Source organism: Campylobacter showae (genome assembly GCF_963515975.1).
Taxonomy (GTDB): domain Bacteria; phylum Campylobacterota; class Campylobacteria; order Campylobacterales; family Campylobacteraceae; genus Campylobacter_A; species Campylobacter_A showae_F.
Window position 1 is genome coordinate 1 of record NZ_CAUPZM010000016.1, and the last position, 52,480, is coordinate 52,480.

General features: G+C 49.4%; 47 protein-coding genes. 28 read left to right on the forward strand and 19 right to left on the reverse strand.

Features of this window, described 5'->3' with window-relative positions; genetic code table 11:
• Positions 1-71: 71 nt before the first annotated feature.
• Positions 72-668: a CDP-alcohol phosphatidyltransferase family protein gene (locus RWM02_RS06770; RefSeq protein WP_122862391.1), complete on the forward strand. Its 597-nt coding sequence runs from the start codon at positions 72-74 to the stop codon at positions 666-668.
• A 668-nt stretch (positions 669-1,336) separates the two neighbouring features.
• Here RWM02_RS06770 and hcp read toward each other — a convergent pair.
• On the reverse strand, positions 1,337-2,665 hold the full coding sequence (gene hcp / locus RWM02_RS06775) for a hydroxylamine reductase (RefSeq protein ID WP_314070420.1): 1,329 nt from the start codon (positions 2,663-2,665) through the stop codon (positions 1,337-1,339).
• 610 nt (positions 2,666-3,275) lie between these two features.
• Here hcp and RWM02_RS06780 point away from each other — a divergent pair.
• The 8 genes from RWM02_RS06780 to RWM02_RS06815 all read left to right on the forward strand — a co-directional run bounded on the left by RWM02_RS06780 (position 3,276) and on the right by RWM02_RS06815 (position 10,728).
• Entirely contained in the window at positions 3,276-3,407 is a 132-nt protein-coding gene (locus RWM02_RS06780; protein WP_314070423.1) for a hypothetical protein, read from the forward strand.
• Complete coding sequence (locus RWM02_RS06785; RefSeq protein ID WP_314070426.1) at positions 3,404-4,042, forward strand: lysophospholipid acyltransferase family protein; 639 nt, start codon at positions 3,404-3,406, stop codon at positions 4,040-4,042. Before RWM02_RS06780 ends, RWM02_RS06785 begins: the two co-directional genes overlap by 4 nt.
• On the forward strand, positions 4,023-4,490 hold the full coding sequence (locus RWM02_RS06790; protein ID WP_314070429.1) for a hypothetical protein: 468 nt from the start codon (positions 4,023-4,025) through the stop codon (positions 4,488-4,490). The genes RWM02_RS06785 and RWM02_RS06790 overlap by 20 nt, the downstream gene beginning before the upstream one ends.
• Complete coding sequence (locus RWM02_RS06795; RefSeq protein ID WP_314070432.1) at positions 4,487-5,416, forward strand: phosphatidate cytidylyltransferase; 930 nt, start codon at positions 4,487-4,489, stop codon at positions 5,414-5,416. Before RWM02_RS06790 ends, RWM02_RS06795 begins: the two co-directional genes overlap by 4 nt.
• A 7-nt stretch (positions 5,417-5,423) precedes the next feature.
• Positions 5,424-5,978: a DUF1287 domain-containing protein gene (locus RWM02_RS06800; RefSeq protein WP_314070435.1), complete on the forward strand. Its 555-nt coding sequence runs from the start codon at positions 5,424-5,426 to the stop codon at positions 5,976-5,978.
• Positions 5,979-6,016: 38 nt separating this feature from the next.
• A complete protein-coding gene (locus RWM02_RS06805; RefSeq protein WP_314070437.1) occupies positions 6,017-8,053 on the forward strand; it encodes a bifunctional alpha/beta hydrolase/class I SAM-dependent methyltransferase in 2,037 nt (678 codons plus the stop codon).
• Positions 8,054-8,569: 516 nt separating this feature from the next.
• Positions 8,570-10,078 carry a dual specificity protein phosphatase family protein gene (locus tag RWM02_RS06810; protein WP_314070440.1) on the forward strand — a complete coding sequence of 503 codons (1,509 nt, stop codon included), beginning with the start codon at positions 8,570-8,572 and terminating at the stop codon, positions 10,076-10,078.
• Positions 10,079-10,275: 197 nt separating this feature from the next.
• Positions 10,276-10,728, forward strand: coding sequence for a hypothetical protein (locus RWM02_RS06815; RefSeq protein ID WP_314070442.1), 453 nt, complete (start codon positions 10,276-10,278; stop codon positions 10,726-10,728).
• A 104-nt stretch (positions 10,729-10,832) separates the two neighbouring features.
• Here RWM02_RS06815 and RWM02_RS06820 read toward each other — a convergent pair whose 3' ends face one another.
• The 5 genes from RWM02_RS06820 to RWM02_RS06840 form a co-directional block, all read right to left on the reverse strand.
• On the reverse strand, positions 10,833-11,339 hold the full coding sequence (locus RWM02_RS06820) for a tetratricopeptide repeat protein (protein WP_314070444.1): 507 nt from the start codon (positions 11,337-11,339) through the stop codon (positions 10,833-10,835).
• A 135-nt stretch (positions 11,340-11,474) separates the two neighbouring features.
• On the reverse strand, positions 11,475-11,897 hold the full coding sequence (locus RWM02_RS06825; RefSeq protein ID WP_314070446.1) for a hypothetical protein: 423 nt from the start codon (positions 11,895-11,897) through the stop codon (positions 11,475-11,477).
• A 55-nt stretch (positions 11,898-11,952) separates the two neighbouring features.
• Entirely contained in the window at positions 11,953-12,738 is a 786-nt protein-coding gene (locus RWM02_RS06830; protein WP_314070448.1) for a UDP-N-acetylmuramate dehydrogenase, read from the reverse strand.
• Positions 12,735-13,001: a flagellar biosynthesis protein FliQ gene (gene fliQ, locus RWM02_RS06835; RefSeq protein ID WP_002953589.1), complete on the reverse strand. Its 267-nt coding sequence runs from the start codon at positions 12,999-13,001 to the stop codon at positions 12,735-12,737. Before fliQ ends, RWM02_RS06830 begins: the two co-directional genes overlap by 4 nt.
• Positions 13,001-13,873: a menaquinone biosynthesis family protein gene (locus tag RWM02_RS06840; RefSeq protein ID WP_390887746.1), complete on the reverse strand. Its 873-nt coding sequence runs from the start codon at positions 13,871-13,873 to the stop codon at positions 13,001-13,003. Before RWM02_RS06840 ends, fliQ begins: the two co-directional genes overlap by 1 nt.
• Before the next feature lie 108 nt (positions 13,874-13,981).
• On the opposite strand from RWM02_RS06840, the gene RWM02_RS06845 reads away from it, so the two are divergent.
• The 7 genes from RWM02_RS06845 to RWM02_RS06875 all read left to right on the forward strand — a co-directional run bounded on the left by RWM02_RS06845 (position 13,982) and on the right by RWM02_RS06875 (position 22,170).
• Positions 13,982-15,076 (forward strand): DNA adenine methylase, encoded by a 1,095-nt coding sequence (locus tag RWM02_RS06845; protein ID WP_314070450.1) that lies wholly within the window; start codon positions 13,982-13,984, stop codon positions 15,074-15,076.
• A gap of 112 nt (positions 15,077-15,188) precedes the next feature.
• Positions 15,189-16,295, forward strand: coding sequence for a recombinase RecA (gene recA, locus RWM02_RS06850; protein WP_314070453.1), 1,107 nt, complete (start codon positions 15,189-15,191; stop codon positions 16,293-16,295).
• A gap of 4 nt (positions 16,296-16,299) precedes the next feature.
• Positions 16,300-17,550: a phosphopyruvate hydratase gene (gene eno, locus RWM02_RS06855; RefSeq protein ID WP_314070455.1), complete on the forward strand. Its 1,251-nt coding sequence runs from the start codon at positions 16,300-16,302 to the stop codon at positions 17,548-17,550.
• Entirely contained in the window at positions 17,547-17,816 is a 270-nt protein-coding gene (locus RWM02_RS06860; RefSeq protein WP_002953583.1) for an FtsB family cell division protein, read from the forward strand. The genes eno and RWM02_RS06860 overlap by 4 nt, the downstream gene beginning before the upstream one ends.
• Positions 17,817-17,849: 33 nt before the next feature.
• The gene (locus RWM02_RS06865) at positions 17,850-18,593 is read left to right on the forward strand and encodes an AMIN domain-containing protein (RefSeq protein ID WP_314070456.1); all 744 of its coding nucleotides are present in this window, start codon (positions 17,850-17,852) and stop codon (positions 18,591-18,593) included.
• Positions 18,594-19,129: 536 nt separating this feature from the next.
• On the forward strand, positions 19,130-20,500 hold the full coding sequence (locus tag RWM02_RS06870) for a GntP family permease (protein WP_314070458.1): 1,371 nt from the start codon (positions 19,130-19,132) through the stop codon (positions 20,498-20,500).
• Positions 20,501-21,027: 527 nt separating this feature from the next.
• Positions 21,028-22,170, forward strand: a complete 1,143-nt coding sequence (locus RWM02_RS06875; protein WP_314070460.1) for a glycerate kinase family protein — start codon at positions 21,028-21,030, stop codon at positions 22,168-22,170.
• Positions 22,171-22,502: 332 nt separating this feature from the next.
• Here RWM02_RS06875 and RWM02_RS06880 read toward each other — a convergent pair whose 3' ends face one another.
• Positions 22,503-23,072, reverse strand: a complete 570-nt coding sequence (locus tag RWM02_RS06880) for a YceI family protein (protein WP_314070463.1) — start codon at positions 23,070-23,072, stop codon at positions 22,503-22,505.
• 135 nt (positions 23,073-23,207) lie between these two features.
• Positions 23,208-24,110, reverse strand: coding sequence for a 1,4-dihydroxy-2-naphthoate octaprenyltransferase (gene menA, locus RWM02_RS06885; protein WP_314070466.1), 903 nt, complete (start codon positions 24,108-24,110; stop codon positions 23,208-23,210).
• A gap of 252 nt (positions 24,111-24,362) precedes the next feature.
• Between menA and dba the strand changes: the two genes are divergently transcribed.
• Together dba and dsbI are read left to right on the forward strand one after the other, a co-directional pair.
• Positions 24,363-24,530, forward strand: a complete 168-nt coding sequence (dba, locus tag RWM02_RS06890; RefSeq protein ID WP_298086464.1) for a disulfide bond formation protein Dba — start codon at positions 24,363-24,365, stop codon at positions 24,528-24,530.
• Positions 24,531-24,540: 10 nt separating this feature from the next.
• Complete coding sequence (gene dsbI / locus RWM02_RS06895) at positions 24,541-26,055, forward strand: disulfide bond formation protein DsbI (RefSeq protein WP_314070468.1); 1,515 nt, start codon at positions 24,541-24,543, stop codon at positions 26,053-26,055.
• A gap of 117 nt (positions 26,056-26,172) precedes the next feature.
• Here dsbI and RWM02_RS06900 read toward each other — a convergent pair whose 3' ends face one another.
• From RWM02_RS06900 to RWM02_RS06915, 4 genes are all read right to left on the reverse strand, one after another.
• Entirely contained in the window at positions 26,173-26,760 is a 588-nt protein-coding gene (locus tag RWM02_RS06900; protein WP_314070471.1) for an SMI1/KNR4 family protein, read from the reverse strand.
• A gap of 19 nt (positions 26,761-26,779) precedes the next feature.
• Positions 26,780-27,649, reverse strand: a complete 870-nt coding sequence (locus RWM02_RS06905; protein ID WP_314070473.1) for a hypothetical protein — start codon at positions 27,647-27,649, stop codon at positions 26,780-26,782.
• A 180-nt stretch (positions 27,650-27,829) separates the two neighbouring features.
• Positions 27,830-28,924, reverse strand: coding sequence for a phospholipase A (locus RWM02_RS06910; protein ID WP_314070475.1), 1,095 nt, complete (start codon positions 28,922-28,924; stop codon positions 27,830-27,832).
• Entirely contained in the window at positions 28,921-29,586 is a 666-nt protein-coding gene (locus tag RWM02_RS06915; RefSeq protein WP_314070477.1) for a molybdenum cofactor guanylyltransferase, read from the reverse strand. Before RWM02_RS06915 ends, RWM02_RS06910 begins: the two co-directional genes overlap by 4 nt.
• Before the next feature lie 115 nt (positions 29,587-29,701).
• On the opposite strand from RWM02_RS06915, the gene RWM02_RS06920 reads away from it, so the two are divergent.
• Positions 29,702-29,959, forward strand: a complete 258-nt coding sequence (locus RWM02_RS06920; RefSeq protein WP_002951935.1) for a SemiSWEET family transporter — start codon at positions 29,702-29,704, stop codon at positions 29,957-29,959.
• 761 nt (positions 29,960-30,720) lie between these two features.
• Here the strand turns inward: RWM02_RS06920 and leuC are convergent.
• Positions 30,721-31,995, reverse strand: a complete 1,275-nt coding sequence (gene leuC / locus RWM02_RS06925; RefSeq protein ID WP_314070480.1) for a 3-isopropylmalate dehydratase large subunit — start codon at positions 31,993-31,995, stop codon at positions 30,721-30,723.
• Between the two features lie 439 nt (positions 31,996-32,434).
• Positions 32,435-34,552 carry a TonB-dependent siderophore receptor gene (locus RWM02_RS06930; RefSeq protein WP_314070483.1) on the reverse strand — a complete coding sequence of 706 codons (2,118 nt, stop codon included), beginning with the start codon at positions 34,550-34,552 and terminating at the stop codon, positions 32,435-32,437.
• Between the two features lie 86 nt (positions 34,553-34,638).
• Between RWM02_RS06930 and RWM02_RS06935 the strand changes: the two genes are divergently transcribed.
• From RWM02_RS06935 to tsaD, 9 genes are all read left to right on the forward strand, one after another.
• On the forward strand, positions 34,639-35,958 hold the full coding sequence (locus RWM02_RS06935; RefSeq protein ID WP_314070485.1) for an NFACT RNA binding domain-containing protein: 1,320 nt from the start codon (positions 34,639-34,641) through the stop codon (positions 35,956-35,958).
• A gap of 12 nt (positions 35,959-35,970) precedes the next feature.
• Positions 35,971-36,318: a hypothetical protein gene (locus RWM02_RS06940; RefSeq protein ID WP_314070487.1), complete on the forward strand. Its 348-nt coding sequence runs from the start codon at positions 35,971-35,973 to the stop codon at positions 36,316-36,318.
• Between the two features lie 205 nt (positions 36,319-36,523).
• Positions 36,524-37,255, forward strand: coding sequence for a phosphatidate cytidylyltransferase (locus RWM02_RS06945; RefSeq protein ID WP_314070488.1), 732 nt, complete (start codon positions 36,524-36,526; stop codon positions 37,253-37,255).
• Positions 37,249-38,352, forward strand: a complete 1,104-nt coding sequence (dxr, locus tag RWM02_RS06950) for a 1-deoxy-D-xylulose-5-phosphate reductoisomerase (RefSeq protein ID WP_314070490.1) — start codon at positions 37,249-37,251, stop codon at positions 38,350-38,352. The genes RWM02_RS06945 and dxr overlap by 7 nt, the downstream gene beginning before the upstream one ends.
• Before the next feature lie 800 nt (positions 38,353-39,152).
• The gene (locus RWM02_RS06955; protein WP_314070492.1) at positions 39,153-40,394 is read left to right on the forward strand and encodes a uracil-xanthine permease family protein; all 1,242 of its coding nucleotides are present in this window, start codon (positions 39,153-39,155) and stop codon (positions 40,392-40,394) included.
• A gap of 184 nt (positions 40,395-40,578) precedes the next feature.
• Positions 40,579-42,027 carry a DKNYY domain-containing protein gene (locus RWM02_RS06960; RefSeq protein WP_314070494.1) on the forward strand — a complete coding sequence of 483 codons (1,449 nt, stop codon included), beginning with the start codon at positions 40,579-40,581 and terminating at the stop codon, positions 42,025-42,027.
• A 95-nt stretch (positions 42,028-42,122) separates the two neighbouring features.
• Positions 42,123-43,451 (forward strand): cell envelope integrity protein CreD, encoded by a 1,329-nt coding sequence (creD, locus tag RWM02_RS06965; protein ID WP_314070497.1) that lies wholly within the window; start codon positions 42,123-42,125, stop codon positions 43,449-43,451.
• A 497-nt stretch (positions 43,452-43,948) separates the two neighbouring features.
• Positions 43,949-44,752: a toxin-antitoxin system YwqK family antitoxin gene (locus RWM02_RS06970; protein ID WP_314070499.1), complete on the forward strand. Its 804-nt coding sequence runs from the start codon at positions 43,949-43,951 to the stop codon at positions 44,750-44,752.
• A gap of 367 nt (positions 44,753-45,119) precedes the next feature.
• Positions 45,120-46,118: a tRNA (adenosine(37)-N6)-threonylcarbamoyltransferase complex transferase subunit TsaD gene (tsaD, locus tag RWM02_RS06975; RefSeq protein WP_314070508.1), complete on the forward strand. Its 999-nt coding sequence runs from the start codon at positions 45,120-45,122 to the stop codon at positions 46,116-46,118.
• 167 nt (positions 46,119-46,285) lie between these two features.
• Here the strand turns inward: tsaD and RWM02_RS06980 are convergent, their stop codons facing one another.
• The 5 genes from RWM02_RS06980 to RWM02_RS07000 all read right to left on the reverse strand — a co-directional run bounded on the left by RWM02_RS06980 (position 46,286) and on the right by RWM02_RS07000 (position 52,285).
• On the reverse strand, positions 46,286-46,816 hold the full coding sequence (locus RWM02_RS06980; RefSeq protein ID WP_314070500.1) for a hypothetical protein: 531 nt from the start codon (positions 46,814-46,816) through the stop codon (positions 46,286-46,288).
• Positions 46,817-46,987: 171 nt separating this feature from the next.
• The gene (locus RWM02_RS06985; RefSeq protein WP_314070501.1) at positions 46,988-47,863 is read right to left on the reverse strand and encodes a 3'(2'),5'-bisphosphate nucleotidase CysQ family protein; all 876 of its coding nucleotides are present in this window, start codon (positions 47,861-47,863) and stop codon (positions 46,988-46,990) included.
• 367 nt (positions 47,864-48,230) lie between these two features.
• Positions 48,231-49,505 carry a citrate synthase gene (locus tag RWM02_RS06990; protein ID WP_314070502.1) on the reverse strand — a complete coding sequence of 425 codons (1,275 nt, stop codon included), beginning with the start codon at positions 49,503-49,505 and terminating at the stop codon, positions 48,231-48,233.
• Positions 49,502-50,674 carry a cation:proton antiporter gene (locus RWM02_RS06995; protein ID WP_314070504.1) on the reverse strand — a complete coding sequence of 391 codons (1,173 nt, stop codon included), beginning with the start codon at positions 50,672-50,674 and terminating at the stop codon, positions 49,502-49,504. The genes RWM02_RS06990 and RWM02_RS06995 overlap by 4 nt, the downstream gene beginning before the upstream one ends.
• Positions 50,675-51,385: 711 nt before the next feature.
• Positions 51,386-52,285: a biotin synthase gene (locus RWM02_RS07000; RefSeq protein WP_314070510.1), complete on the reverse strand. Its 900-nt coding sequence runs from the start codon at positions 52,283-52,285 to the stop codon at positions 51,386-51,388.
• Positions 52,286-52,480 lie beyond the last annotated feature (195 nt).

Genomic DNA, 52,480 nt, shown 5'->3' on the forward strand with positions numbered 1-52,480 from the left:
TGCGCTCCTTTATTAAACTTTATTCAAGTATTTTTAGGAGAAAATGCTAAATTAAAATTATTTGGAGTATCATGAGTATTTACGAGCTAAAACCCAAATTTCAAAACCTGCTTCGTCCGTTAGTAAAGCATCTTTATAATGCCGGTATTACGGCAAATCAAGTTACGCTTATAGCCTGCATTATCTCCATTTTATTAGGTGCGCTACTTGCTAAATTTTCCGATATTTCAGCGTTATTTTTTCTGCTACCTATTTGGATGTTTTTACGCATGGCGTTAAATGCTATTGATGGTATGCTGGCCCGTGAGTTTAATCAAAAAACCCCGCTTGGAGGCTATCTGAATGAAGCTACTGACGTTATTTCTGACGCCGCGCTTTATTTGCCGTTTGCTTTCGTGGCACCATTTGGATGGGGCATTATCGCGTTCGTTATCTTTTTAGCCTTTATGAGCGAGTTCTTAGGCGTTCTAGGGCAGGTGCAGGGTAGCGGTAGGCGTTATGACGGCCCTATGGGCAAGAGCGACCGCGCATTTGTGTTCGGGCTTATAGGCACTATATATGCAGTATTTGGTCAGCTACCCTCATGGTTTAGTTGGGCGCTTTATGCGGTGGCGCTTTTGCTTGCGCTTACCTGCATAAATCGCATCAGAATGGGTTTAAAAAGCTAGTCTAATAAAATACGCGGCATAAATTTGAGAAATGAACTAAAAATAGGATGACATTTTTTTGCAAATTTATGCCTAGACTCCCATAAATCAAACGATATAAATCCCAAAACAATATTCCACTGCAATGCTATAACACTTGGCGTAGTTTACGGTTGCGGGTAAATTTGTTTAAAAGTTTTATAAAGCGCTAGCATGGGTTTAGTAGGCAAGCAATAAATCGCAATCCGCACTCAGATAAATTATTTAAAAATAGCCAAAAAATGTAGCATAGTCATGGAAAAACTTTATCAAAAAGATAGCCAAATTTACGGACGACGCAAGCTAGTCAAATTTAAAATAAGAGCTTGCGATAGCCGTACAAAAAACTAAATTTGGCGAGCATGTCAAATTTATAAACTCGGTTTTTGCTAAAGTTATCTTATTGCTAAGGCAAACGCGTTTATGGAATTTAAAGCAGAGGAGCGAGCGGGTATTTTTGTTTGGGTGTAGGTCTGGTTAAGATGCTTTTTAATAAGCAAAGACCACGTAGCACTCGTGTTGTAAAACGAAATTTGCCGCCGGCCGAAATTTTAAATTTTAGCGAGCGCAAGCGGATTTACAAGCGCGAACGGCGGCGAAACGGGCGCGCAGAATTTCTCACGCGCCCGAAAAGATTGCCCGAGCGATAGTTATTCGCCCAGGAAGTATTTCAAATCCGCCTGTGCGTCGCTGCTGATTAGGCGAAGGCCGAAATTTTGCACCAAAAAGCCCAAAATTTCATCGTTGAAAAACTCAGGCACCGTAGGGCCCACGTTGATATTCTTAACGCCTAGGCTAAACAGCGCAAGCAGGATGATGACCGCCTTTTGCTCCATCCACATCAGCACGATCGAGACCGGCAGGTCGTTTACCGCGATGCCCGTAGCCTCGCTAAGCGCAAGGGCGATCTTGACCGCGCCGTTGCTGTCGTTGCACTGGCCAAGGTCGATATAGCGCGGAAGCTCGGTGCCGGGCACGTTTCCGAAATCCACGTCGTTGAAGCGGAATTTGCCGCAGCTGGAGGTCAAAATCACGCAGTCCTTCGGCAGGCTAAGCGCTAGCTCGCGGTAATACTCGCGTCCTTTGCCCGGCGCGTCGCAGCCGGCGATGACGAAAAAGCGGCGGATTTTGCCTGACTTGATCGCGTCTAAAATTTGCGGCGCAAGGCTTAAAATCGTCTTGTAGTGTCCGCCCGTCATCAAGCTCTCGTCGCTATCCATGCTCACGTCGCCGCACGCAAGCGCGCACTCGATGAGCGGCGTAAAATCGTCGTTTTGGATATGTTTGATCCCGTCTGTGCCAGCGATAGAGTAGCCAAACAGCCTGCCTGCGTAGCTACAGGACGAGCGAAGCGGCACGATGCAGTTAGTAGTCATCAAAATAGCGCCTTTAAATTCGTTAAAAAGCTTGGTCTGATCGAACCACGCCTTGCCGACGTTGCCCTTTAGGTGCGGATACTTGCGAAGCTGCGGATAGCCGTGCGCAGGAAGCATCTCGGAGTGGGTGTAGATATTGATGCCTTTGCCCTCGGTCGCTTTTAGTAGCGCCTCAAGAGCGTGAAGGTTGTGTCCGCTAACCAAAATCGCCTTGCCTTCGACTTTGTTTTGGCTTACCTTAACCGGGGTCGGTACGCCGAATTTTGCGGTATGCGCCTCGCTTAAGATATCCATCATCTGCACGCCCGCACCTCCGACGGCCATCAGCTGCGCGATATGCTCGTCAAAGTTAAAATTTGAGTTCGTCAGCGTGAAATACAGCGTATCCGCCATAACGGTATCGACCGCGCTAGTATCGGCGCCGAGCTCGTGCGCGTGGTGGCGGTAGGCGCTAAGGCCCTTAAGTCCGAAAACCATAGCGTCTTGAAGCAACGCCAGCGTGGAGGTTTTACCGCAGGTGCCGCGGTCTTGGCCTTTGGCGCCGCAGCCCTCGGGCGCGCTCATTTGACACTGATGGCAGAACATCTCTTGATTGTAACTCATAGAAAACCCTTTATAAAAAATTAGTTATGGATTTTAAGATTTTATTTATAATAACGACTTGATCGCTGTCAAGAAACGGCGAAAATTTATCAAAATTATTTATAAAATGAGAATTTAAATTTTACGAGCCAAATTTGAGTTCTTGCGGCGGCTGGGGCATTATCAAATTTGAGTCAAATTTTAAAATTCCAACGACAAAATCGCGAGCGGCACGGTCTATAACTCGGATAGTAAAATCGCTCAGCAAACGAGCCGACGCTATGGCGCGATGGCAATCTTGACGGCTCTACGAAGTCAGGGTGGTTGCGGGAGATCGGCGGGCTGTGTAGCCAAACTCGCTAACGCGCAAAACGATCAAGAAACATGGGTCGGCAAATTTAAGGGTATTTCTCCAAGGCGTAGCAACCGTAGGGGCAAGGAGACAATTGCTTGCTTCGCTTAAAGAATACGAATTTTAGGTATAATACCGCAAAAATACAAAACAATCGAAGCGATATTTCTATAAAAGAAATTTATCATATTTTTAAAATCGATAAGGGGTTTTGTAGACGGCAAGCTAGAGTCGCAGCTAAATCTGCCTAAGTTTCGTTAAGCTTATATTTGGAGTATCATGAGCGTCTACGAGTTAAAATCCCGAGCTTCAAAACCGCTTCGTTCGCAAGCAATTGTCGCCGCAAATCTGCGCTACTCGTCAAATTTGACGCGCAAACAAGGCAAATTTAACAAAAAGGACGAAAGATGAAAGAGTTTTTAGCGGCCGCGCTTGATTTTATCCTTTGCCGTATCACTATATTTATCACGGGCGTACGGCCGCCGCAGGAGCTTTTAAATATCGGCGAGGGTACTAAAATTTACTACGCCAACCACGCTAGCCACGGCGATTTTTTACTGATTTTCGTCTCACTACCTTACCGTGTGAGAAAGCGCGTGCGTCCAGTTGCGGCGGCGGAGTACTGGGAGAGCGGGCCGGTGCGCAGGTTTCTTGCTAAAAACGTGTTTAATATGGTGCTAATCAGCCGTCACAAAGATCCGCTAGAGGCGCTAGCGCAAATGAGCGAGGCGCTAAAAACGCACTCTCTCATCATCTTTCCCGAGGGTACGCGCAAGACGGACGACGATCTCGCGCTACAGCCGTTTAAAAGCGGGATCTTCCGTCTGGCGCAGCAGTGTCCCGCCGTCTCGTTCGTGCCCGTATGGATCAAAAACGCGAGAAACGTCCTGCCTAAGGGTTTTTTCGTGCCTATTCCGCTACTTTGCGAGCTGATAGTGGGCGAGGAGATAACCTACGGCGGCGAGAGCAAGGGCGAGTTTTTACAAAAGGCGCAGGACGCGCTGCTAGCGATGAGCGATGCACAAAATGATAGAACGAAAGCATAGCGCGGCGGCTTCGGCCAGAGCGGTAAATTTGAACCCCGCAAACCCGTCAAGCGCGCGAGAAAATTCGGCCAATATTTTTTGCGACGACTTGGGGCTTGGAGATAAAATTTGCAGCACTCGCCCTAAAGAATTTGAGCGCGAGATGAAGCGGTCAAACGAGCGAGGTAAATTTGCGACCGATTTTTACGGCAAATTTGACGGCGAGTCTTTGAGAGCGGCGGCTAAAAGCGTCAAATTTAAAAACAAAACCCAGGCTAAAACGCTCGCCTCGCCGCAAATCAAATTTGGCCCAAGCACGAGCCAAAAGCGCGAGCTTTTTTCGCTAACAAATTTAACCACCCAAACCTCCCGCACGGCAAACCAAGCGCGCGTAAATTCGGCCAGCTCGGAGCGCTTCAAAACATACGTCAAATTTAGCTTTAAATTTAACCAAAAGGCACTAAAATGAACCCGCAAAATCATATATTAAATCTATTTTTAGGACTCATCGCGGTGCTAGTCGTCTCTAGCGCCGTTGCCTTTATGCTAAAGGCGAAATTCGGCGCCGAGAACAAAACCATTGCAAATTTGACCTCGCGCATAAACGCCTGGTGGGCGATGATTTTGGTTATTTTCGCGTTTACGTATATGGGCAAAAACGCCGTGATATTTTTGTTTTTGCTCGTGTCTTTTGCCGCATTGCGCGAGTTTTTGTCGCTCATCTACATCCGCAGGGGCGATCACATCGCGCTCGTGGCGTGCTTTTACGTGATTTTGCCCGCGCAGTATATATTTATATATGCTGATTGGTACGCGATGGCGATGATATTTATCCCGGTTTACGGATTTTTGTTTTTACCGATTTTGGCGGCTATTTGCGGCGATGCGGCATATTTTTTGGAGCGCTCGACGAAGATCCAGTGGGCGCTGATGATCTGCGTGTTTTGTATTTCGCACATCCCCGCGCTTCTTTTGCTGGATCTTAAGCAAGGTAGCGGCATGGAGCTGATGCTGTTTTTGATCCTGGTCGTGCAGTCTAGCGACGTGCTGCAGTACGTCTGGGGCAAGCTTTTTGGCAAACGCAAGATCGCGCCTAGCATCAGTCCGTCTAAGACGGTGGTCGGCTTTGCGGGAGGGGTTCTTAGCGCTAGCGCACTGGCTGCGTGTCTGCATCATCTTACGCCTTTTGGCGCGGTAGGAGCATTTTTCATCGGGCTTGCCGTTTGTATGATGGGCTTTTTAGGAGGGCTCGTTATGTCTGCGATCAAGCGCGATCTAGGCGTCAAGGACTGGGGTTATATGATCAGCGGGCACGGCGGGATGCTTGACCGTATGGACTCGCTGTGCTTTGCGGCGCCGATATTTTTTCACATAGTTAGATATTTTTACGCGTGAGGTTTTGATGAAAATTTGGAGCAAAATTTTACTTTTAGCGCTGGCGGCGAATTTTGCCTTTACATTTTCGGCCGAAAAGCTCGTACAAGACGCTAGAGCGCAGGTCGGACGGACGCTGTTTTACGATCCTTCGTACTCAAGGCTAGCCTATCCGATGGGCGACGTGGATATGATAAAGGGCGTTTGCACCGACGTCGTAGTTAGGGCGCTGCGCGGACAGGATATCGATCTGCAGCGGCTCATCCACGAGGACATGAGCGCAAATTTTAGCACCTATCCAAAAAACTGGGGCGCGAAAAAGACCGACAAAAATATCGATCATCGCCGCGTGCCAAACATCGCGACCTATCTAAAACGCAAGGGCTACGAGGCGAAAGGCGAGTTTAAAGCCGGCGATATCGTGACGTGGCGGCTGGATAACGGCAGGCCGCACATCGGCATAGTTTCGGATAAATTTGCCGCCGACAAAACTCCGCTCGTGATCCACAACATCGGGCTTGGCGCGCAGGAAGAGGACGTGCTAAAGAGTTACGAGATAACGGGGCATTTTAGGATAAAATAAGTAAAAAAATCGATAAATTTAAGCAAGAAAGGCGAAAAATGGAGTTTAAAGAGAGCTATTTTATAACCAGCGACGGGGCGAGGATATTTTACAGATATCGCCTTGCTAGCGACGTAGCGTGCGAAAACCCGGGCGCAAATGAAGTAAATTTGAGCGAAGATAGTAAATTTAACGGATCAAATTTGGGCGTCCAAACTGCAAACGAAATGTCAAATTTGACTAGCGAGCAAGCAGGCGGCTCGAATGAAAATGCGGAGCTAAATTTAAGCGGCGAAGATAAACCCGGCGAGCAAAATTTACCAAACGGCGGCGAAAACTCGGACTCAAATTTAAACGAAACCGGCAAATGCGCTGCGTCAAATTTGAGCGAGACGCCTAGCGAAAACGCCGAGCAAAATCTCAAATTCAAAGCCGCGCCAAACGCCAAAGCCGTAGCGATATTTCACCGCGGGCACGAGCACTCGGGTAGGACGACGCACGTAGCCGAGGGGCTAGCGGACGAGAGTTTGAGCTATTTTGCGTGGGATCAGCGCGGACACGGCAGGAGCGACGGAGAGCGGGGCGACGCGCCGAGTATCGGCCGCCTCATCGCCGACGTGGACGAGTTTGTGGCGCACATCGAGCAGAGATTTGGCTTTGAGACGCAAAATCTAGCCGTGATAGCCCAGAGCGTGGGCGCGGTGCTGGTCTCGGCGTGGCTGCACGACTACGCTGTGCGCGTTCGCTGCGCGGTGCTGGCTAGTCCGGCGTTTAGCGTGAAGCTTTACGTACCGTTTGCGAGAGCGGGTCTAAAGGCGATCTACCGCGCTCGCGGAAATTTTTTCGTAAACAGCTACGTCAAGGCCCACTATCTCACGCACGACAAACAGCGTCAGGCCAGCTACGACGCCGATGCGCTCATCACTCGCGCGATCTCGGTGCGCATACTACTGGGGCTTTACGAAGCGGCACGGCGCGTGGTTTCGGACGCCGCCGCGATCACGACGCCTACGCTACTGCTAATCTCGGGCGATGATTGGGTCGTGGAGCACGCCCCGCAGCACGAGTTTTACAACTCTCTTGGCGCGCACGTAAAAAGGCGCGAGATTTTAGACGGATTTTACCACGATACGCTGGGCGAGAGCGAGCGGGAGAGGGCGTTTGAGATCGTGCGCGAGTTCGTCGGTGAGCGCTTTAGAGCGCCTTTTAGCGAGGTGGACTGCACGCATGCGGACGAATACGGCTTTAGCCGCGAGGAGGCCGATAGGCTGGCTACGCCGCTACCGAGATTTAGCCTGAAAAATTTGCGGTTTAAATTTCAGCGGATATTTATGCAGGCGGTTTCGCCGTGGGTCGGCGGGCTAAAGATCGGCGAAAATACCGGCTACGATAGCGGCAGTACGCTTGACTACGTATACCGAAACGAGCCGCAAGGGGCGAATAAATTTTTTAAATTTATCGACAAATTTTACCTAAACGCCATCGGCTGGCGCGGCATCAGAGAGCGCAAACGAAATATCAAGCTAGCTATCGATCAAGCCGTGGCAAAGCTACAGGAGCGAGACGAGCCGCTACGACTGCTCGATATCGCCTCGGGTCACGGCAGATACATACTAGACGCCGCGCAGGGGCATAAATTTGAGCGCATAACGCTGCGCGACTATAGCGACATAAACGTAAAAGCCGGTAGCGAAATGATAAAGGAGCGCGGGCTAGAGGACATCGCGAGCTTTACGCAGGCAAACGCCTTTGATGCCGCTAGCTACGAGGGCCTGCAGGACGCATATACGCTAGGCGTCGTGTCGGGGCTGTTTGAGCTCTTTCCGGATAACTCAGTCGTGCGCACCGCGCTACAAGGCTTTGCAAGCAGCGTAAAAAGCGGCGGCTACCTCATCTACACCAATCAGCCGTGGCACCCGCAGCTTGAGATGATCGCGCGCGCTCTATCTAGCCACAGGCAGGGTGCGGCATGGATCATGCGCCGCCGTAGCCAGGCCGAGATGGATCAGCTCGTGGCAAAGGCGGGATTTAAAAAGGTGAAAGAGTGGATAGATGGGGATGGGATATTTAGTGTGAGTTTGGCCGTTAAAATTTAGCCTTTTGCGGCTTGTCTTTTGAGCGTCTTTGAATGAGCTAGAAATTTTCTCCCTCGATGAACCAAATGTTCTATCTTCGGTCGAAAATTTTCTTCGCAACATTCAAATCCATCTCAAAATACTTCGCCTTAACTTTTTATGTTCAAATTTGAAGTCAAATTTTGCTCGCCGAGACCCGCACCCCAAAAATGCTAAACTAAAAAACGTGCGGCGCGACAGCGCCACATAAACCTGCACGCAGTGCAGCAACATCTCACGTCGTAGGGGTTGGGGGATCGTTAAGGGGGAAGGGAGCTCTTTTGCTTCGGCTTTGCCTCGCAACTGCTAGCAGAGCGTAATTCAAGCCCCTTCCCCCTTAACAAGAAAGACTAAAATCCAAATTTGACAAAACCAAATTTAGCATTTTTGCGGTGCGGGTCTCGGCGGCTAAAATTTACGCCAACCGAGCGATATCGGCGATTAAGCCGTAAAAGCGCAAATCCACTAAAATTTGATAGAATTAGCAAAAAGGCAAAAATGAAAACGAAATTGTTTTTATCGCAGCTGGCCGCACTAGTCGTCGTTGCGGCAATATTTTACGCTAGCTACGGTGCCACGAACGCCCTCGCGAGCGCTCGCGCAAACGTGCCCGAGATTTATTTCGCGTGGGAGCGCGTGGTGCCGTTTTGGGCGTGGAGTATCGTGCTGTATTGGTCGCTAAATTTGCTCTACGCGCTTGGATTCTTCCTCTGCCGTGACGCCAGGGAGCTCGCGCGCTACGTTACGCAGCTGCTGGCCGCGCAGATGATCGCGACGCTGTTTTTTATCGCTTTTCCTCTGCAAATGTCGTGGGAAAAGCCCGCGGTTTCGGGCCTTAGCGGCTTTTTGTTCTCAAGCCTCGCCGTCTTTGACCTCCCGTTTAATCAAGCTCCGTCGCTGCACATCATACTTTGCGTCGTGGTGGGCGCATTTTACCTTCGCAAGGCGCGCGCGGTTTGGCTTAAGGCGGCGCTTGTCGCGTGGTTTGCGCTCATCGGCCTTAGCGTGCTGACCACGTATCAGCACCATTTTATCGACATTCCGACGGGGCTGGCTGCGGGCTGCCTCGTGCTACTGATTCGCCCGCTGGAGGGCGCGCCGCTTAGTTTTGCTATAGCTAGGGAGCTCACGCGCTACAAATGGGCGGCGCTATATATGGGACTCGCGTTTTTGACGCTTTTTGCGGCGATTTTGGGAGCTAAAATTTGGGGCGCGTGGATGCTGTGGCTATCGTGGGCGAGCCTTAGTTTTGCGCTGGTTGCTTGCGGTTACGCGTTTTTAGGCGCGGGAGTTTTTGCTAAAAACGAGCAAGGCCGTCATGCCGCCGCGGCTAAAGCTTTACTGTTTCCCTATCTTTGCGTCGCGCGGTTAAATGCGCTTTTTTGGCTGCGCGGACGCCGGCTTTCAGACGAGATTTTGCCCGGGCTGTATCTGGGCTCGGTTAAGCAGGCGGGCAAATTTGACGCGGTGCTAGATCTCGCGGCTGAGTTTGAGTGCCCTGGCGGCGCGCAAATTTACGCAAGCGTGCCTATGCTAGATATGATAACGCCCGGCGCGGACGAGCTAAAACTCGGCGCGGACGAGCTTGAACGGCTCGTAAAAAGGGCTCTTTGCGGCGGCGAAAATTTACCGCAAATGGTGGCGGAGATAGGATCAAATTTTAGCTCCGAAGCAAACTACGCGCACGGGCGAGATTTTAAATTTCACAGGCAAGCGAGCTCGCGGCTAAATTTGCTAGCGCGCGTCGCGGCAAACGAAGGCGAGGAGCAAACTCTCACGGACTCAAACGAACGAGCCGCCGAAGCAAACGATAAAAAGGTGCTGGTCTGCTGCGCGCTTGGCTACGGCAGGAGCGCGTCGGTGCTGCTTGCTTGGCTGGTGATTTACGCGGGACTGGGCTTTGACGAGGCGCTAAATTTGCTAAAATCTCGCCGCGAAAAGATCGCGGTCGCTAGCTCGCTGCGCGATCGGATAGCGCGGCTGGCTGCAGAAGTCCGCGAAATTTGAAAGCGGACTAAAAATCGGCTAAATTCGCAAAAGCAAGCGCGGCAAATTTAAGCGCGAAATAGACGCAGGCCAAATTTGATCAAGTCCGGTTTGGGGGATCAAATTTAAAAATCTGAAGGCTAGAAACAAGCGGCATTGTAAATTTCTCGGCAAAAACGAACGGAAATTTAACCAAACGCCCAAAATGAGGAGAGAAAATGACGAATGCGGAGCAAAACGAAAAATCGGCGCAAGGCGGGGAGCAGGAATGCTGCCAAAGGACGGACGATGGGGCTTTGGCGCTGGTTACGGCTAGATTTTTAGCGACGCACAGGCTGTTTTTCTTGTTAAATTTACTTCAGCTAGCCGTCTGCCTTACGATTTTTACGCATTTTGCCGTTATTGCGGGCTTTTTGACGGCTTTTGCGGCTCTGTTTTATCTGCACGTTAGGTTGCATTTTGATGCGCTGATTTTTAGAGATTTTGCGGACGGGAGGCTTTGTTGCGGTAAATTTGACGCGGCGCTTGCGGAGCTAAATTTAGCTAGCAAGCCGCCCAAAATCCGCGATATGAAAAATCGCTGCGCCGGAGCTTTGCGGCTATATAAATTAACGGCCGCGCTTACTCTCATCGCCATCGTCGCGGCTTTGGCGGGCTACTATTTGGGCTAGGTTTAGGAGACAAATTTGACCGCAAAATTTGACTTCCGCGGCCCGTAGATTTATGGGGTTAAAAGATAAATTTAGGCGCAAACGGTTAAATTTGCGCCCGAGGTTTATTTGATATTTTCTAGCGTGCTGCAGCTCTGAGCCGAGCCTAGATCGCAACCTTTTTTGAAGTAAATTTTAGCCTTTTCAAGATCTTTTTCGACTCCGCTTTGGGCCGGCGGCATGTAGTATGTGTAGCCCACAAACAGACATGACTCGACTAGGCCTTGCTCGCAGCCTTTGTCAAAATACTCCGCGGCTTTGGCAAACTGCTTTTCTTGATAGTACGCAGATCCTGCGTATTCGCATCCGAGAGCGATCTTTGCTTCGCAAGCTTTTGCGGCGTTGTCTTTATCTTTTACGTATTTTCCGGAGGCTTCATGCTCTTTTTTCGTGAAGGCCAGGAGATAGTACTCGTACGCTTTTGCTTCGTCTTTTTTGCCGTAGGTATCGTCTTGGTAGATTTCGCCTAGCTTCGCGCATCCGTCAAACCTTTCGCCTTGGCAAATTTGGCTTAGGATTTCGACGGCTTTGTCTATATTTTTCTCCACGCCTTTGCCGTCTCTGTAGCCCATCGCTACAAATTTACAACCGTCGTCGTAGCCGCTACTGCAAAGTTTTGAAAATATCTCAAAGCCCTTTTTAGGATCGTGCTCGGCGCCGTTTTTGCCCTCGGTGTACGAGTAGCCCGTCCATAGGCATCCTAAATTTTAGCCCAGATCGCAAGCTTTTTGGTGGTATTTGACGTCTTGTTTTTCGTAAGCGTAATCTATACAAGCCGCCGCGTCGTTATTTTCGCAACCTTTTTCAGCGCTTACTGTCGTTTTGTCTTTTACTTTGTCGCAGCAGTTGCTTCTCTTGCCGAACGATATCTCGCAGCACTTTTCATAGGCCTGCTTTGCGAGGCCGGAGTCTTTTTTGACGTCGGAACCCTTGCCAAACTCATAAAGCTGCCCAAGCTCCTTGCAAGAAGAATCAACCTTTTCTTTATAGCAGCCTAGCTTAAAGTAGTTCTCCGCGTCCTTCCACTGGCCTTTTGATTTTGCGGCCAGGCCGTCGTTGTGATTCGGTCCGGCCTGTGCTACCGACAGGTAACAAAATGCTAAAAACAAGGTTAAAGCTAACTTTTTCATAAGGCCCTCCTTGCGAGTAATCTTAAGCATTTAGCCTGTTTGCTATGTTTTTAACCTAAATCACGACCACTTCGGTTTTTAGCTGGATGTCAAATTTTTCTAAAACGCGCTCGCGGGCTAAATTTATGAGTCCCGTCACGTCCGCAAAGGTCGCGGCATTAAAATTTACGATGAAATTTGCGTGTTGTTTGCTAAATCTAGCTCCGCCTATCGCGTATCCCTTTAGCCCTGCCGCTTCGATTAGTCTGCCCGCGTAGTCGCCGGGCGGATTTACAAAACAACTGCCAAAGCTAGCGCCCTTTGGTTGATTTGCGCGCTTGGCGGCAAAATCGGCGGCGAGCGCCGCGTCAAATTCGCGCGAAATTTTAAACTTGGCGCCGAAAATCGGCTCATCTATCCCGCTTTTTCGGTAGCTAAAGCTTATCCTCTCGCGCTCTACCCAGCCGCGTCCCAGCCGCACAGCAAGCAGGTCGTCGCTGATACTAACGCCGCAAAGCCCCGCGTTCATTTTGGCGAGACCTCCAAGCGTGCCTGGGATATTTTGCAAAAACTCAAATCCGCCGATGTTATGCTTTTTGGCGAAGTTATAAATTTTGCCCGACTTCGTCGCAGCGCCGATACCAAGCACGTCGCCGCTCAAATTTATATAATCAAACGCGCCGCCTAACATCATCATCGCGGGCGGGTTTGGCGATACGAGCAGGTTGTTCGCGCCGCCTATCATCACGCGGCCGGCAAATTCAGGCTTTAGCGCGTCTTCAATGCTTTCTAGCACCGCCACCTCGTGCACGCCGCCCACTCGCACCGAGCTAAATTTGGAAAAGTCTATAAGCTGCGTCATTGCACGAAATTCGGGATAAACTCTATCATGCGCGTCGTGAAATCGACCATCATCGAGACCATCCACGGCATCAAAAATATAATCACGACGACGACGAGGATGATTTTGGGCACGAAGCTTAGCGTCATCTCGTTTATCTGCGTCGTAGCCTGAAATATACTGATGATAAGGCCCGCCGATAGGCCCGCTAGCAGCATCGGGAAGCTTAGATAAAGCGCTATCTTAAAGGTTTCGATACCGAGTTCTATGAGCGTTGATTGCATTAGCTAAACCTTATATCGTTGTACTCGGTCGGCACGAGGTAGTTTTTCGCATCGATAGGCAGCGGGTAAAATCCGCGCTCGTAGCCAAGCGCAAAAAGCCTATCTACCGCCTTTAGCTGCGTTTCGTTCATCGAGACGGAGCTGTCGTTTGCGTAGAGATTTAGGTAGGTTTTTAGCTTTTCTTTATCGACGCGGATGAGATTTCGCTCCATTAGCATGTGCGACAAAAAGGGCTTATGCGCGGTGGCGATACGCACGCCTTCGGTTAGCACGCGCTCGCACTCGATGGCGTCCGTTATCGGCAGGCTGCGACGAACCGCCATACCTCCTAGCGGCAGCGGCAGATTTTCGCCCGCTAGCTCGCTCCAGATATCCCAGATCTCGCGCTCCACGCAAAGCTCGTCCGAAAAGTCAAGAATGCTCTCGTGTATCAGCACGCCTGCGTCCACTTCGCCGCTTAAGACCGCGCCCTCGATGTCGAGAAAATTTTTATAAACTATGCGCGCCTGCGGGTATGCCATGCGAAAAAGTAGGGCGTTTGTCGTGTGTTTGCCGCTGAGCGCGACTTTGAAATTTCGCTTTAAGACCGCGCCCTTTTTCTTAACTAGCTTTGGTCCGTAGCCCTCGCCAAAGCTCACCGCCGTGCGTAAAAGCGCGTATTCGTCGCAGATAAGCGGATATAGCGCGAAGCTAATCGCCGTGGCCTCGTAAGTGCCCTTTAGCGCCTCGTCGTTTAGCGTCTGGATATCAAGCGCGGTGGCGCTAAATTTTAGATTTTTGGAGCTCACCCAACCAAAATCAATCGCCTTATACATAAAAATATCATCCGCATCGGGCGAGTGGGCGACGTTTATATGCTTAAAAATCTTCAAATTTTATCCTTTTTGCTCCGCTTTAAATTTCGCGCGCGGCTAGATTGCGAAATTATAGTAAATTTTTGCTACAATCCCCATAAAAATGCGGAATTTATAAAGAAAAATATGGAAAATCAGGCGTATTTAAAAGAGCAAATTTTAACTTATCTTGGCAACAAACGCTCGCTTTTAGGCTTCATCGAACAAGGCGTAAATATCGCAAAAGAGGCGCTTGGTAAAGAAAAACTAAGCTGCTGCGACCTTTTTAGCGGCAGCGGTATCGTGTCGCGGTTTTTAAAATCCCACGCAAGCTTCATCATCGCAAACGACCTGGAGCTTTATAGCCGCGTAACAAACGAGTGCTACCTCGCAAACGCGGACGCGGGATTTAAAAAAGAGCTTGATTTTTGGCATGAAAAACTAACGCGCGAAATCGGCGCAAATTTGCGTGAGGGCTTTATCTGCGAGCTTTACGCGCCAAAAGACGAGGCAAATATCTCGGCGAGGGACCGCGTCTTTTACACTAGAAAAAACGCCGCCTACATTGACACTGCGCGCCAGATTATCGAAGCGCTAGTGCCGCAGCAGCTGCGCGTTTTTTTCGTCGCTCCGCTGCTGTATTCAGCTAGCGTGCACGCTAACACCAGCGGCATTTTCAAGGGTTTTCACAAAAACAAGGATGGCCTTGGGCAGTTTGGCGGACGCGGCAAACACGCGCTATCTCGCATCACGGCAGACATCAGCCTGCTTAAGCCCGTTTTTTCAAATTTTAACGTCGAATTTGACGTGCAAAGACGAGGCGCCCAGGAGCTTGCCGCCGAGCTTCCGCCGCTTGATTTAGTCTATCTTGATCCGCCTTATAACCAGCACCCCTACGGCTCGAACTACTTTATGCTAAATTTGATCGCTAGCTACGAGCGTCCGAGCGAAATCTCGCGAGTTTCGGGCATCGCTAGAGGCTGGAACCGCTCGGTGTTTAATCAAAAATCAGCCGCCGCGCCGGCATTTTTCGAGCTGGTCTCAAAGCTCAAAGCTAAATTCGTGCTCATCTCGTTTAACTCCGAGGGCTTCATCGCGCGCGAGGAATTTAGCCAAAATTTAGCCGGGCTTGGCGAAGTGCGAATTTTGGAGAAAAAATACAACGCCTTTCGCGGAAGCAGAAATCTAGCCAGCCGCCCGACGCACGTGAGCGAGCTGCTTTATATTTTAAAAAAAGCGTAAATTTAGAGCAAATTTGACCATACTCAAACCCGTCTCAAATTTACGCGAATAATCAAAAATTCATCTCAAATTTGATAAAATCAGCACGATTATTTTAAATTTAAGGAAGCCGATGGCAAAAGAAAAAGAAGAGAAAAAGATAGTCCCGCCGACAAACGATTCGGACAAGAAAAAGGCCTTAGACGCGGCTTTAAAGCAGATAGACAAAGCATTTGGCAAAGGTACGCTGATCCGCCTTGGCGACAAACAAGTCGAGGCGATAGATAGCATCTCGACCGGCTCGCTAGGACTTGACCTAGCCCTTGGTATAGGCGGTATCCCAAAGGGTCGTATCATCGAGATTTACGGACCTGAGAGCTCTGGTAAAACGACTCTGACGCTACACATCATCGCCGAAGCGCAAAAGACCGGAGCCACGTGCGCCTTTATCGACGCCGAGCACGCTCTAGACGTGAAATACGCGGCAAATTTGGGCGTAGATACCGAAAATCTCTACGTTAGCCAGCCCGATTTTGGCGAACAGGCGCTTGAGATCGTAGAAAACCTCGCTAGAAGCGGCGCGGTCGAGCTTATAGTCGTCGATAGCGTCGCAGCTCTAACGCCAAAAAGCGAGATCGAGGGCGACATGGGCGATCAGCACGTAGGCTTACAAGCGCGACTTATGAGCCAAGCGCTGCGCAAACTCGCGGGCGTCGTGCACAAGATGAACACGACCGTGATATTTATCAACCAAATTCGTATGAAGATCGGCGCGATGGGCTACGGTACGCCTGAGACCACTACGGGCGGTAACGCGCTTAAATTTTACGCCTCGGTGCGCCTAGACGTGCGAAAAATCGCCACGCTAAAACAAAACGAAGAGCCTATCGGCAACCGCACGAAGGTAAAAGTCGTAAAAAACAAGGTCGCGCCTCCGTTTAAAACGGCGGAATTTGACATAATGTTCGGCGAGGGTATCAGCCGCGACGGCGAGATCATCGACTACGGCGTGAAGCTCGATATCATCGACAAAAGCGGCGCGTGGTTTAGCTACAAAGCCGCCAAAATCGGCCAAGGCCGCGAAAACGCAAAAGCCTATCTCAAAGAGCACCCCGAGATATCAGACGAGATCGTAGCGACGATAAAAAACTCGATCGGCCTAGATAAGCTAATAAGCGGCGCGGGCGGCAAAGATAGCGACGACGAAAGCGAAAGCATAGAAGAAAATACGGAGGAATAAAAAAATGGTATTTATAGAAGACGTAACCGCGATAGAAGTACTTGACAGTCGCGGCAACCCGACCGTGAAAGCGACCGTGGCTCTAAGCGACGGCACCGTAGCAAGCGCGATAGTCCCAAGCGGCGCAAGCACGGGCAAACGCGAGGCGCTGGAGCTTCGCGACGGGGGCGAGAGATACTGCGGCAAGGGCGTACTAAAGGCCGTTGAAAACGTAAATTCGCAGATCGCGGAGGCTGTGATCGGGCTGGATGCATTTGATCAAAAGGCGCTTGATGATGAGATGAGAGAGCTTGACGGCACCGATAACTACTCAAATTTAGGCGCGAACGCCGTGCTTGGCGTATCTATGGCGGTAGCGCGGGCAGCGGCCAAAAGCCTTGACGTGCCTTTGTATCGCTACCTGGGCGGCGCAAACGCTAGCGTACTGCCGGTGCCGATGTTTAATATCATCAACGGCGGCGCGCACGCGAACAACAGCGTGGATTTTCAAGAATTTATGATTATGCCGTTTGGATTTGATAAATTTAGCGACGCGCTGCGAGCGGCGAGCGAAATTTACCACACGCTAAAAGGCCTACTAAACGCGGCGGGTCACAGCACGGCAGTGGGCGACGAGGGCGGATTTGCGCCGAATTTAAACGATAACGAAGAGCCGATCAAACTCATCATGCAAGCCATCGAAAAAGCAGGCTACAAAGCAGGCGAGCAGATCAAACTAGCCCTTGACGTCGCAGCTAGCGAGCTGTACGAAAACGGCAAATATAAGCTTGAAGGCAAGGAATTTAGCAGCGAAGAGCTGATCGAGAGATACGCGCAGCTTTGCGAGAAGTATCCGATATTTTCGATCGAAGACGGCCTAAGCGAGGACGACTGGGCGGGCTGGGCGAAGCTAACGGCGAGGCTTGGCTCTAAAGTGCAGCTCGTGGGCGACGATCTATTTGTAACGAACGAGAAAATTTTACGCGAAGGTATCGCCAAAGGCGTAGGCAACGCGATCCTAATAAAACCAAATCAAATCGGCACGGTTAGCCAAACCATGCAGACGATCCGCCTAGCTCAGCGCAAAGGCTACCGCTGCGTGATGAGCCACAGAAGCGGCGAGAGCGAGGATAGCTTTATCGCGGACTTCGCCGTCGCGATGAATACGGGCCAAATCAAAACGGGCGCGACCTCAAGAAGCGAACGCAACGCAAAATACAACCGCCTGCTTGAGATCGAGCGCGAGACGGACGAGTTTTTGGGAAATCAAATTTGAGCGAAGTCCTAGACGAATACGTCGAGAAAAAGCCTTTTGATTTCAGGCTTTTTCTCAGATTCACGCTTATAGCGTTTTGCGTGATATGTTTTGGTATCTACGTGGGCAATATAATCTTTGGCAAGCGCTCGCTAGACGTGATGCTAAGCCTGCAAGAGCAAAAAACGCAGCTAGAACGCGACGTCGAAACGCTAAAAAAACAAAATGCCCAGCTGCAAAAGGCGTATTTCGAGCTAAAAGAGCTTGAGCCTAGCAGCGGCGGGTAAATTTAGCTTTATAAATTTAAAAACGGGGGAGTTATGAAAATCGGTAAAATTTGGCTTTTGGCGCTGGCCTGCGGGCTGGCTTTTGGCAGAGAAAATCCTTTTGCGCCCTCGGGCGATGTAAACGCGAGCATGGCTAGCAGCAACGTCGTGGAAAATTTGCCGCCTTTTGAGAAGCAAAATTTCAAATTTCCCGCCGACGCTAGAAACTTCATCTCCGTCACGCTAAAATACAAAAGCTTAGACGGCAGTATCAAGGAAAAAACCGTCGATATAAACAAAAGCATCTCGTGGCAGGATGAGTTTTTGCTAAGCAAGATCGCAGTGCCCGTCGTCGTAGAAAAGCCCGACGTCTCGGTCACTAAAGAGGAGCCAAAAGCCGCCGCGATAGACGTCGCGCCAAAGCCTACCGAGCGCAACATGACCACGCAGGAGCCGCTAAAAGACATCGTCATCAAGCCGCTTGAAAAGCCGCAACCGCAAAAGCAAATCGTCTATAAGCAGACGAAATTCGAGATCTATCCGATGCAGATCAAGATCCTCACGACCGACGAGAAGCTAAAGGACTATTCTATCAGCAAAGGCACCAAAGTCGTGATCGACTTCGCTTCGCAAACGGACGTAAACACGAGAAAAGACGAGCTTGACTGCGGCGCGTTTAAAACGGCTCTTTTTGGCTCTCACGGTAAATTTTACCGCGTAGTTTTTGATCTCGACGGCAGCTACAAACACGAGATCGAAAAGACGCAGGACGGATATCTGCTAAAGCTTTCTAGATAAATTTGATTTTTACGCGCCGAGCTTTCGGCGTGTAAATTTGCACCGATAATTTCTCGCGGTGAGGGTTAAATTTGAGCCTTCGCCGCTCTTTTTTAAATTCGGCTTTTAAATTTAGCCGAATTTGTCTTTATTTAAATTTCACCTCATTTTTCAAATTTACCGCCCCCAAATTCACTCAAATTTAACCGCCCTTTGGCTAAGATTTCGCAAATTTAACGAAGCAAAAAGGATCAAATTTGCACGCCTTGCTAAAAATATTTAAAACCGTTTTATACGCCGCGCTATTTTTAGGACTTTATCTTTTGGCGGATAAGTACGGCTTGTTTGCTAAATTTTAGTTTTCATTGCTGTGGCGGAGGCTATCGGTAATCCCGCAAATACCGTCATTAATCTTCTTAAACAAATCGCCGCTGATTCGTCAAACTCGGTCTTTATTATATAAAATAAAACTAAAATTTCAAATCTAATTTAGATATTTTAAAAACAAATTTCGGTAATATTGCATTAGGCAAAAATTTTATCCGAAAGGAGCTGTTATGAGCGGTATTGCTCTCATCGTCTGCTTCGTCATCGCGGTCGTCGTTATGATCGTGCTGATTTCTAAGTTCGGGGTTCACCCCTTTATAGCGATCATGCTCGTCTCGCTAGCTCTAGCCGTCGTCGCGGGTATCGACCTGGTCAAGGTTCCCGCGATCATCGGAGAGGGATTTAGCGGGATATTTAAAAGCATAGGCATCGTCATCATCCTGGGCGCGCTCATCGGTATGGCGCTAGAAAAGACGGGCGCGGCGCTAAAGCTAGCCGATATGGTCGTGCGCTGCGTAGGCGACAAGCGCCCCGAGCTAGCCATGCTCATCATGGGCTGGATCGTGGGTATCCCGGTCTTTTGCGATAGTGGCTTTGTGGTGCTAGATCCGATCCGCCGCGCTATAAAGGAAAAAATCGGCGCCAACCCCGTAGCTATGGCCGTCGCGCTCTCGTGCGGCCTATACACCTCGCACGTGTTTATACCGCCGACGCCGGGCCCGATAGCGGCTGCCGGACTCGTGGGCGTGGGGCACAACCTGCTGCTAGTCATCGCCGTGGGCGCGGTCGTTTCGATACCGGTTCTCATCGCGGGCTATCTTTTTGCTAAGACTGTCGGTGCAAAAGTGAGCCTAAAAGAGGATCTCGCAGACGTGGGCAAGAGCTACGACGAGATCATCAAAGAGCATGGCAAGCTGCCTTGCGCGTTTTTGAGCTTGGCGCCGATTTTTATGCCGATTTTGCTGATGGCGCTGGGTTCGGTCGTCTCGATACTAAAGCTAAAAGGCTCGTTTGCAAATTTCGTTTTATTTTTGGGCAACCCGATCATCGCGCTTGGCGTCGGCGTGCTATTTGCCGTTATTCTGCTAGCTAAGACGGGCAAGCTGGGCGAATTTAACTTCATGACCAACGAAACGCTAAAAATCGTCGGACCGATCCTTTTCATCACGGCTGCGGGCGGCGTGCTAGGTAACGTCATCGCTAAGGCGGGCTTTGTCGAGTTTATGAAGGCAAACGCCCATCTTATCGGCACCGTGGGTATATTTTTCCCGTTTGTTATCTCGGCTATCATCAAGACCGCTCAGGGCAGCTCGACCGTGGCGCTTACGACGACGGCCTCTATCATGGGGCTTTTCACCGATAGCGGCTCGATGATGAGCGCGCTGGGGCTAACTAGCGAGATGGGCGCGGTACTAACGGTTATGGCGATCGCTGCGGGCGCGATGACGGTTTCGCACGCTAACGATAGCTACTTCTGGGTCGTTACGAACTTTAGCAAGATGTCGCCGGAGCAGGGCTACAAGACTCAGACGATGCTTACATTTATAATGGGTATCGTGGGTATGGCGACGGTTTGGGTGGCGTCGCTGATTTTGCTGTAAATTTGACGGCTAAATTTGAGTGCGGTTTTGGCGTGACGAGACTGCACTCTTTACGGTATGAATGGTAAATTTTCAAATTTGTCCGCCCAGACCCGCATCTTGAAAATGCTGAATTTTGATTTAGTAAAATTTGGCATTACGTGCTAAGCTTTTTTGTTAAGGGGGAAGGGGCTTAAATTACGCTCTGCTTTGCAGTTGCGAAGCGTAGCTGAAGCAAAAGAGCTCCCTTCCCCCTTAACAATCCCCCAACCCCTACGACGTGAGAGGTTGCTGCACTGCGTGCAGGTTTGTCTGGCGCTAATGCGCCGCGCGTTTTTAAATTGACAATGAAGCTAAATTTGGCTCGCGATTTAAAACTAAATTTGATAAAATCTGACCGTAAAATTTAAGGCGAAGTATTTTTTCTTTAGACGAGGCGGAAATGAGTCGAGCGAGGGCGCATACATATAGTATGTAACCGAGCTTCGGCGAAATTTCTAACGAAGTATAAAGGAAAAAGACGAGCCGCTAACAAAAAAGGAAAATAGATGAAAGTATTAATAGCAATCGACTCATTTAAGGGCTCCCTCAGCTCCCTCGAGGCCGGCAACGCCGTAAAAGAGGGTATCGAAGCTTTAGCCGGTGAGATAGATGAGGTGACGGTTAAGCCCATCGCGGACGGCGGCGAGGGTAGCGTGGTGGCGCTAGCGGACGCGTTAGATGGCGAGTTTATCGATGTCATCGTGCAAAATCCTCTCGGCGAAAAGATCCCCGCCAGATACGCGCTAGCAGGCGAGCTGGGTATCCTTGAGATGGCGTCTTCTAGTGGGCTCATGCTGGTGGAAAAAGAGCGCCGAAATCCGATGAAAACGAGCACTTACGGCTTTGGGCAGATGATTTTGCATGCTATTGGCAAGGGTGCGCGTAAATTTATCGTCGGTATCGGCGGCAGCGCGACGAACGACGCGGGCACGGGTATGCTAAGCGCGCTGGGATACGAGTTTTTTGACGAAAACGGCGAGCTGCTCGAGGGCAAAGGCGAAAACCTCATAAAAATCACGAAAATCTCAAACAAAAACGTAGTGCCCGAGCTGCAAGAGTGCGAATTCCTCGTGGCTTGCGACGTGGATAACCCACTCTTTGGCAAAAACGGCGCGGCCTACGTCTACGGCCCGCAAAAGGGCGCGGACGAGCAGATGGTAAAGGATCTAGACGCTGGGCTTATCAGCTTTGCGAGTGCGACGAGCGAGCACTTTTCAAGCGAATTTTGGAACTTCAAGGGCGCGGGCGCGGCAGGCGGGCTAGGGTACGGGTTTGTGAGCTACCTAAACGCCAAACTAAAGCCCGGCATCGACATCATCATGGAGGAAATCCGCCTCGAAGAGGACGTGAAAAACGCCGATCTAATCATCACCGGCGAAGGGCGACTGGACTTTCAAAGCTCGATGGGCAAGACACCGACCGGAGTGGCGAAGATCGCCAAAAAATACGGCAAACCCGTCATCGCGCTAGCCGGTAGCGTGTCGCCGTGCGCGGGCGGCTGTAACGAGAACGGCATCGATGCGTTTTTTAGCGTATTAAACGAGCCTGTGAGCCTAGAAGAGGCGATGGATAAGCAAACCGCGACGCGCAACCTAAAAATGACCGCCCAGCAGGCATTGAGGCTATATTTGCTAGGACGTAAGGGGTAAATTTACGCTTTGTTGCGGTGACGGGGCCGGCGAATTTATCTATTTGCCGGCTTGAGCTTTGTTTGCTCGGTATGATTAGCGAGCCTGAGCGGATGCTTTGTATTTTGCCGCAAATTTGCCTTTCGGCGCGGCAGTTTTGCGTATTTTTAAATTTGCAAATTGATCTAGTAAATAAGTAAAATTTGCGGCGTTAAAATCAAATTTTACGTTTGAGTTTTTAGCGCGGCGGTTTCGCTCTGAGTCGTAATGCGCGACCGAATTTACAAAAACCTAGGCTAAACTAAAATTTAACAAGCTAAAGCCCGAAAGCAGGCTTTAGGCTTATTTTGGAGTTATTTTTCTTTAGCTTCGACTTCGATCTCTAGCTCGACTTTGTCAGATAGCGTGATCTCAGAGGTATCTAGCCCGATCTCAAAGAGCTTGCGTTTGGTTTCGCCCTCTAGGCTAAAGCCGATTTTTTCCTTACCGTTTTTATCCGCTGTAAAGCCGCCAAGCTCGAATTTTAGCACCACGGGCTTAGTTACGCCGTGCATCGTGAGCGTGCCCACGACCTTGCCTTCCGTGTCGCTTTCTTTCTCAAATTTGACCATTTTGTAAGTGATTTTGTCGAATTTTGCCGCGTTAAAAAAATCCGCGCTTCGCAAGTGCTCGTCGCGCTTCTCGTTTTGCGTATTTACCGAGGCGGTCTCGATGGTGGCCTCGAGTGCTTTTAGCTCCTTGGAGTTTTTGTCGTAGTCGATCATGGCGTCAAATTTGCCGAAATTTCCGCTTACTTTTGAGATGCTTAGATGCTTGATCTTAAAGCCGACGCTGCTGTGCGACTGGTCGATCTCATAGACTGCGGCGTTTGCGAAGCTCGCTGCTAGCGCTGCGACTAGCGAAAATTTGATTAGTTTTTTCATTTTTTCTCCTTGCGATTTTGGTTTGAAAGTGTATTTTAAAAAAGTAAATATATAACCTTTTCGCAACATTTTGAGATAAATTTGAGTTACTTGGCTTGCCGTTTTAAGATCGTGCGATAAAAAATCAGGCTAAATTTAGCCCAAAATCTCCCCGATGAAAAACAGCGCCGACATCGCAAACGTGCAGAGCGCGACGACCTTTAGCTGTCCGTCGAAATCGCGACACTCCCGCACTTTCGAGATAAAAAATAGGTGCCAAACAAGCGGCGCAAAGCTAACTGCGTAGAGTAGTTTTACGCTCGGCTCGCCGTGTAAAAACGAGTAGCAAAGCATCAGACCCGCTCCGCCCGCGATCAGCGCGTAGTGGTAGCGCTTAGCCGCGCGCAGTCCGATACGAACGGGGATTGTGCGCTTTCCCTTGAGTGCGTCGTTTTGGATGTCGCGCATATTGTTTAGATTTAGTACGGCCGTGCTAAGCATACCGCATGCGCACGCAGGTAGCAGCAGCGCCGCATCGAGCGATTGCGCGTATAAAAAGTACGAGCCCAGCACGCTCAAAAGCCCAAAAAACAAAAACACGAAAACGTCGCCAAGCCCCTTGTAGCCGTATGCGTCCACACCCACGGTGTAGCGGATCGCGGCATATATCGACGCGCCGCCTAGCGCCAAAAATAGCAGTACGAGATAAAATCGCTCGCCGAATGCCAAAACGCTTAGCGTTAGGCTCGAAAATGCCGAAAGCAGCGCCGTAGCGACGATGACGCGCTTCATCTCGGCCGCGCTCATCTGTCCCATTTGTATCGCGCGGCGCGGTCCCAGTCTGCCATCGTCGTCGGTGCCCTTTACCGCGTCGCCGTAGTCGTTGGCGTAGTCGCTTAGCACCTGAAACAGCAGCGTCGTAAGCAGCGCTAGCGCAAAAATATCCGCCCTAAACGCGCCCGCACCGTATGCCGCGCCGCTGCCGAGCAACACGCCCGAGACGCTAAGAGGTAGCGATCTAAGGCGAGCGGATGCGTAAAGAGCTTTTGCAGTTATCATTTTTTGCCTTTTTTGATTTTTAAGTGCCGAATTTACGGCAAATTTGAGCTCAAATTTAGCACCCGAATGCAAAAAATAATATAAATTTGACCCGGTTTTCGGGTAAAATTTGTAAATTTGACGGTAGTTTGGCGGTTTAGGATATTTGACGTTTTTGGCTTATCAAGGCGATTTAAATTATAAAACTAATAATTACTTTAAGTTTTTTTGGGATAAAATTAAATTCGTAAATATTACCGATAAGGAGAAAAGATGGAATTTTTACAGCTTTTATTAGTTTTGGTGGCCGTGGTAATCATCATAGCCAAACCGCAAAAAGAAAAGATCGCATTCGGTTTGGTCGTGGTCGCATGGCTGTTTATGGCGTACTTATACGTAGGGCACAAGTCGGGCAATCTGCTCACGGCAATCAATCTATAAGGAGCGCGGCATGAACGAAATCAAAAAAGCAAAATTTTTCTATGCGCTCATGTGCCTAGCTGGATTTTTGATTATCCTTTTGCCGGTAGGTATAGCAAACCTGATTTTCGGTTACGTGCTAAAAGATAGCCCGTGCACGTTGTGTTGGGGGCAGCGCGAGGCTATGATTTTTATCGGCGTGATGGCTCTTTTTATCGTTAGATACGGGCTAAAGGCTAAATACTTAGCTATGCTGCTAGTGATGACGGGATTTGGACTATGGCAGTCCTTTGCGCACTTCGGCATTCACGCGCACAGAGATCTCGATCAGGGCTTTGGGCTCGCGGTTTTCGGTATCCATACGTATTTTTGGGCCGAGGTGGTGTTTTGGGCGGTGGTAGTGCTGCTTGGGGCTATATTTTTCTTTGCGCCTAAATTTAGCGCGCTTGAAGAGGAGATGGGCGGCGATACGATTAGAAAATTCAGCTCTTTTACTCGCGCGGTCTTTATAGTTTGCGCATTTATAATCGCCTCAAACGTGTTTCAAGCTTTCGTTAGTACCGGCATCCCGCCTTATTACGGGCAGGGCGATCCGGTGCGCTTTACGCTTGATCCGAAATATATTATTTGGGACGATAGCGGCTATAAAAACCACTGGAAAAAAGTGTCGTTTTTGGGTAAAAGAGACGTCGCCGCGCCTGATTACGCCTTTGCCCCGGCCGGCGAGAAGCTGGGAGTGAAATTTGACAACGATCCAAACAACGCTCCGCTAAAAGCCGATGAGAGCTTAACTATCGCGTCTAAAAAAGAGATCGATTTTGCTAAGCCTATAAATTCTCTTGATTTTATAAACGGCGAATTCGTCGCTAGCTCAAAATGGGAAGTCTTTTTCATGGATGAAAATTTCAAGGTCGCGAGCGATTTTGAGATCGATCCGTACTTTTCGGCGACGGTCGATCCGATCATCGGCGTGATACCGTTTATGGGCGATAAATACATGCTCATGGGCTCAAACAAGACGCTTTTGAGATTTGCAAAAAATCCTAAGGCTGACGAGGCGCTACAGTATGCCGACTTTATGCGCGGTAATGATAAATTTGAAGGGCAAGGCAAAGGACTTGGACGCGGCAGAATCGACACCGTCAGAGCTAAATTTAACCACGTAGCAAGCATCGCTACCGATGGGACGTATTTTTATCTAGCCACCGTACCTAACAACAAAGACGCGCAGAAGTTCGTCATATCTAAAATTTTACTGAGCGACCGTACGCTTTCGGGCGAATTTACGCCAAAAGCCGCACTCAAAGATGGCGAGAGCCTGGGCGATCTTTACGTCACGTCGATGGCTTACAAAGACGGCCTACTCTACGCGCTTAGCAAAAATCATAACGTTATCGCGATCATCGATCCAAAAAACGAGGAGATCGTAAAGACGCTTGCTTATCCGAGCGAGATAACAAACGCTAGAAGTATATTCTTTAAAGACGGCGCGATGAATATTTTATCCTATCAGGACGGCAAAAATACGCTTTATCAGCTAAACTAAATTTGGCTGTAAAGTTAAGCGTTTTGGGGCGATTTTTACGATGGATCGCTCCGTCTCCGTTACAGCGTCTGTGCTTAATTTTTAGCGCAAAAATCCTAGCGTTAGGCGTTAAATTTATCAAATTTCCACTATTTCTCGCCAAAACTCAATTGCATTATCATCGCCGGTTTGGACGAATTTAGCTATTTCTTCCGCGCTCGGTACGGCGTTTTTGCTTAGTCGCGCGATACCTATACTAGCAAGCGCTCTAAAAAATCTCTCAAAATCGCTAGCGACGCGCCTGCCGCAAAGCTCTTCGTCTCCAATTAGCCACGCATAAATCGAACCGTCAGCGCAATCAAGCAAAAAAATCCACGGGTCGCCCACGGCAAAAACTATCAAATTTGCAGGACGCGCCCCGCCTGTCCACCATTTGCCGCCGTATTCGTCGGTGCCGTTTAGCCGCACAAGCTCGCCCGCGTAGTCGCCGCCGATACCAAAGCGTACGTTGCAAACTTCAAATTCGCCCAAGTCAAATTTACAAACCAGGCGCAAAAACGCAAGCGGAAATTTGACGCCGAGAGTTTCTTGCGCTTTTTCTAGCACCCGCATAGGCGCGTTAGAGTCGCATTGCGGCGACAGTCTCATGCCCGTTATGCCCTCTTGCTCCAGAGGTAGGTAGATCTCGTCTAGCTCGCGAGCGATTTGGTCTAGTTCTAAAAACATGTCTTTTCCCGCATCTAGTTTATCTGAGATTTTTTGTTTCGGTTTTTATGATTTCGCCGTTTTCGCCGTAAAATTTCGTAGTCGCCGCGCCCGCTTTTGCGTCGGTTACGACCTCTTTTACGAGCTCGCCTTTTTCGTTAAATTCTTTTTGTATTTTAACTGCTTCGTTTAGCGGCTTGCCGACCGATAGGCGCTGGTCTATCACGCTTTTTAGCTTATCGTTTGGGTAGAAAAACTCAAAAAGCAGCGGGTCGCCGCCTAGCTGGTATGTGCGGCTATTTAGGCGTCCGCTGTCGTCGTATTTTTCAAAAGTCGTTTCTTTTCTGCCCGTTTGGACGCTAATGAATTCCTTATACGACGGTTTGCCGTCTTTGCGATATTCGGCTATGTTATTTTCGGTAAAAAAGCCCAAATTTGCGTCGAAGCGTTTTGTTTTTCGGTACAGTTTTAGCGCCTCGCCCGCATCAAAATCCTCCAGTAGCTCTTTTTCTAGCCCGCTCCACAGGCACCTTTCGGCCGTGAACGCAGGCGCGTTTCGGTGCTCTTTTGAGTACACTTCAAGTAGCACCCAGCGCTCGTTTTTGCGGACGACGAGCGAGATTTTTAGCTTCGTAGAGGGATCATCGGGGATCTTGCGCTTGTACTTCTCGTCCGCTTCGTCGATGACGTAGCGATTTAACTGCGTGCCGCTCGCGTCTAGCCAGGTGATGTAGAGCCTGTTGCGTATTTTGCCGTTTTCGTCCTTTTTGCCGTTGCGTAGGTCGTATTTAAAAAATATCTCATAGGTTGCGATTTGCTCGTTGTTTTGCTGCCGGGACTCGTAGTTGCCGCCTGCTTGTAGCGAAGTCGCGCAGGTCAAAACGATAAAAAACCTTAATAAATTTTTCATCTATCTCCTTAGGTTTTGCGCTTATGTTGCGGCGGCGACCTTGCGTAAAATTTTGCTATACGTATATTGCCCGCTCGTCAAATTTGCCGCGCTTGTCTGTGTGGGCAAATTTGACTTATCGCTTTTGGCCGTTTTGCCGCGATTTTTACCTTGCCTGCGCCGCTTGAGCGCGCTAGCCTTTTACTTTAAAATCGCAAAGCCGATACCGACTTTATCGGTGTGGCGGTTGTAGTCAATGAGGCTCTCGCCGTATCCCGTGAAGTACTTCACGTAGCCGTAAACGCCGCTTTTCCCAAACGGAAACAGCCATCCAAGCTCGCCTGCGCCGCGGTTTGTTTTATCAAAATGCAGGTTGTTTCGCACCATCGCCGTAAAGATGTGTCCGCGGTAAGGCAGGGCGAAATTTATATCCATGTTGCCGAGGTATTTTTCGATGTCTGGGTTATCGTCGCTACCCTTGCTCTCAGGGATGCGCGCCCACGCTCGCGGGATCACGACGAGGCTACCGGCGTAAAGTTTGGCCTCGAGATAGACGCGGTTCCACGAGCGCGACTTCTCGCCGCCCTGGCCGTTACTCTCGTGCAAAAGTCCAGCGCGCAGGTAGTCAAGGCTCGGTAGCGCCTCAAATCTCATCGGGACGGTCACGAAAATCTCGGGGCGGTAGTTTGTCTCGCGAAACGGCGTAGAGGATTTAGCCGTCTGCCACCACGAGCTTTGCGAGTAGCCGGCCGAGATCGTTTCGTTCATGTCAAACACGTCGTAAAAAAGCGGCTTTTGCAAGCTGATCTGAAAAGCGGTCTCAAATCTACGCCTACCCTCAACGTCGTTAAACGCGTAGGTTGCCGGCAAGAGGTAGTTTAGGTGGTGCATTTTTAGGCCCAAAATTTCATCCACGTCGTATGCCTCGCCGCTTTCAAATTTCGCTTTCGGGCGCTCTTTAGAGGCGATCTTTTGCTCCTCTACGGGCGCGTCAGCTACGCTATCTGAGGGCGCTATCACGGAGCGCTCCATGGCGGCCGTTTCGCCGTCCTCGTCCGTAAATATCGCCTTTTTAGCCGCTAGTTTATAAAGCTGAAGGGCTCTTGTTTTGTCGCCTTCGTATTCGAGCTTTGCGGCTGCTTCGTAGAGGCGCTTGGCTTCGTCTTTAGCGGTCGGCTCGGTTAAATTTTTAGCTGCATTTTCAGGCTGGCCGGCTAAATTTTGCTTCGCCGTTTCCGCCTGGGCGGCTAGGGCTAAATTTAGCAAAATAGCCAGCAAAACGATAATTTTTTTCATATTTTTCCTTCTTTTAAGGCTTGTTTGTAATCTGCCTGGTAGTTAATGTTAAAAAACTCGTCTTCGCGCACGAATTTTACGATCTTGCAGCAGCAGCGGCTACGCAAAAGCCCGATCTTGTGCTCGCCCGCGGCAAAAAGCTCGCCCGCGGCGTTCGCTAAATCCCCGCTAAAAAACCCGCAAAGCGAGTGCGTATGCGACTCGTCCGCAGCGATGACCATATCGTATTCGCGGGTAAATTTATATAGTTCGCGCACGCACTCTTCGCTAACAAAGGGCATGTCGGCCGGGACGATAAAGACGCTTTCGTTTGGGAAATTTTTAAGGATACTATAAAGCGCCAGCATCGGAGAAAAGGCGTCCGCGCTTAAATTTGCCGTATCTTGCGAGCAAATTTGAGCAAAGCTTGCCTCTGCGCCCTCTTTGTCGCTCGCCTCGGTCAAATTTGACCGCGAGAACTCCTCTGGGCTAGCGTCTTTTATGAGCGGTAGGGGCGGGTTAAATTTGTCAAATTTGGAGCTAACGAATACGCGCTCGAAAATCCGCCCGAATTTATGCGCTCCGTAGTGCGTGAGCGTCGCAAATCCGCCAAAAGGCAGCAGCGTTTTGTCGCGGCCCATTCGCGAGCTTTTGCCTCCGGCTAAGATGACGCATGTTTTCATTTTTTTCCTTAAGCAAAATTATAAGGCTAACTTTAGCTAAAAACGGCTTTGATTTACCAAAATGCGCCTGCCGCACGCCAAAAAATAGTATAATGCGGATTTTAAAGGAGAAAAAATGAGCGAGAAAAATTTACAAATTTTAGGCTGGATAGGCACGTGCCTGTCGGTCATTATGTATATTTCCTACATCCCGCAGATAATGGGCAATCTTGAGGGCAACAAGACGCCTTTTATCCAGCCTCTAGCCGCAGCGATAAACTGTACGATCTGGACTAGCTACGGCCTGCTAAAGGCAAAAAGGGACTACCCGCTAGCGGCTGCGAATTTGCCTGGGATAATTTTCGGACTTTTGGCGACGATAACGGCGTTTTAAAGGGTAAAAGCCGCTAAATTTACCGATACGGCGAAGTTAAATTTGATATTTTTTGACGCAGGTTTCGGCGAATCAAATTTGCAAATTTGACTTCAAAGTTTGAATGCAATTTTTTGTATCGTTTTGCCGCTACAAAAGATCGTAAATTTAAATTTTAGTTTCTTTTTGCTGTATTTTTAATATCTTTATTTTCTTGTTAAAGGGGAAGGGGCTTAAATTGCGCTCTGCTTTGTAGTTGTGAAGCGTAGCTGAAGCAAAAGAGCTCCCTTTTGTATCCACCTTTCTCTTTTTCTTGGGTGGCGGAAGGGGTTTTACTTCGCCTACGGCTCGTAACTGCAAGCAGACCTACTTACGGTCTGCTTGCAGTTACGAGTGAAGTAGAGGGTCGCCCCTTCCGCCACCCAAACCCCCACCCACCCCACTGCACGTGAGTTGTTGCTGCACTGCGTGCAGGTCTAAATTTGGGGCTGTCGCGCCTCACGTTTTTAAATTTACGTTTTCAAAGTGCGGGTCTCGGTAACTCAAATTTACAAATTTGAAGTCAAATTTAAATGCAAAAAGTTAAGGCGTAGTATTTTTTCTTTTTACTTCGCGCAAACACTCGTAACGCTCTGCTTGCAGTAGCGAACGCAGTGAAGCTAAACTTCGCTACGAGGAGACGAGGCGAAAACGACGGAGGCGAGGGAGCGGACTAGTAGTCCGTAACCAAAGCCAACCGAGTTTCTAACGAGGTATAAAGGAAAAAGACAAGCCGCTAAATTCTAAAGATCGCGCGGATCGGCAATTTTGCCTGCGACGGCGCTAGCTGCAGCGACAGCCGAGTTTGCCAGATACACCTCGCTCGTGCGATCGCCCATGCGGCCGACGAAGTTTCTATTCGTCGTGCTCACGCAGCGTTCCCCAACGCCTAAAATCCCCATATATCCGCCCAGGCACGCGCCGCAGGTCGGGTTGCTAACAACCGCGCCAGCCTCGGCAAATATATCCATCAGCCCCTCTTTTTGCGCTTGCAGGGCGATTTTTTGCGTCGCAGGCGTGATGATGAGGCGGGTTTTGCGCGCTACCTTGCGGCCTTTTAGGATTTCAGCCGCGATGCGTAGATCGCTTAGCCTGCCGTTCGTGCAGCTACCGATAAAGGCCTGATCGATGGCGATGTCGTCTTTCACCGCTTCGCGCACGCTCTTGCCGTTGCTAGGCAAAAACGGATAGGCGATCACGGGATCGAGCTTGCTAACGTCGATTTCTAAAATTTGCTCGTAGCTCGCGCCTTCGTCGGAGTAGTGCAGCTTCGGCTCGGCGCGTAAATTTTTACCTTTTAAAAACTCTTTCGTAGTTTCATCGACCGCGATGATGCCGCTTTTGCCACCGGCCTCGATCGCCATGTTGCACATGCTAAAGCGCCCGTCCATATCGAGGCTATCTATCGTCTCGCCCGTAAACTCCAGCGCTTTATACAGCGCGCCGTCCACGCCGATGCGGCGGATGATCTCTAGGATGAGGTCCTTGCCGTAGACGTGGCGGTCGAGTTTGCCGCGAAAGATCACTTTGATAGTCGGCGGTACCTTAAACCAGTTTTTGCCGGTTATCATCGCATAGGCTAGATCGGTGCTGCCCATACCCGTGGCAAAGGCTCCCAGTGCGCCGTGCGTACAGGTGTGGCTATCGGCGCCGATGATGACGTCGCCAGGGACTACGAGGCCTTTTTCGGGCAGTAGCGCATGCTCGATGCCCATGTCCTTTTCGTCGAAATAATTTTTCAAATCGTGCTTATACGCAAAATCGCGGCTGATTTTGGCTTGGTTGGCGCTTAGGATGTCTTTTGCCGGGATATAGTGGTCCATCACGACGCTAAAGCCGTTGGGATTAGCTAGCCTTGTCGCGCCGCTTCGCTCAAACTGCTTGATGGAGATAGGAGTCGTGATGTCGTTGCCGATGACCATGTCGATGTCGCTTTCGATGATCTCGCCCGCGAAAACCTCGCGCCCTACGTGCTCGCTGAAAATCTTTTCGGTGATGGTTTGCTTTGAGTTTTGCATAAATTTTCCTTTTTTGCGGATGCCGCGCGTTTTTAAAATTTAGCGATTTTAGCGAAAAATGGATAAAAAGAGATTGAGATTAAAATTTGAGCGCCGCAAATACGAACTCGGTTTGGCTAAATAGCGCAGTGCGCCGCGGATTTAAAACCGAATTCGGCGTTTTTAGGATACGGGTTTGGGCGAGTCAAATTTGAAGCGTAAATTTGCAAATTTGATTAAATTTGACTTCAAATTCGAGCGTAAAACGATAAGGCGAAGTTTAAATTTGAACAAAAAGGGTCCAGCGGAAATATCGCACGGCTAGGCTAGGCGGTTTTAAAATTTAAGCGTGCGCTAGGCACATAGCCTGCGGAGCGCCAAATTTTAAAACCCTCTGCTCGCAGTTGCGACCAGAGGAAAGCAAAGCGACGTATAGTTGGGCGAGATAACGCGTTAAATTTTAAAATTTAACGCTAGCAGTCAGCATAAACTGCCTCGCATACCCCGGCTGTATCGGTATGATATTAGCCTGCGTGCCGGTCGATGAGGACGTATAATAAAGCTTGTCGGTCAAGTTTTTGACGTTAAACGAGAAATTTGTCTCGTAGCCCGCGATCTTGGTGTCGTAGCTGATAAATGCGTCGTAAACGACCGCGTCGTCCATCTTAAAGCCTGTTCCTGCCGGCACGGCCGGTAGATTCGTCCTCATGTAGTAGGTGTACCATGAGCCAAAGTACCTCGCTCCGCCGCCGATCCTTAGGCCTTTTGCGCCTAGATGGCTAAAGTCGTAGTTAGCAAAGAGGCTGGCTTGGTGCTTAGGCGTGGCTTCTAGCGGTTTGCCTACTAGCACGGCAAACGCGCCGCTATCCTTGCGCACCTCGGTTTTAGTGTATGCGTAGCTAGCGCCCACGCTTAGCCCTTGCGTCACGCGGCCGTTAAAGTCAAACTCAAATCCTCTCGAGCGCGCCTCGCCCACGGGCGTACTTACGCTATTTACGGTGCGCATGATGTTTTTCTTATCGATGTTAAAGACCGCCGCGCTAGCCGTTATGCTATCGTTTTGAAATTTAGTTCCAAGCTCTATGCTTTTGCCTTCTTCGGGTTTTATGTCGCCGATGTCGCCGTTCATAGCCATTTGCGGGTTAAAGCTTTGCGCGTAGTTGGCGTAAACGGACCACTCGGGCGTTAGCAGGTATAAAAGCCCCGTCTGCCACGTAAATTTGCCGTCTTTTTGGTCGGTGGAGTTTGGGCCGCTAACCGTTCCGCGCGCGATTTGCCTGTAAAATTCATACCTCGCGCCCAAAGAGTAGATCAAATTTTCGGTCAAATTTATGCTATCTTGCGCGTAAAATCCGATCGTTTTTAGCGTTTGATACTGGATGCCTGACTCCCTTACTGTCGGCAACCCGACTCTGCCGTAGATTGGATTATAGATATTGATATTTAGGTGGGTGCCCGTGTCTCTTAGACCGCCCGGTCGGTAGCGATAGTAGCTTTTAGCGTCGATGCCAAAGAGCAAGTTATGCTCTATCTCGCCCGTTTGCGCGTAGCCGTTTAGCGTGAGCGAGCCCGCGTGCGTGCGGTGGATGAAGCCGTCGTAGTATTCGTTTCGCCTAGTCGCCGTGCCCGTGTTTAAATTTACGTTCATTAGCCTGATGTGGCCGTATTCGTGCTTTGAGCGCGAAAATGCGTAAGCGCCGCGCAGTAGCCAGTCCTCGCCGATATTTTTCTCAAAATTTACATCCACCGTATCAAGCGTCGTTTTTAGTTTATTAAACGGCTCGTCAAGGCGTCTTTTCTTGTCTATCGGCAGTAGCTTGCCCGTGCTTGGGATGAGGTACATACCGCGATCGATCGGATCGATTGATTTAGAGTGAGCGTAGGCGAAATTTATGCGGTAATCATCGCCTTTATACGAAAGAGAGGGCGCGAAAAGCTCGTTTTCTACGCTGCCAAACTCCCTCCAGTAGCGCTTTTTGCTTTTGTCGAATATAAATCTATACGCAAAGCCGCTCTCAGCAATCGGCCCCGTGGCGTCAAAGCCCGCGTTCCAGTAGGCATGGTTGCCGATACCCGCCCAAATTTCGTTTGAAAAGTCGTATTTTGGCTTTTTAGTGACCATATTTATGATACCGCCGGGCTCTTGCGCGCCGTAGAGCAAGCTAGAGGGGCCTTTTAGCACCTCGACGCTTTCTACGGTTTTGTTAAAGCTATGCATGACGCTAGCAGGCACGCCGTTTCGCATGATCGAGCCGTCGCGTCCGCCGCCAAAGCCTCGCTTAATGATCGAGTCAAAGATGCCGCCAGTGGTGTTTCCGTAGCTAACGCCGCTCACGTTTTGAAGGCTCTCGGCTAGAGTCTCGGGTTTTTTATCTTTTAACTGCTGCTGGGTTACGACATTTACCGTCTGCGGGATCTCTAAAATAGGCGTATTCGTTTTGCCTACTTCGCTGGTTTTAGCGCGGTATCCGTCGTCCGCTCTCTCGCTAACTTCGACGCCTTGCAATGCTACGTCGGCGGCGAAAATTTGAGTTAAAAGCAGCGACGAGGCCGCTAAACTTAGGCTAAATCTGTTCATTTATTTTTTCTCCGTTTTAAAATACATTATCATTATATTATTCTTACGCTTAAAATTCGGCCTTATTTTAGGCTATAATTTCGGCTATGAAATACGCAAATTTAAAACAAATACAATCTTTTCTAGGCAAATTTAAAAAAATAACCGCAATCAGACGCGCGGGCGATATGGCGATATTTATCGAATTTGACGGCGAGCTCGGGCTGTTTTTCGACCTTAGCAAGTCTGACTCTGCGATCTACGCAAATCCTGATTTTCTAAACGTAAAAGAGTACAAAGCGCCCTTTGACGTCGCGCTTAAAAAGAGGTTCTGGGGGGCGAAAATTTTAAATTTAAGCGTGCCCGAGGGAAATAGAATTTTAAAGCTGGAGTGCGAATTCCAAGGCTCGTATAAGAGCCTAGCCTCAAGCCTGTTTTTGGAGTTTACGGGGCGCTTTACCAATGCGATCATCACGGACGAAAAGGGTGTCATCGTTGAGGCTTTGCGCCATATAGATAATAATTTTCGCGTGATAAAACCGGGGCGCGAGCTGCTTGAGCTGCCGCCTGCAACGATAAAAGAGCGAGAAATGCCGCCGATAACAGATTTTGAGCGGTATTTTAGCGAGGAATTTAAGCGGGTAAATAACGCAAAGCTAGAAAATCTTCGCGCCGTAAAATCGGCCGCGATAGAGCGAAAAATGCAAAATTTAAGCGAGATTTTATCGGGGCTTGAAAACGAAGCGGATCTAAATGCGCAAAGCGAAATTTTAAGCAAAAACGCGGGGCTGATCTTATCAAATTTACACGCGTTAAGGGACTACGAACGCGAGGTAACGCTAAATGATTTCGAGCGAGGCGAGGTGAGGCTCGTGCTGGATGATAGCCCCAAAATCGCCGCAAACGCGATGTTTGCCAAAGCAAAAAGGCTAAAGCAAAAGGCGGCGGGCTTAATCATCGAGCGGCAAAATTTGACCGAAAAGCTGGAGTTTTTATCAAATTTACAAACGCTCGTAAATGAAGCGAAAAGCGCAGAAGAGCTAGAGATCCTAGCGCCTAAAAAAGCCCGCGCCGTAAAGCAAAAAGAGCAAAATCAAAACGTCGAGGATTTTTATATCGAAGGCTATAAAATCAGTATCGGACGCAACGAAAAAGGCAATGTCTGGCTGCTAAAAAACTCGAAAAAAGACGACGTCTGGATGCATCTAAAAGACCTACCGTCCGCGCACGTCATCATCAAAACCGCAAAAAGCGCTCCCAGCGAGGAAATTTTGAGATTTGCGGCAAAAATTTGCGTAAATTTTAGCGTCAAAGGCGGCGGGACGTACGAGGTTGATTTTACCAAACGTAACAACGTCAAAATTACGAGCGGCGCAAATGTAAATTATATTAATTTTAAGACGATATTAGTAACAAAGCACGACTAAAAGGAGGCGAAAATGGCTGTAACACCCCTTGGCAACACGATTTTTATCAATCAAAACGTAAATATGGTCTCAAACAAGGTCGCCGACGTCCAAAATAGATTTGACTTGCAAAACCTCGCCGCCGCATCGCTAGCAAGCGACGAAAAACAAGAGGTCTCCGAAGTGCGACCGACCGAGGAAACCTACAAAATCGACCCCAAAAACGAGCACGAAAAGCAAAAAGGCAGGCAGGAGCAAGGCGAGCTCGCCTCGGAGCAAAAAGGCGAAAATTCTGACGACGAAGACTCCGAAGAGCACGTCGCGGCTAACGACTTTCCGCAGGCGTCGCAGCTTTTTCATCATCTTGATCTTAAAATTTAAGCTTGCGGGCTTAAATTTGCCGCCTCGCTCGGTAAAATTTAACCCAAATCCGCCAAATTTGTTGGCTTTTTTTAATCAAAAATAAAATTTAATACAAAACCTTCAAATTTAACCGTCCTCCAAAGCCCGCAAAGGTAAATTCGCCTCAAATTTCAGCGCTTTTAAGCGAAAATTTTATACAATTTTACTCAAAAAAGGAAAAATCATGAAAACGCGTATAATCACCGGCATCGCGCTATTTGCGGTAGTTTTGGTCATCTTTTTCGTCGATAGTTATCTGTTAAATTTCGCCATTTTAGGCTTCGTGCTTTACGCGGCCTTTAGCGAAGCGCAAAAGCTTTACGGCCTGCAAGGAAACTCCCTTGCGCTCGTGGCGGTTATTTTTTATATGCTTACGCCCTTTTCAAACCCCGCATTTATCGCTATTTTAGCGGTCTTGCTCGTGGTTAGTTTCCTCGCGCACTTTAAGAGCGAAAATTTAACGCCCGTGCTGCCGTTTTTGTATCCGATGACGCCTATTTTTCTCATCTGGATGCTTTATTCGCTTTATGGCGTCGGCTACTTAGCGTGGCTGATTTTAACGGTCGTGGCGTGCGATAGCGGGGCGTTTTTCGTCGGTAAATTTTGCGGCAAGCACGCCTTTAGCCAGACTTCGCCGAACAAAACCTGGGAAGGCGTCGCAGGCGGTATCGCCGTGGCTACGGTCTTTGGCGCGGGCTTTGGCTGGGTGCTGACCGATAGCTTTTGGCACAGCCTCATCACGGCATTTTTGGTTGCGACTTTCGGCGTTTGGGGCGATCTTTTTGAGAGCTACTTAAAGCGCCGCGCGGGCGTCAAAGATAGCGGTACGCTGCTGCCGGGTCACGGCGGTATGCTTGACCGCATCGACGGCTATCTTTTCGGCGTTGCCGCGATGCTCTGGACGCTATCGTGGTAGTGTTGGGCTCGACGGGCTCGATCGGGACGAATACCCTAAATCTAGCCCGCAAATTCGGCCTTAGCGTCGAGGCGATGAGCTGCGCGTCAAACTACGAGCTTTTAAACGAACAAATCGCCGAATTTAAGCCTAAATTCGTCTGTATCGCCGAGTCCAAATTCGCGAAATTCGTAAAGCACAAACGCGTTTTTACGGGCGCACAGGGCATCTGCGATATGCTAAAAGAGTGCGAGAGCGAGCGCGTCGTAAACTCTCTGGTCGGCTTTGTGGGCCTTGCTCCGAGCCTGGCCGCGCAAAAGCTGGGCAAAAAGCTGGCGCTTGCTAATAAAGAAAGCCTCGTCGCGGGCGGCAAATTTTTAGACAGGGGCGCGATAAATCCGGTAGACAGCGAGCATTTCGGGCTTAAATTCTTGCTCGCCAACAAAACCCCGGTCGCTAGGCTAGTCATCACGGCCTCGGGCGGCGCCTTTTACAAAACCCCGCTAAAAGCCCTAAAAGACGCCCGCGCAGCTGACGCGCTAAAGCACCCGAACTGGAGCATGGGCGCAAAGATCACGATCGACAGCGCGACGATGGCGAACAAGCTTTTTGAGGTGCTGGAAGCCTTTTGGCTCTACGGCGTGCGGGATATCGAGGCGCTCATCGAGCGCACGTCCACGGTGCACGCGCTGGTGGAGTTTGCCGACGGCTCGACTACGGCGCATCTATCCAAAACCGATATGATTTTAGCCATCGCGCATGCGATTTTGGGCGAGGGCGGAGCGCTAAATTTGAGCGCCGCCGATGTGCAAATCGTGCCGAATTTGGACCTAAAAACATTGAAAAATATAAAATTCGGCGAGATAAATTTAAAAAAATATCCTATCTTTTCGCTAAAAGACCAAGCTTTGCAAAACCCGGATCTCGGCGTTGCGATAAACGCCGCAAACGAAGTCGCCGTGTATAAATTTTTGCGCGGCGAATGCGGATTTTTGGACATCTCGCGAACGGTTTTAGCTGCTGCAAAGAGGTTTGAAAACGAGAAGATAGAGAGCGAGAGCGGGTTATTTGAAGTGGATTTGGAAGTGAGAGCGTGGGCGGAAAACTCGCTTAAATAGCGGCTTGTCTCGCGAGCGCTTTTCCGAGATTTTGCAAAATTTTCGCTCCGCAGGCTATATGCCTAGCGCACGCTCAATTTTGCTTCAAAACTCGAAAAATTATCTCACGATACTTCGCCTTGACTCTTTTACGTTCAAATTTGAAGTCAAATTTTTAAATTTTGTATTCAAATTTTACTCACCGAGACCCGCACCCTGAAAATGTCAAATTTAAATTTTCGGCGCGACAGCGCCAAATAAACCTGCACGAAATGTAGCAACTTCTCACGTGCAGTGGGGTTAGAGAGGGCTTCTGCGTTGCTTCGCTAGCAGCTGCAAGCAGACGGGAGAGGGTCTGCCTTTGACAGTTATAAGCGCAAAGTGCGAAGTAAAGCCCCTTCTTCTCCCGAAAAAAAGAAAAAGGGAGTTCTTTTGCTTCAGCTACGCTTCGCCTTGTGCTTAGCCGCACTTTGTTTGCTACTGTTAGGACGCACTCTCTTTGAGAGCTGCTGGCAGAGCGTAATTCAAGCCCCCCTTCCCTTAACAAGAAAGATTAAATTGCGCAAAAACTCTAATTTATAACGCTAAATTTAACCAGGCTAAATTTGGCATCTTAAAGGTGCAGGTCTCGGTGGGTAAATTTAAAATTCACTTGAAAAATTTGCTTAAAACGACACTTTTTCGTCGCCGTAATCCTTGCTAATATGTTATAATTTTGCGAATTCTAAAATCGCTTTGTGTTTAAATTTGGCTGCAAAACAAGACAAATGCCGCAAATTTCAAGAATCAAAAAATAAGCCGTAAAATAAAAAGAGGGAAAAATGGAAAAATACGAAGGCTACAATCTAAGGTTCAAAGACGCTCTCGTCGGCGTGCAGTTTCTATTCGTCGCGTTTGGCGCGCTCGTGCTGGTGCCGATATTAACGGGGCTTGATACGTCCGTGGCGCTGTTTACGGCGGGCATTGGCACGCTGCTGTTTCAGCTAATCACGTGCAAAAACGTCCCGCCGATCTTTCTCGCATCTAGCTTCGCGTTCATCGCGCCGCTTAGCTTTGGCGTGAAGGAGTGGGGCATCGCCGCGACGATGGGCGGAGTGATCGCGGCAGGGCTTTTTTACGTGGCTTTGAGCCTGCTCATTAGGCTCAAAGGCGAGGGCTTTTTGCATAAAATTTTACCGCCCGTGGTCGTCGGCCCCGTCATTATGACGATCGGCCTCATCCTCTCGCCCGCAGCCGTAAATATGGTCATGGGCAAGGGCAAAGAGGCGCTCTATACGCAAGGCCAGTCGCTAACCATCGCGCTCATCTCGCTCTCGGCCGTTATCGTCGTTATGATGTTTGGCCGCGGCATGCTGCGCCTCGTACCGATACTTTGCGGTATCGCGGCTGGATACTGCGCGTCGCTGTTTGCCGGCATCGTGGATTTTACGCCGATTCTAAATGCGCCGTGGTTTGCGCTGCCAAATTTCACCGCGCCGGTTTTTAAGCTCGAAGCGGTGATCTACATGGTGCCTATCGCTATCGCGCCCGCGATCGAGCACATCGGCGATATGCTTGCGATCAGCAACGTCACGAAGGAAAATTTCCTCAAAAATCCGGGGCTTAAAAGCACGCTGCTGGGCGATGGGCTTGCGACATCGCTAGCAGGCTGCTTTGGCGGACCGCCAAACACCACTTACTCGGAGGTCACGGGCGCGGTCAGTATCACGAAGGCCTACAACCCCGCCATCATGACCTTTGCTGCGCTTGCGGCGATACTACTCGCCTTCGTGGGCAAGCTCGGCGCCGCGCTCTCGACGATCCCAGCTCCCGTCATCGGCGGCATCATGCTGCTGCTTTTCGGTATCATCGCTAGCGTGGGCATGGAGACCCTGATCAAAAACAGCGTAGACCTAGCCGAGCCGCGCAATATGATCATCGTCGCGCTCATCTTCGTCTGCGCGATCGGCGGCATGGTGCTGGATTTTGGCGCGATGAGCTTTAGCGGCGTGGGGCTCGGCGCACTCATCGGTATCACGCTAAATTTGGTGCTGCCAAAGACCAAGCATTTTGACGGGTACTAAGTTAAATTTGCGCGGAGCTTGCGTGGTTTCGCGCGGTTGCGGGTAAATTTGAGCTTAAATTTCGGCGCCAAATTTACCCGCGGCTTTTCGCCGTCAAATTTACCGCAGCCTAAATTTTAAAATTTTCCCCGCAAACGCTTTTAAATTTCTAACGTTTTAAACTAGCAAGATATATAATTGCCTTATGAAAAAGGCGAATAATTTAAGCAAATTTGATAAAAAGGCGCTAAAGCTGCTCTTTGCGGTACTTTTCGCGCCGCTCTTCGTCTCGCTCGTTTTTATCTATGAACTATCGGCGTATGATAGCTCGCGCGAGCTGCCCGCAGGCGCGCAAAAGATCGGTAGCAGCGATTACTACAACATCGGCGGCAAAATTTATCTACGCTCTTGGAACCTCGCTCCTTACGAGCTAGAGGGCGGCGCGGACGCGGCGAGCTTTCGCGCGCTTGATACCGGCAGATACTCCTACGCAAACGTCGGTATGGACGCTAGTAACGTATTTTGCGGCGCTCGCAAGATGACGGGGCTAGATCCCGCTCGCACGCAAAAGATCGGCTCTCGCTACTACAGCGACGGACGCGTGAGCTACTTCTGCTCGGACGTCACGCAGCGCATGGGCGGCGCGATAAGCTACATTTATAAAGTGTTTTTCCATGCGTTTGGGCTCTCCAAGTGGCCGCAGGAGTACAACTATCCCTACGCTAGACTTGATACTAGCGCGCCTATATCGCCGCTGACCGAGAGCCCTTACGTCGCCACGGACGGCGAGCGGGTCTTTTACGAGGGTAAAATTTTAGCGGGCGCGGATGCAAAAAATCTAAAACAGATAAGGCTAAAAATCATACACGAAGACGGCTCCGGTTCGCCCGCGCACTTTCGCCAGGTCGATCGGTGGCTGAGCGACGGACGCAGCGTTTATGCGGACGGCGAGAGGCTAAATTTCACCCCTAGCGAGCAGATGTATCTCGTGGAGCCAAACGCTGGCATAGAGTTTCTTTACGATCCGAAGGCGGGCGCGGTGCTAATGAACGGCGAGAGATTTGACTCCGCAAACGAGCCCTATACGCCGCTAAATTTTCAGAGCGGGCATCAAGAATACATGCTGTTTGCGAGCAAAAACGGCATATTTTATCTAAGCAAGGATAAAATTTTAAATCGTCCGCGCGGCAGCGGCGCCAAGGGCCGGCTCAAAGACGCGTTTTGGTACGCGTATTATAAATTCGGCACAGACGCCAGCCGGCTAAGCGCGCTAAAAAGGGCGGGCGACAATCCGTTTAAAGGCGCCGTGCGGCAGATTTCGGAGAAGCTTTTGAAGGACGACGCGGGATTTTACTATCTAAATTTCTACTCGCATAGCGTTTACGTCACGGGCCGCAGCGGCAGGCATCTGGATAAGCGGACAAATTTCATCGAGCTGCGAAAGATCACGCTAGACGTGCATGATGATGAGGTGATGACGCAGATCGCGGACGAGGCGGCGCGAAACCCCGAAATGTCGCGGCAGGTCTTTACCGCGCAGGACGTGGAGTATGAAAACGGCGCGGCCTTTTATATGTATTGCCTCGCGGCGGTTTTATTGCTCGGAGCTTGGATTTACAGCTACCTTAAAAAGCGCAGCTTGCGACGCGGTTAAATTTACCTCAAATTCGCTCTAAATTTCCGGCTCCTTTACCGATTTATTACGATTTCAGGCTAAAATCGCAGTGAAAAAAATCAAAAGGAAATCCAATGGAAAACAAAATCATAAATAGCGTCAGAGGCGGCTTTTGGACGAAGCCGGTTATTATATTCGTCTTGCTTTTGCTGCTACTTATCCCGCTAGGTTTCATCAGCTCGATGATCTCTGACCGCGCCTACGTCAAGCGAAGCGCCGAGGAGTCCATCATGCAGCCAGTCGGCGGCGAGCTTAGGATCGAGGGTGTTTTGATCTCGGTGCCGTATAAAAAGCAAGCGGCGATCTACAACGAAAACGGCGTAGCGGCGGTATCGCAGACAACCGAGCAGATCATGATAGCACCGCAGTCTTATGAGCTATCGACCCAGCTAAATCCTCAGTATCTAAAGCGCGGTATCTTTAGCGTGCCCGTTTTTAACGGCGACGTTGCGCTAAAAGCCAAATTTGCCCCGCTAAATTTCGAGCAGCTAAATATCAAAGAAAGCGACGTTTTGCTAGGCGAGGCGACGCTGATTTTAGGCGTGGGCAGCAAAAAGACCTTTACCGCGTTTCCCGCACTAAAAGCAAACGGACAGGATCTCGCGCAGTCTTTTGCGCCGCCTAAATACTCGCCCTTTGCCCAAAGCGTCCACTACAAACTACCCGCAAATTTAGCAAACGGCGGCTTTGAGCTAGCGGGCGCGCTATCTATGCAGGGCGGGCAGAGCGCGAGCTTCGTTCCCGTCGGGCAGGATAATAAATTTGACGTAAAATCCTCGTGGAGCTCGCCGTCTTTTAGCGGCGGCTGGCTGCCTAAATCGCGTGAAGTTACTAGCAGCGGCTTTAACGCGCAGTGGGAGATTTCGGGCCTTAGCACCGGCGTCCCGCAGGCGTGGATCATGGACGGCAGGCGCGAGATGGGGCTAGAGAGCGTCGAGGCTAGCTTCATCAGCCCCGTAAACAACTACTCGCTCATCGCGCGCTGCGTGACCTACGCGATCTTGTTTTTAGCGGTGCCGTTTTTGGCAATCTTTTTGTGCGAAATTTACAGCCGCGCCCGCATCCATCCGATCCAGTACCTACTCATCGGAGCAGCCGACGTGCTGTTTTACCTGCTCGTGCTTTCGTTTTCCGAGCATATCAGCTTCCTAGCCAGCTACCTCATCGCGGCCGCAGCCGTCTGCGCGACGATACTTTTTTACGGCTCGGCGATCTTTCGGGCGCGCAAATGGGGCGTATTTATCGCGCTCGTACACGCCGTTAGCTACTGCTTGCTCTACGGCATCTTGCAGTCCGAGGACTACGCGCTTTTAATGGGCAGCGTTATGATATTTGCGGTGATAGCGCTGGTGATGTATTTGACCAGGAAGATAGATTGGTACGAAAACGGGCTGAAAATTTAGCTCTTTGCGGCTTGTCTTTTTGGTTTATACTTTGTTGGATTTGAATTTTGCTCGGTCACTACCGACGAGGTAGCTCCCGTCGCAAAATTTCAAATCCGCCTCGTCTAAACGCAAAAATACTTCACCCCGACTTCCCTTGCTCAAATTTGTAAATTTGAGTCACCGAGACCCGCACCTTGAAAATGTAAATTCGTTACACTCAAATTTAACTAAAAACCCGCGACGCTTTGCGTCAGCAAAGCTGTGTCGCCACCTCTCACGTGCAGTGGGGTTGGTGGGGGTTTGGGGGCGGAATGGGCGACGCTTCGTAAGTAGAAACCCCTTCCGCCACCCAAGAAAAAGAAAAACTAAAAAAAATTTAGAGAATCTTAAATTTGACAAAACTAAAATTTAGCACCTTAAAGATGCAGGTCTCGGCAAGTAAAATTTAAAAAATTATACAAATTTAACGCTATAATCACGCTCGTTTTAAAGACGCAAAAATTTAAAGGATAAAAATGAAAAATTTTCTTGCGCTATTTTTAGCGCTTAGCTTCGCCGCTTCGTCGCAGGCATTTGGCGGCGAAAAGCAGAGCTCTGCGAAGCAAAACGCTCAAATTTTACCCCCGAGCGAGCTAAAATTTACCCCGCGACCAAAGCTAAAAGGCAAACAAACGGGCGAGCTGGAGATGAGGTTTAGCTACGACGTAGAAAGGACGGGCGAGTATGATCCGGAAAGCCGCCTAGAGCTAAACAGTGTCTATGAGCGCATCTATACGCCTGAGGGCGAGACGCTGTTTTACGGTAGGCTATACGGCTATATCAAGCCGCCCTTGCATCACCCGCAAAAGCAGATCGTCAAATTTATCAAAAGCGGCCAAGAGCGCTGGATTGAGATAGATTTTTATCATGCGGACGGCATGCATAGTGGCACGCTGCAGCTGTGCTTGTGGGACGATATAAACGTCGAAGTCAAGGAGGCTTTTGACGAAGGCAACGTCGCGGGACTATATAAATCGAGCAATAAATTCGATGTGATGCTGGGTATCTTTTCTGATAACAATAACTTCTCCTACGCTAGCGACGGCAAACCCCGCCAAAAGCACTTTATCACGGTGCGCTCGGGGCCTAAAGAGGATTACTACGAAAACTACGACGAAAACGGCGCAATCGACAACACGAGCTACCAAAAAGACACGGTATTTATCTGGGTAAAGACGTTTTATCCAAACGGCCGACTAAAGTCGCTTAACGACTATGAAAATAAGATAGAGCGGGAGTATGATGAGAGGGGGAAAATAATAAGAGACGAGAAATTTTGAGTTTTACGGCTTGTCTTTTTGGTTTATACGTCGTTGGATTTAAATTTTACTCAGTCACTACCGACTAGGTAGCTCCCATCGTAAAATTTAAATCCGCCTCGTCTAAACGCAAAAATCCTTCGCCTTATCATTTTATGCTCAAATTTGACATTAAATTTATAAATTTGAGTTGCCGAGACCCGCATCTTGAAAATCTCAAATTTGGGTCCGTCGCAAATTTACGGCAAGCGATTTGCGCGCGTATTTTGCCGCCTTTGCTAGGAAGCGGGCCGAATTTATAACCGCAAAAGCAAAAAGCGGTAAAATGCGCTAAAAAAGGAAAATTTATAAAATGAGCGAAAATTTACAACATAGCAGTGCGGGCGGGCTGATTTTGGGTATAGAAAGCAGCTGCGACGACAGCTCGGTAGCGCTGCTCGATATCGAGACGCTGGAGCTAAAATTTCACAAAAAAATCTCGCAAGACGCCGAGCACTGCGCATTTGGCGGAGTGGTACCGGAGCTAGCCGCGCGCTTGCATACGGCTGCGCTTCCTAAAATTTTAGAGCAGATCAAAGCAGAACTACCCCGCGTCAAAGCCGTCGCCGTCACGAACGAGCCCGGGCTATCCGTGAGCCTAGTGGGCGGCGTCGCGATGGCAAAGGCGCTCGCCTCGTCGCTGCGCGTGCCGCTAATCGCCGTAAATCACCTCGCCGGGCACGTGTATTCGCTATTTTTGTCGCAGGAGGCGCGGCTGCCCACGGGCGTGCTGCTAGTTAGCGGCGGGCACACGATGGTGCTAGATATCGGCGCGGACGGGGCTGTCGGCGTGCTGGCTGCCACGATGGACGATAGCTTCGGCGAGAGCTTTGACAAGGTCGCAAAGATGCTGGGGCTTGGGTATCCGGGCGGCGTAGCGGTCGAAAATGCGGCAAAGAGCGGGCGCGAGAGGTTTAAATTTACCGTGCCGCTGCTTGGCGACGCGCGCACGGCGTATAGCTTCTCGGGGCTAAAAAATCAGGTTCGCGTCGAAACCCAAAAGCTCGCCGAAAGCGGAAATCTCGGCGCACAGGACGTTGCCGACATCTGTTTTGCCTTTGAAAATACGGCTTGCAAGCATATTTTAAACAAGCTGGAAAAGATCTTTGCCCAGCGTAAATTTGAGCGTTTTGGCGTCGTGGGCGGAGCGAGCGCGAACCTAAATCTGCGCTCCCGTTTGCAAGCTCTGTGCGATAAATACGGCTGTGAGCTCATCTGCGCGCCGCTGGAGTTTTGCTCCGATAACGCCGCGATGATCGCGCGCGCCGGACGCGAAAAATACCTGCGCGGCGAGTTTGCGGGGCTTGATCTGCAGGCTAGTCCTAGAAGCGAGCTAAAGAGGATTTAGATTCGGCTTTTGGCTGAAATTTGCTTTTTGGCTCAAATTCGGCGATTATTACCCCAAATTTAGCTTTTTGTGGCGCTGTTGCGAGCGAGCGAGTATAAAGCACGGCAAATCTAAATTTGGCATGATGAGCTAAAAGCGCCAAATTTATAGAATCTAAAATCGTTTCACTAAAAAAATACCGCGACAATCGCCGCAAACGCTAAGACTGAATAAATTAAGATTTTGACTATGCTTGTTTTTGCGCCGGCTTTTCGCTCGTAAAATACGCTTAATTTGTATTCTGAGCTCTTAAGCGTGCGCCATGCCGCAAAAATCGCCATCACCAAAAGTAACGAGCAAAATTCTCGCGACGGCAAGCCTCTAAAATCCTCCAAAAATAAAATGCTCGCAAGAAGCGTCGCCAAGCAAAACAGCATAAAAAATATCCAGCTCAAAGCGAAGAAAAATACGGCGTCCATTTTGCAATCTATGCCGTGATTTTTATATGCTGCGACCCTAAAGCCTATATAAACGGCAAGCAATGCGCAAGATAGTATCGTGAGCGGGTTAAATAGCGCAGAAAGCGTTATTTGGCTCGTCTGCGCGCCCAAGATAGACGCCATGGGTGCAAAAGTAACGAAGGCGCAAAAGTAAAAAAGGATAAATAAAATTCTAGCCTGGAAAATGACGCTAAGAACTGATTTTATGATTTTTAACAATTGTTTCCTTTAAATGTTTGGCGACTTGGGGCTTGAAATTTGACTACGATTTTAGCTAAATTTTAAATGAAATTTATCGACTCTCGTCTAGCGGGTCTTAAATTCGGCGTTGCTATACAATGTACTTACTTGAGCCGTTTAAATTTGCAATGCGGCGAGCCGCCTTTTGGTTTATAAATTTAGCTCTTTTATCGCTCGTAAAATTTCATCCTCATCACGGGCTAGAAAATCCTTTGCGATGACGATAAATTCGTTATTTTTTAGCGAGGCGGCGTCGTAGATCGGGGCTTTGAGCGTCGCTAGATCGATCATCTTTGCGCCCGCGCCCGCAGCGATCATCTCGCCCGCGGCGTTGTCCCAGATAGAGCTTGGCGAGTAGCGCATGTAAGCGCCCGCGAGATTTTCGGCGATACGGCAGTATTTGATCGCCGAGCTTAGCCGCGCGATGTCCAAATTTAGGGCGGTTGCGAGCTTGCCGGCCGTTACGTTTTTGCCGCGTTTGCCGCTGATTATCGTTTGCGGTGCATGTTCTTTTGCGGCTAAAATTTGCGGGATAAACGCGCCGTTTTTATAAAGCTCTTTTTGCGTTCGTTCGCTTTTTGCCGCGCTATAAATTTCGCCGGTAACGGGCACGTAGATGACGCCAAGAACCGGGCGCCCGTCCTCTATGAGCGCGATACAGACGCAAAACTCGCCGCTACCCTCGATAAAATCCTTCGTGCCGTCTAGCGGATCGATGAGCCAAAACGTTCGCGCGGACTCGCCCAAAATCTTTTCCTCCGAGCAAATTTGGATTTGCGAGCTTTTTAGTGTTTCAAATATCGTAGCGTTTGCCGCGAGATCGGCCGAGGTCACGGGCGAATGATCGGTTTTTAAATTTACCTCGAAATCCCGGCAGTTTTGGCTGCGTGCGCTTTCGGGCAAAGTTGAGCGAGCCGCTAAAATCTCGTCGTCAAAGCCCTTGTGAGCGTAAAATTTCATTATCTCGTCGCCTGCTTTTAGAGCTGCAAGCTTGGCTAGACACAATAATTCGTTTAAATTTTGCATTTTTGTTTCTTTTAAAAAGGCTTGTCTTTTGAGTGCCTTTAAATAAGCTAGAAATTTTCTCCCTCGACGAACTATATGTTCTATCTTTGGTCGAAAATTTCGTCGCAACATTTAAATTCATCGCAAGATACTTCGCCTTATCGTTTTGTGTTCAAATTTAAAGTCAAATTTGTAAATTTGAGTTGCCCAGACCCGCACCTTGAAAATATAAATTTTTACCTTAGTTTAAATAGTCAAGGCGCCGTATTTTTTCTTTAGACGAGGCAGAAATGAGCCGAGCGAGGGCGCGTATATGAAATACGTAACCGAGCTTCGGCGAAATTTCTAACGACGTATAAAGGAAAAAGACAAGCCGCCAAATTTAAAATTATTTCGGCGTCCTGTTCGTCTCGCCCACGTATAGCTGCCTCGGCCTCACGATCTTTATACTCTCCTGCTCTTTTAGCTCTATCCACTGACTGATCCAGCCCGGGATCCTGCCGATGACGAAAATAACCGCAAACATATCGTTTGGTATGCTAAGCGCCTTTAAAATCAGTCCCGAGTAAAAATCGACGTTCGGGTAGAGGTTGCGCGAGATGAAATACTCGTCGTTTAGCGCGATTTCCTCGATCTTTTTGGCGATTTTTAGAAGCTCGGTGTTTATGCCGATCTCGTCAAATAGCTTATCGCACATAGATTTTAGCACCTTGGCGCGCGGATCGAAGTTTTTATACACGCGGTGACCAAAGCCCATCAGCCTAAACGGATCGTTTTTGTCTTTGGCACGGGCGATGTATTTATCTACGTTTTCGACCGAGCCGATCTGCTCTAACTGGCGGATAACGCCTTCGTTTGCGCCCCCGTGAGCCCAGCCCCACAGCGCGCCTATACCAGCGGCGATACATGCGTACGGATGCGCGTGCGTCGAGCCTACGGTGCGAACGGTCGTCGTGGAGGCGTTTTGCTCGTGATCGGCGTGCAGCATAAAGACCGTATCAAGAGCCTTGACCTCGATCGGGCGCAAATTTACGTGCTCGTACGGATAGCTCCTCATCATGTAGAGGAAATTTTCCGTAAAGCCGCGGTCTAAATTTGGATAAATGATCGGTAGTCCGCGCGAAAATCTATAAGAAAACGCCGCGATGGTCGGGATCTTGGCGATTATTCGCATCGCCATTTCGTGGTACTCTTCTGGCTTGTCCATGTTTAGATGGTCGGAGTAAAACGCAGAAAGCGCCGCTACCGCCGCCTGCAGGATCGCCATCGGGTGCGCCTTGTCCGGAAAGGCGTCAAATAGTTTCATCATGCCTTCGTGGATGAAGCTACGCTTTTTAAGCTCGAGTTTAAATTCGTCGTATTGCTTTTTGTTCGGCAGCTCTTTATTTAGCAGCAGATACGCCACATCGATGAAGGTCTTGTGCTCAGCGAGATAGGCGATGTCGTAGCCGCGGTACATCAGCTCGCCTTTTAGTCCGTCGATGTAGGTTATCGTGCTCTTGCACATCGCAGTCGAGGTGTAGCCGCGGTCAAACGTAAACATCCCCGTATCGCTAAAAAAGGTCGAGATATCGATGACGTCGGGCCCCATGGTGCCATGAAGTATCGGGAAGTCGTAGCTTTTGCCGTTTCTGTTGTCGGTTAACGTAACCGTATCGCTCATTTTAGCTCCTTTTGCAAATTTTTATTTTCGTAGCTCATTAAAATTTTAATACATATCGTGACTATTATAGCCTGAGTTAGGCTTGCTAGTATGAAAGAGAAGTAAAAATTTTCATTTATACCGCCTGATTTGTAGGCTATGGTAGCAACGGCGATTAGAAGCGTTAGGGGCATCGAGTGCGAAAGCGCGAAAAGGACGGTATTTTTTAGCCCCAAGATGTTTAAAAACACCGTGCTAGCTGCGAGTCTAAAGCTTATCATGACGCCCGTTATCAGCGCCGCGTCGCGCACGACCCCGTCTATCATAAAGGCGTTAAGCTTAAACGTCGAGCCGATGTGGACGAAAAAGGTCGGCACCAAAAAGCCGAAACCAAAGCTTGCAAGCTTGTGCGGGAGGTCTTTTTTGTGATCGAAAAACGTCGCGATAAAAGTCCCCGCCACAAACGCGCCGAACGCAATTTCTAAATTTAGATAAAGCATAAGCGCGATGATGCCGAAAAACAGCGCCATACACAGGCGGATGTCTTTTTCGGAGTTGTCGTAGTGGGGCATCAGGATGACGCGCAGCTGCGGATACCACCAAAACAGCACGTTTAGCGTCTTGTACCCGATCACCGCCGCGGCTAAAAATCCGCTAAGATATATGATCGAAAACGCTAGCTCGCTACCCGCGCCAAATTTCATATACGCGCCGACGAAGGTTAGCAGCGTGATGCTCATGACCTCGCCGATCGAGGCGATGAGCATGCCGATGTTTAGCCACTCCTCGTTTTTGCCGTACTCCTTAAATAGCGTAAATATCATACCCACGGCCATCAGCGGCACGATGAGGATAAAAAGGCGGTTTAGATCAAACGAAAACGTCAGCAGCGCCGAGAGCAGGTAAAGTATCGCCAGATAGATGACGCCCGTTTTTAGGATCTTTTTATCTATCGTGAAAAATAGCTTGAGATCGACCTCCGTGCCCGCTAAAAACATGAGGTAGAAAAAGCCTACTTCGCTCACGATTTTAAACATTTCGTTGTGCCCGATAAAGCCGAAATACCCCGCCAATGAGCCCAAAATAATCTCCACGGGCGCGATAGGAATGCGTAAAATTTTAGAAAAATACGGCGACGTAAAGATGATAAAAGCTAGCGCGATGAGGATACTTAGTCCGTTTGCCTGCAAGAAAGTCCTTTGTAAATGAGGGATTATAACCTAAGGTTTTTTATTCTTTGATAAATTTGACTTGCTTGGGCTTGTCTTTTGAGCGTCTTTGAATGAGTTTGAAATTTTAAGTCTGCGGCAGACTACTTGTCTAGCCTTGACTTAAAATTTCTGCACAACATTCAAATTCATCTCAAAACAAGCGTAGCGTTTTTGCGAAGCAAAATGTTTCTATAAAATACTTCGCCTTATCGTTTTACGTTCAAATTTGAAGTCAAATTTGTAAATTTGGGTCGCCGAGACCCGCATCTTGAAAACTCAAATTTAAAACTTGCGACGCTTTGCGTTAGAAAAGCTATGTCGCCACTTCTAACGTGCAGTGGTGTTAGAGAGGGCTTGGGAGAGGAAGGGGTCACGCTTCGTAAGTAGAATCCCCTTCCTCTCCCAAAGAAAAGAAAAAAGGGACTCTTTTGCTTCAGCTACACTTCGCAACTGCTAGCAGAGCGTAATTCAAGCCCCTTCCCCCTAACAAGAAAGATTAAATTTAATGCGCAATGCTAAATTTAACCAATCTAAATTTAGCGTTTTAAAGATTCGGGTCTCGGCGAGTAAAATTTAGAATTTGGGCAAATCGCGGCGCCTAAACAGTAAAAACCCAAAATACTAAAATGCGTTTAAAATGCAGGCTAAATTTGGTGGTTGTCCGCCAAAAATCGCGCTCGTAAATTTGCATCAGTGGCAAAGCGTCGCGAAGCTAAATCCTCGCGCCTTAAACTCGGCGATATCGCGGCTAGCGACCTCGCCCTTGGTCGTGAGGTAGTCGCCGATGACGACGGCGGAGACGCCGTGATCGAAGATCTCGTATTGGCGTTCGCCTAAAATTTTCTCGCGACCGCCCGCGATCATCACGCGAGCGCTAGGCAGCGCGCGGACGGTGTCGTCGATGATTTTTAGCGCCTCGTCCGCTCCCATAGGCGGCCGCTTGACGCGTAGTGCGTCGTTTGGGATAAAGAAATTTATCGGGCTAGAAAACGGATCAAGCTCTTTTAGGCTAGCTTGCAGGCTCGCGCGGTCGGCCTCGCTCTCGCCAAGGCCGTAAATGCCGCCCGTACAGAGCATTAGCCCCGCTTCTTTGGCGTCGATGTTGGTCTGCCAGCGCTCGTCCCAGCTATGCGTCGAGCAAATTTGCTGGAAAAACTCGCGCGAGGTTTCTAGGTTGTGGTTGTAGCTAAACACGCCCGCGCTTTTGAGCTCTTTTAGCTGCGGTAGCGTCGCCATGCCGTTGCAAGCGATCAGCATGAGGTTTGGGACTTCTTTGTTTACGGCGCGCGCGAGGCGGGCGATCTCCTCGGTCTTTTTGTCCGTGAGTCTTGCGCCGCTGGTGACTAGGCAAAAGCCCAGTGCGTGGTTTGCCGCCGCGATCTTAGCCTCGGCGACTACCTGCTCGGCGGTTTTCATTTTGTATTTTTCGATGCCGGCATTTATACCTGCGCTTTGCGTGCAGTAGCCGCAGTCCTCGGAGCAGTTGCCGGAACTGACCGAGCAAATAGCGCATAACATAATAGTTTTCATATTTTTCCTTTTTTGTTGAAGGCTTGTCTTTTGAGCGCTTTTTGCGGAGCTTGATAAAATTTAGCTCGGCAGACTACATGTCTAACCTACGCTAAATTTTATCTGCGCAACCCCAAAAATCATCTCAAAATACTTCGACTTGTAAATTTGGCGGTCAAATTTACAAATTATAGATTAGTTTCAAATTTGAGCGAAAATCAATAAGGCGACGTATTTTTGCGTTTAGACGAGGCGCTTTGAAATTTGGCGACGGGA

Bases quoted from the DNA above. Each gene is read 5' to 3' on its own strand.
- RWM02_RS06770 (WP_122862391.1), top strand. From the start codon at position 72: ATGAGTATTTACGAGCTAAAACCCAAATTTCAAAACCTGCTTCGTCCG.
- hcp (WP_314070420.1), bottom strand. From the start codon at position 2,665: ATGAGTTACAATCAAGAGATGTTCTGCCATCAGTGTCAAATGAGCGCG.
- RWM02_RS06780 (WP_314070423.1), top strand. From the start codon at position 3,276: ATGAGCGTCTACGAGTTAAAATCCCGAGCTTCAAAACCGCTTCGTTCG.
- RWM02_RS06785 (WP_314070426.1), top strand. From the start codon at position 3,404: ATGAAAGAGTTTTTAGCGGCCGCGCTTGATTTTATCCTTTGCCGTATC.
- RWM02_RS06790 (WP_314070429.1), top strand. From the start codon at position 4,023: ATGATAGAACGAAAGCATAGCGCGGCGGCTTCGGCCAGAGCGGTAAAT.
- RWM02_RS06795 (WP_314070432.1), top strand. From the start codon at position 4,487: ATGAACCCGCAAAATCATATATTAAATCTATTTTTAGGACTCATCGCG.
- RWM02_RS06800 (WP_314070435.1), top strand. From the start codon at position 5,424: ATGAAAATTTGGAGCAAAATTTTACTTTTAGCGCTGGCGGCGAATTTT.
- RWM02_RS06805 (WP_314070437.1), top strand. From the start codon at position 6,017: ATGGAGTTTAAAGAGAGCTATTTTATAACCAGCGACGGGGCGAGGATA.
- RWM02_RS06810 (WP_314070440.1), top strand. From the start codon at position 8,570: ATGAAAACGAAATTGTTTTTATCGCAGCTGGCCGCACTAGTCGTCGTT.
- RWM02_RS06815 (WP_314070442.1), top strand. From the start codon at position 10,276: ATGACGAATGCGGAGCAAAACGAAAAATCGGCGCAAGGCGGGGAGCAG.
- RWM02_RS06820 (WP_314070444.1), bottom strand. From the start codon at position 11,339: ATGGGCTACAGAGACGGCAAAGGCGTGGAGAAAAATATAGACAAAGCC.
- RWM02_RS06825 (WP_314070446.1), bottom strand. From the start codon at position 11,897: ATGAAAAAGTTAGCTTTAACCTTGTTTTTAGCATTTTGTTACCTGTCG.
- RWM02_RS06830 (WP_314070448.1), bottom strand. From the start codon at position 12,738: ATGACGCAGCTTATAGACTTTTCCAAATTTAGCTCGGTGCGAGTGGGC.
- fliQ (WP_002953589.1), bottom strand. From the start codon at position 13,001: ATGCAATCAACGCTCATAGAACTCGGTATCGAAACCTTTAAGATAGCG.
- RWM02_RS06845 (WP_314070450.1), top strand. From the start codon at position 13,982: ATGGAAAATCAGGCGTATTTAAAAGAGCAAATTTTAACTTATCTTGGC.
- recA (WP_314070453.1), top strand. From the start codon at position 15,189: ATGGCAAAAGAAAAAGAAGAGAAAAAGATAGTCCCGCCGACAAACGAT.
- eno (WP_314070455.1), top strand. From the start codon at position 16,300: ATGGTATTTATAGAAGACGTAACCGCGATAGAAGTACTTGACAGTCGC.
- RWM02_RS06865 (WP_314070456.1), top strand. From the start codon at position 17,850: ATGAAAATCGGTAAAATTTGGCTTTTGGCGCTGGCCTGCGGGCTGGCT.
- RWM02_RS06870 (WP_314070458.1), top strand. From the start codon at position 19,130: ATGAGCGGTATTGCTCTCATCGTCTGCTTCGTCATCGCGGTCGTCGTT.
- RWM02_RS06875 (WP_314070460.1), top strand. From the start codon at position 21,028: ATGAAAGTATTAATAGCAATCGACTCATTTAAGGGCTCCCTCAGCTCC.
- RWM02_RS06880 (WP_314070463.1), bottom strand. From the start codon at position 23,072: ATGAAAAAACTAATCAAATTTTCGCTAGTCGCAGCGCTAGCAGCGAGC.
- menA (WP_314070466.1), bottom strand. From the start codon at position 24,110: ATGATAACTGCAAAAGCTCTTTACGCATCCGCTCGCCTTAGATCGCTA.
- dba (WP_298086464.1), top strand. From the start codon at position 24,363: ATGGAATTTTTACAGCTTTTATTAGTTTTGGTGGCCGTGGTAATCATC.
- dsbI (WP_314070468.1), top strand. From the start codon at position 24,541: ATGAACGAAATCAAAAAAGCAAAATTTTTCTATGCGCTCATGTGCCTA.
- RWM02_RS06900 (WP_314070471.1), bottom strand. From the start codon at position 26,760: ATGTTTTTAGAACTAGACCAAATCGCTCGCGAGCTAGACGAGATCTAC.
- RWM02_RS06905 (WP_314070473.1), bottom strand. From the start codon at position 27,649: ATGAAAAATTTATTAAGGTTTTTTATCGTTTTGACCTGCGCGACTTCG.
- RWM02_RS06910 (WP_314070475.1), bottom strand. From the start codon at position 28,924: ATGAAAAAAATTATCGTTTTGCTGGCTATTTTGCTAAATTTAGCCCTA.
- RWM02_RS06915 (WP_314070477.1), bottom strand. From the start codon at position 29,586: ATGAAAACATGCGTCATCTTAGCCGGAGGCAAAAGCTCGCGAATGGGC.
- RWM02_RS06920 (WP_002951935.1), top strand. From the start codon at position 29,702: ATGAGCGAGAAAAATTTACAAATTTTAGGCTGGATAGGCACGTGCCTG.
- leuC (WP_314070480.1), bottom strand. From the start codon at position 31,995: ATGCAAAACTCAAAGCAAACCATCACCGAAAAGATTTTCAGCGAGCAC.
- RWM02_RS06930 (WP_314070483.1), bottom strand. From the start codon at position 34,552: ATGAACAGATTTAGCCTAAGTTTAGCGGCCTCGTCGCTGCTTTTAACT.
- RWM02_RS06935 (WP_314070485.1), top strand. From the start codon at position 34,639: ATGAAATACGCAAATTTAAAACAAATACAATCTTTTCTAGGCAAATTT.
- RWM02_RS06940 (WP_314070487.1), top strand. From the start codon at position 35,971: ATGGCTGTAACACCCCTTGGCAACACGATTTTTATCAATCAAAACGTA.
- RWM02_RS06945 (WP_314070488.1), top strand. From the start codon at position 36,524: ATGAAAACGCGTATAATCACCGGCATCGCGCTATTTGCGGTAGTTTTG.
- RWM02_RS06955 (WP_314070492.1), top strand. From the start codon at position 39,153: ATGGAAAAATACGAAGGCTACAATCTAAGGTTCAAAGACGCTCTCGTC.
- RWM02_RS06960 (WP_314070494.1), top strand. From the start codon at position 40,579: ATGAAAAAGGCGAATAATTTAAGCAAATTTGATAAAAAGGCGCTAAAG.
- creD (WP_314070497.1), top strand. From the start codon at position 42,123: ATGGAAAACAAAATCATAAATAGCGTCAGAGGCGGCTTTTGGACGAAG.
- RWM02_RS06970 (WP_314070499.1), top strand. From the start codon at position 43,949: ATGAAAAATTTTCTTGCGCTATTTTTAGCGCTTAGCTTCGCCGCTTCG.
- RWM02_RS06985 (WP_314070501.1), bottom strand. From the start codon at position 47,863: ATGCAAAATTTAAACGAATTATTGTGTCTAGCCAAGCTTGCAGCTCTA.
- RWM02_RS06990 (WP_314070502.1), bottom strand. From the start codon at position 49,505: ATGAGCGATACGGTTACGTTAACCGACAACAGAAACGGCAAAAGCTAC.